Origin of the sequence: Acetomicrobium flavidum, from assembly GCF_900129645.1 — a bacterium.
Classification (GTDB): domain Bacteria; phylum Synergistota; class Synergistia; order Synergistales; family Acetomicrobiaceae; genus Acetomicrobium; species Acetomicrobium flavidum.
In genome coordinates this window covers 403292-460962 of record NZ_FSQZ01000001.1, presented here as the reverse complement: position 1 = coordinate 460962, position 57671 = coordinate 403292, and the positions used below count along the sequence as shown (strand labels likewise).

Annotated in this window: 56 protein-coding genes and 1 tRNA gene (2 of these 57 running past the window's edge); 53 read left to right on the top strand and 4 right to left on the bottom strand. The window is 49.5% G+C overall.

Translation table 11 applies throughout. The features are described from left to right. The 8 genes in view from BUQ78_RS02310 to BUQ78_RS02275 are tightly spaced (at most 23 nt apart) and all read left to right on the top strand, a layout consistent with a single transcriptional unit that may run on beyond the window. Positions 1-290, top strand: the 3' end of a protein-coding gene (locus BUQ78_RS02310) for a DNA polymerase III subunit delta' (RefSeq protein WP_014806524.1). It extends 475 nt beyond the left edge of the window; only the last 290 of its 765 coding nucleotides appear in the window; the start codon falls outside the window, past its left edge; its stop codon occupies positions 288-290. Next, positions 265-1251, top strand: coding sequence for a PSP1 domain-containing protein (locus tag BUQ78_RS02305; protein ID WP_014806525.1), 987 nt, complete (start codon positions 265-267; stop codon positions 1249-1251). Before BUQ78_RS02310 ends, BUQ78_RS02305 begins: the two co-directional genes overlap by 26 nt. 13 nt (positions 1252-1264) lie before the next feature. Next, on the top strand, positions 1265-2176 hold the full coding sequence (gene ftsY / locus BUQ78_RS02300) for a signal recognition particle-docking protein FtsY (protein WP_404791867.1): 912 nt from the start codon (positions 1265-1267) through the stop codon (positions 2174-2176). A gap of 23 nt (positions 2177-2199) precedes the next feature. Beyond that, positions 2200-2871, top strand: coding sequence for a hypothetical protein (locus tag BUQ78_RS02295; protein ID WP_074199143.1), 672 nt, complete (start codon positions 2200-2202; stop codon positions 2869-2871). Beyond that, on the top strand, positions 2852-3373 hold the full coding sequence (locus BUQ78_RS02290; RefSeq protein WP_074199142.1) for a DUF4416 family protein: 522 nt from the start codon (positions 2852-2854) through the stop codon (positions 3371-3373). The genes BUQ78_RS02295 and BUQ78_RS02290 overlap by 20 nt, the downstream gene beginning before the upstream one ends. Beyond that, positions 3370-4659 carry an adenylosuccinate lyase gene (purB, locus tag BUQ78_RS02285; RefSeq protein WP_074199141.1) on the top strand — a complete coding sequence of 430 codons (1290 nt, stop codon included), beginning with the start codon at positions 3370-3372 and terminating at the stop codon, positions 4657-4659. The genes BUQ78_RS02290 and purB overlap by 4 nt, the downstream gene beginning before the upstream one ends. 15 nt (positions 4660-4674) lie before the next feature. Next, the gene (gene glpX / locus BUQ78_RS02280) at positions 4675-5670 is read left to right on the top strand and encodes a class II fructose-bisphosphatase (protein ID WP_014806530.1); all 996 of its coding nucleotides are present in this window, start codon (positions 4675-4677) and stop codon (positions 5668-5670) included. A gap of 11 nt (positions 5671-5681) precedes the next feature. After that, the gene (locus BUQ78_RS02275; RefSeq protein ID WP_074199140.1) at positions 5682-7349 is read left to right on the top strand and encodes a formate--tetrahydrofolate ligase; all 1668 of its coding nucleotides are present in this window, start codon (positions 5682-5684) and stop codon (positions 7347-7349) included. A gap of 74 nt (positions 7350-7423) precedes the next feature. On the opposite strand, the gene BUQ78_RS02270 is transcribed toward BUQ78_RS02275, so the two are convergent. Beyond that, entirely contained in the window at positions 7424-8386 is a 963-nt protein-coding gene (locus BUQ78_RS02270) for a TAXI family TRAP transporter solute-binding subunit (RefSeq protein ID WP_074199139.1), read from the bottom strand. Between the two features lie 134 nt (positions 8387-8520). Between BUQ78_RS02270 and BUQ78_RS02265 the strand changes: the two genes are divergently transcribed. From BUQ78_RS02265 to galU, 22 genes are all read left to right on the top strand, one after another. Continuing rightward, entirely contained in the window at positions 8521-9033 is a 513-nt protein-coding gene (locus BUQ78_RS02265) for a HutP family protein (protein ID WP_014806533.1), read from the top strand. 88 nt (positions 9034-9121) lie between these two features. Further along, on the top strand, positions 9122-9352 hold the full coding sequence (rpmE, locus tag BUQ78_RS02260; protein ID WP_041459742.1) for a 50S ribosomal protein L31: 231 nt from the start codon (positions 9122-9124) through the stop codon (positions 9350-9352). Beyond that, positions 9342-10058, top strand: coding sequence for an FAD-dependent thymidylate synthase (gene thyX / locus BUQ78_RS02255; protein ID WP_074199138.1), 717 nt, complete (start codon positions 9342-9344; stop codon positions 10056-10058). Before rpmE ends, thyX begins: the two co-directional genes overlap by 11 nt. 30 nt (positions 10059-10088) lie before the next feature. After that, on the top strand, positions 10089-11165 hold the full coding sequence (gene prfA, locus BUQ78_RS02250; RefSeq protein WP_014806536.1) for a peptide chain release factor 1: 1077 nt from the start codon (positions 10089-10091) through the stop codon (positions 11163-11165). Positions 11166-11170: 5 nt separating this feature from the next. Next, positions 11171-12010, top strand: coding sequence for a peptide chain release factor N(5)-glutamine methyltransferase (gene prmC, locus BUQ78_RS02245; RefSeq protein WP_074199137.1), 840 nt, complete (start codon positions 11171-11173; stop codon positions 12008-12010). 19 nt (positions 12011-12029) lie between these two features. Further along, positions 12030-13205 carry a thioredoxin-disulfide reductase gene (trxB, locus tag BUQ78_RS02240; RefSeq protein ID WP_074199136.1) on the top strand — a complete coding sequence of 392 codons (1176 nt, stop codon included), beginning with the start codon at positions 12030-12032 and terminating at the stop codon, positions 13203-13205. A gap of 75 nt (positions 13206-13280) precedes the next feature. Further along, positions 13281-14231: a 1-phosphofructokinase family hexose kinase gene (locus tag BUQ78_RS02235; protein WP_014806539.1), complete on the top strand. Its 951-nt coding sequence runs from the start codon at positions 13281-13283 to the stop codon at positions 14229-14231. A gap of 13 nt (positions 14232-14244) precedes the next feature. Further along, positions 14245-14685 carry a CBS domain-containing protein gene (locus BUQ78_RS02230; protein ID WP_014806540.1) on the top strand — a complete coding sequence of 147 codons (441 nt, stop codon included), beginning with the start codon at positions 14245-14247 and terminating at the stop codon, positions 14683-14685. Between the two features lie 2 nt (positions 14686-14687). Beyond that, complete coding sequence (locus BUQ78_RS02225) at positions 14688-15254, top strand: arsenate reductase/protein-tyrosine-phosphatase family protein (protein WP_074199135.1); 567 nt, start codon at positions 14688-14690, stop codon at positions 15252-15254. Between the two features lie 59 nt (positions 15255-15313). Further along, entirely contained in the window at positions 15314-15769 is a 456-nt protein-coding gene (gene fliS, locus BUQ78_RS02220; protein ID WP_014806542.1) for a flagellar export chaperone FliS, read from the top strand. Further along, positions 15759-16202: a FlgN protein gene (locus BUQ78_RS02215; protein ID WP_014806543.1), complete on the top strand. Its 444-nt coding sequence runs from the start codon at positions 15759-15761 to the stop codon at positions 16200-16202. Before fliS ends, BUQ78_RS02215 begins: the two co-directional genes overlap by 11 nt. 134 nt (positions 16203-16336) lie before the next feature. Then, positions 16337-17296 carry a M48 family metallopeptidase gene (locus tag BUQ78_RS02210; protein ID WP_318259459.1) on the top strand — a complete coding sequence of 320 codons (960 nt, stop codon included), beginning with the start codon at positions 16337-16339 and terminating at the stop codon, positions 17294-17296. Between the two features lie 78 nt (positions 17297-17374). Beyond that, complete coding sequence (gene dnaX / locus BUQ78_RS02205; protein ID WP_074199134.1) at positions 17375-19039, top strand: DNA polymerase III subunit gamma/tau; 1665 nt, start codon at positions 17375-17377, stop codon at positions 19037-19039. After that, on the top strand, positions 19032-22445 hold the full coding sequence (locus BUQ78_RS02200) for a DNA polymerase III subunit alpha (RefSeq protein WP_074199133.1): 3414 nt from the start codon (positions 19032-19034) through the stop codon (positions 22443-22445). Before dnaX ends, BUQ78_RS02200 begins: the two co-directional genes overlap by 8 nt. Before the next feature lie 112 nt (positions 22446-22557). Then, positions 22558-24309, top strand: a complete 1752-nt coding sequence (gene pyk / locus BUQ78_RS02195; protein ID WP_074199132.1) for a pyruvate kinase — start codon at positions 22558-22560, stop codon at positions 24307-24309. Positions 24310-24346: 37 nt separating this feature from the next. Next, positions 24347-24979 (top strand): NUDIX hydrolase, encoded by a 633-nt coding sequence (locus tag BUQ78_RS02190; protein WP_318259458.1) that lies wholly within the window; start codon positions 24347-24349, stop codon positions 24977-24979. Further along, positions 24964-25812: a deoxyribonuclease IV gene (locus tag BUQ78_RS02185; RefSeq protein WP_084532167.1), complete on the top strand. Its 849-nt coding sequence runs from the start codon at positions 24964-24966 to the stop codon at positions 25810-25812. Before BUQ78_RS02190 ends, BUQ78_RS02185 begins: the two co-directional genes overlap by 16 nt. Positions 25813-25838: 26 nt before the next feature. Continuing rightward, positions 25839-26921, top strand: coding sequence for an alanine racemase (locus BUQ78_RS02180; protein ID WP_074199130.1), 1083 nt, complete (start codon positions 25839-25841; stop codon positions 26919-26921). Then, the gene (cdaA, locus tag BUQ78_RS02175) at positions 26918-27754 is read left to right on the top strand and encodes a diadenylate cyclase CdaA (protein ID WP_014806551.1); all 837 of its coding nucleotides are present in this window, start codon (positions 26918-26920) and stop codon (positions 27752-27754) included. The genes BUQ78_RS02180 and cdaA overlap by 4 nt, the downstream gene beginning before the upstream one ends. Continuing rightward, positions 27735-28943, top strand: a complete 1209-nt coding sequence (locus tag BUQ78_RS02170) for a CdaR family protein (protein WP_014806552.1) — start codon at positions 27735-27737, stop codon at positions 28941-28943. The genes cdaA and BUQ78_RS02170 overlap by 20 nt, the downstream gene beginning before the upstream one ends. Before the next feature lie 43 nt (positions 28944-28986). After that, positions 28987-30366 (top strand): phosphoglucosamine mutase, encoded by a 1380-nt coding sequence (gene glmM, locus BUQ78_RS02165; protein WP_074199129.1) that lies wholly within the window; start codon positions 28987-28989, stop codon positions 30364-30366. Between the two features lie 12 nt (positions 30367-30378). Then, positions 30379-31254: a UTP--glucose-1-phosphate uridylyltransferase GalU gene (gene galU / locus BUQ78_RS02160; protein WP_074199128.1), complete on the top strand. Its 876-nt coding sequence runs from the start codon at positions 30379-30381 to the stop codon at positions 31252-31254. Here galU and BUQ78_RS02155 read toward each other — a convergent pair. Next, positions 31238-31504 carry a hypothetical protein gene (locus BUQ78_RS02155; RefSeq protein ID WP_014806555.1) on the bottom strand — a complete coding sequence of 89 codons (267 nt, stop codon included), beginning with the start codon at positions 31502-31504 and terminating at the stop codon, positions 31238-31240. The genes galU and BUQ78_RS02155 overlap by 17 nt on opposite strands. Then, positions 31473-31889: a Fur family transcriptional regulator gene (locus BUQ78_RS02150; protein ID WP_074199127.1), complete on the bottom strand. Its 417-nt coding sequence runs from the start codon at positions 31887-31889 to the stop codon at positions 31473-31475. Before BUQ78_RS02150 ends, BUQ78_RS02155 begins: the two co-directional genes overlap by 32 nt. Before the next feature lie 133 nt (positions 31890-32022). Here BUQ78_RS02150 and BUQ78_RS02145 point away from each other — a divergent pair. The 18 genes from BUQ78_RS02145 (at position 32023) to BUQ78_RS02065 (ending at position 52060) form a co-directional block, all read left to right on the top strand. Beyond that, positions 32023-32098: transfer RNA gene (locus tag BUQ78_RS02145), tRNA-Gln, on the top strand. A gap of 70 nt (positions 32099-32168) precedes the next feature. Next, the gene (gene glmU, locus BUQ78_RS02140; RefSeq protein ID WP_074199126.1) at positions 32169-33575 is read left to right on the top strand and encodes a bifunctional UDP-N-acetylglucosamine diphosphorylase/glucosamine-1-phosphate N-acetyltransferase GlmU; all 1407 of its coding nucleotides are present in this window, start codon (positions 32169-32171) and stop codon (positions 33573-33575) included. Next, on the top strand, positions 33572-34540 hold the full coding sequence (locus tag BUQ78_RS02135) for a ribose-phosphate diphosphokinase (RefSeq protein ID WP_074199125.1): 969 nt from the start codon (positions 33572-33574) through the stop codon (positions 34538-34540). The genes glmU and BUQ78_RS02135 overlap by 4 nt, the downstream gene beginning before the upstream one ends. A 113-nt stretch (positions 34541-34653) precedes the next feature. Then, positions 34654-35325 (top strand): 50S ribosomal protein L25, encoded by a 672-nt coding sequence (locus BUQ78_RS02130; RefSeq protein ID WP_014806559.1) that lies wholly within the window; start codon positions 34654-34656, stop codon positions 35323-35325. A 9-nt stretch (positions 35326-35334) separates the two neighbouring features. Beyond that, the gene (gene pth / locus BUQ78_RS02125; protein ID WP_014806560.1) at positions 35335-35913 is read left to right on the top strand and encodes an aminoacyl-tRNA hydrolase; all 579 of its coding nucleotides are present in this window, start codon (positions 35335-35337) and stop codon (positions 35911-35913) included. 15 nt (positions 35914-35928) lie between these two features. Next, positions 35929-39060, top strand: coding sequence for a transcription-repair coupling factor (mfd, locus tag BUQ78_RS02120; RefSeq protein WP_074199124.1), 3132 nt, complete (start codon positions 35929-35931; stop codon positions 39058-39060). Then, entirely contained in the window at positions 39039-39860 is an 822-nt protein-coding gene (gene mazG / locus BUQ78_RS02115) for a nucleoside triphosphate pyrophosphohydrolase (protein WP_014806562.1), read from the top strand. The genes mfd and mazG overlap by 22 nt, the downstream gene beginning before the upstream one ends. A gap of 7 nt (positions 39861-39867) precedes the next feature. After that, entirely contained in the window at positions 39868-41319 is a 1452-nt protein-coding gene (locus BUQ78_RS02110; protein ID WP_014806563.1) for an oxaloacetate decarboxylase subunit alpha, read from the top strand. Between the two features lie 27 nt (positions 41320-41346). Next, a complete protein-coding gene (locus BUQ78_RS02105) occupies positions 41347-41589 on the top strand; it encodes a NifU family protein (RefSeq protein ID WP_014806564.1) in 243 nt (80 codons plus the stop codon). Between the two features lie 27 nt (positions 41590-41616). Continuing rightward, positions 41617-42645 carry a PhoH family protein gene (locus BUQ78_RS02100; RefSeq protein WP_014806565.1) on the top strand — a complete coding sequence of 343 codons (1029 nt, stop codon included), beginning with the start codon at positions 41617-41619 and terminating at the stop codon, positions 42643-42645. Next, positions 42608-44623 (top strand): HD family phosphohydrolase, encoded by a 2016-nt coding sequence (locus tag BUQ78_RS02095; RefSeq protein WP_318259456.1) that lies wholly within the window; start codon positions 42608-42610, stop codon positions 44621-44623. Before BUQ78_RS02100 ends, BUQ78_RS02095 begins: the two co-directional genes overlap by 38 nt. Before the next feature lie 21 nt (positions 44624-44644). After that, entirely contained in the window at positions 44645-45154 is a 510-nt protein-coding gene (gene ybeY, locus BUQ78_RS02090; protein ID WP_014806567.1) for an rRNA maturation RNase YbeY, read from the top strand. 1 nt (position 45155) lies between these two features. Continuing rightward, a complete protein-coding gene (locus tag BUQ78_RS02085) occupies positions 45156-46445 on the top strand; it encodes a hemolysin family protein (protein ID WP_014806568.1) in 1290 nt (429 codons plus the stop codon). 6 nt (positions 46446-46451) lie between these two features. Beyond that, positions 46452-47159: a DNA repair protein RecO gene (gene recO, locus BUQ78_RS02080; protein WP_074199122.1), complete on the top strand. Its 708-nt coding sequence runs from the start codon at positions 46452-46454 to the stop codon at positions 47157-47159. Positions 47160-47176: 17 nt separating this feature from the next. Further along, positions 47177-48058: a glycine--tRNA ligase subunit alpha gene (locus BUQ78_RS02075; RefSeq protein ID WP_014806570.1), complete on the top strand. Its 882-nt coding sequence runs from the start codon at positions 47177-47179 to the stop codon at positions 48056-48058. 39 nt (positions 48059-48097) lie between these two features. After that, positions 48098-50182 carry a glycine--tRNA ligase subunit beta gene (glyS, locus tag BUQ78_RS02070; RefSeq protein WP_084532165.1) on the top strand — a complete coding sequence of 695 codons (2085 nt, stop codon included), beginning with the start codon at positions 48098-48100 and terminating at the stop codon, positions 50180-50182. Positions 50183-50185: 3 nt separating this feature from the next. Then, a complete protein-coding gene (locus tag BUQ78_RS09945; protein WP_014806572.1) occupies positions 50186-50983 on the top strand; it encodes a pyruvate, water dikinase regulatory protein in 798 nt (265 codons plus the stop codon). Between the two features lie 12 nt (positions 50984-50995). Further along, complete coding sequence (locus tag BUQ78_RS02065) at positions 50996-52060, top strand: deoxyguanosinetriphosphate triphosphohydrolase (RefSeq protein ID WP_074199121.1); 1065 nt, start codon at positions 50996-50998, stop codon at positions 52058-52060. Here BUQ78_RS02065 and BUQ78_RS02060 read toward each other — a convergent pair. Continuing rightward, the gene (locus BUQ78_RS02060; protein ID WP_074199120.1) at positions 52035-54332 is read right to left on the bottom strand and encodes a transglycosylase domain-containing protein; all 2298 of its coding nucleotides are present in this window, start codon (positions 54330-54332) and stop codon (positions 52035-52037) included. The genes BUQ78_RS02065 and BUQ78_RS02060 overlap by 26 nt on opposite strands. 238 nt (positions 54333-54570) lie before the next feature. On the opposite strand from BUQ78_RS02060, the gene BUQ78_RS02055 reads away from it, so the two are divergent. The 5 genes from BUQ78_RS02055 to BUQ78_RS02035 form a co-directional block, all read left to right on the top strand. Next, positions 54571-55056: a pyruvoyl-dependent arginine decarboxylase gene (locus tag BUQ78_RS02055; RefSeq protein WP_014806575.1), complete on the top strand. Its 486-nt coding sequence runs from the start codon at positions 54571-54573 to the stop codon at positions 55054-55056. A 3-nt stretch (positions 55057-55059) separates the two neighbouring features. Next, positions 55060-55935, top strand: coding sequence for a polyamine aminopropyltransferase (gene speE, locus BUQ78_RS02050; protein WP_074199119.1), 876 nt, complete (start codon positions 55060-55062; stop codon positions 55933-55935). Further along, complete coding sequence (speB, locus tag BUQ78_RS02045) at positions 55935-56789, top strand: agmatinase (RefSeq protein ID WP_074200142.1); 855 nt, start codon at positions 55935-55937, stop codon at positions 56787-56789. Before speE ends, speB begins: the two co-directional genes overlap by 1 nt. Next, positions 56779-57198 carry an adenosylmethionine decarboxylase gene (gene speD / locus BUQ78_RS02040; protein WP_014806578.1) on the top strand — a complete coding sequence of 140 codons (420 nt, stop codon included), beginning with the start codon at positions 56779-56781 and terminating at the stop codon, positions 57196-57198. The genes speB and speD overlap by 11 nt, the downstream gene beginning before the upstream one ends. A 126-nt stretch (positions 57199-57324) precedes the next feature. Continuing rightward, positions 57325-57671, top strand: the 5' end (the start) of a protein-coding gene (locus BUQ78_RS02035) for an arginine deiminase (RefSeq protein ID WP_014806579.1). The gene runs 886 nt beyond the window's last position; only the first 347 of its 1233 coding nucleotides appear in the window; its start codon is at positions 57325-57327; its stop codon lies beyond the right edge, outside the window.

Here is a 57671-nt window from a genome sequence, read left to right as displayed (position 1 = left end):
AATTTGACTTTGAGGAAGAACTGAGCCCTTTGCCCTTGCCGAAGACCAGGGACGAATGGTTGTCAACCATTGCCCGTGCGTCCAAAATGTCTTTTCAGGAAGCTGCTGCAACGCTCGAAAGGTGGATTAAGCATTGCCTCGAGGAAGGCGACTTAGTAAGGGCAGAGAAGTTAGGGAAAGTAGAGCTGTTGTTTGAGAAAGGGCGGTTACCCGTTTACATGGCCTTCGATCTACTTTTCGGTTTTTTGGAGGAGGATTTGCCCGATGAATTATTTGGTCATTTTCGGTAAGCCCCGAATTTTTGGGTTGCTGTCAAACTTAGATCAGGAGCTAAAGAGGGACACAAACGTAGTCATCGAAAGCCTCAGGGGACTTGAGATTGCCTGCCTGGCTGGCATTTTAACCGACGAACAGGTGCAAAAATACAGGCAAAGGTTTGAGTTCCTTGAGGAAAATGGCGAGCCCGATGACGGTCTTCAGATGAAGCCCGTAGAACCGCCGCTGCAGGATGTGGCCTTTGTACGAATTGCCCAGGAGGAAGACATTTGCGAGGCAGCCAAGCAGAGGCAGGAGGAAGATGAAGCCCTGCCGCTTGTCAGAGACATGCTTAAAAAACATGCCCTTCCCATGAAGATCGTGGACATGGAGTATCTCCTGGATCGTAAAAAGCTGTACTTTTATTTTACGTCCGAACACAGGATAGATTTCAGGTGCTTTGTGAAGGAGCTTGCAAAGGAGTTCAAGACCAGGATTGAATTAAGACAGATCGGCGCAAGGGATGAAGCGAGAATCCTTGGCGGACTTGCTCCCTGCGGAAAGGAGTGCTGTTGTAGCTATTGGATGCTCCAGTTTTTTCCCATATGCATAAGAATGGTCAAGGAGCAAAACCTTGCCTTGAATCCCTCGAAGATATCCGGCCTATGCGGCAGGCTGATGTGCTGCATGAGCTACGAGTATGATATGTATAAGGAACTTTGGCAGGGCTTGCCCAATCCGGGCACCAAGATAAAGACGCCCTCCGGGAACTATCAGATCGCTGGCGTTGACGTTATAAACAAGGCGGTTAGAATCAGAAGCCCGGAGGGTCTGGAATTTTTAGTGCCCAAGGATGAGTTTGAACTCTTTAAGAAGACCGTCGAAGGCGGGCAGAAATGGCCCCTGCACGTTGAATCTGTCGTTACCGTAGAAGCGGACAGTGGTGAGGCTGTCTCCAAGAAGAATTCCAATAAAAAAAGAAAGTCGAAGAAGTAAATGAGGTGATATGGTGGCATTAATCGGTTCAATAAAGGATAAACTGCAAAAGCTTCAGAAAAGTTGGTTTGGATTGGGATCGCTTTTTTCAGGCGGCAAGATCGATGAGTCGTTTTGGGAAACCCTCGAAGAACAGCTGCTTTTGGGAGACGTTGGGGTGGATCTTACCGAGGAGTTAATCGCCAAGTTGCGCGAGGTGGCCAAGGGATCGAACGTAAGGGATGCGTCGGAATTGAAGGCGAAGTTCATCGATCTCATCGTGCAGAAGTTAGAAGAGATACCAGGAATGGGAAAGCCAATAGAAGTTAAAAACAAGCCCACCCTGGTCCTGATCGTAGGCGTCAACGGAAGCGGAAAGACTACGACGGCTGCTAAATTGGCGTATAAGTTTAAGCAACAAGGCTACAGCGTATTGCTTGCTGCCGCCGATACCTATCGCGCTGCCGCGATCGATCAGCTGAAGGTCTGGGGGGATAAGATCGGTCTGCGTGTAGTTGCCCATAAGGTGGGAGGAGACCCTGCGGCCGTCATATATGACGCTATCGAAAGTGCCATAGCAAGTGGAAGGGATATGGTGATAGTGGATACGGCGGGGAGGCTCCATACCAAGCACAACCTCATGGAGGAGTTGAGAAAGGTAAAAAGGGTGATTGAGAAAAGGTTGCCCGATGAGCCCTCCGAGTCGCTGCTGGTGCTGGACGCCGTAATGGGGCAGAATGCCTTCTATCAGGCGGAGGTCTTCAACGAAGCATTAAAACTGACGGGCGTTATCTTAGCTAAATATGATAACGCTGCAAAAGGTGGTATAATTCTCGCGGTTGCCCAAAAAATGTCCCTCCCGATCCGCTATGTGGGATTGGGGGAGGGGATTGAAGATTTGGAGCCCTTCGAACCAAGAGCTTTTGTCGAAGCTCTGCTTTCTTAGAATATGCTAAAGGGGGTCTGGACTTGGAAGAGGACAGTTCAAAGCTCGTCGTTCTAAACGAAAAATCCACGGTCGTGGATTCCCTGCGCGCCCTATATCGCACTACCTTCAAAGTTGCGAAACTGACGATTGAGGGCAGGCCATGTTTTATCACCAAGGATGAGCTCGTGGCAGCCTTGGAAAGGGGATTGGGGAACATGCCTCTCGATCAGGTGCTTTCCCTTGATAGCTCGCGATCTTCGAAAGCTTGCGCTGATTGCGAGATGATGCCCTTTCCCTTGCTTAAATTGGAGGATGGTGTGCTGCAGGCCAATCAAGCCGCTAAGGACTTAATGGGGCCCGGCATTATCGAGACAGTGGAGTTGTCAGATTTTGATTGCACCTTGTTAGAGCTGGAAAGTGGGGAGACAGTCTCCATCGAGCCATTGGGTTATGGCTACTTCACCGCCAGAAGGTTGAACGAAGAAGAGGTCAGGCGAATCTTTGAGACAGCAAGGTGGGCGGCCATCGGAAAGGCCCTTTGGTATCACTTGGAGACGCAGGGAATGACTCTGACGTTAGAGACGAAGCGCAGAAGGGGATATATCCCATTGGTCTTGGATGGCGTTGAGTTCGGTTATTTGGCCTGCAGGAAGCCGAAGAAGACGCGAACAACAACGAAGAAGGCAGACGGCGATGACACCTCCATTAGTTAAGTTGATAGTAGGTTTTCTGTATCCCGACGAGGATCTTTATCTGTGGACCGTCAGGGAGCTTTCTTCTCTTTGGGGCAGGATAGAGAGGAAAAGCCCGCGGTACCCCTTTGATCATACCGATTATTATCGAGACATAGCGCCCATCCTTTATAAGGCCTTCGTCAGCTTTGAGGGGCTTTTTCCGGCAGATCGTTTAGTTAGGTGGAAGCGCCAGGCCATCGCTCTGGAGGCTGAAAGCGGACCCCAAAGAAGGGTAAACATTGATCCCGGTTACATCGATGGGGCAAGGCTAGCTTTGGCCTCGACCAAAGACCATGCCCATAGGGTATACATATCTGACGGCATATTTGCCGAGATTACCTTGAGGTTCATGTTTGGAAAATGGGTTTCCTACGATCATACCTTTCCGGACTTCAAAAGCGGTCTCTACGATGGCTTTTTGAGCTCAGTCAGGAACGACTGGTTGTCTGACATGAGAAGAAAAAGGAGGACAGCAACGTGATAGAACGTTACGAAACCGAGGCAATGCGCCGCATTTGGAGCGAAGAAAACAAGTATCGTGCCTGGTTGAGAGTGGAGCTGGCCGTATGTCGGGCCTGGGCAGAGGAAGGCACAATCCCCATGGAGGTTTACGATGTCATTAGTAAAAAGGCCTCCTTCGACATCGATCGCATAAGGGAAATAGAGTCAAGGGTTCATCACGACGTAATCGCCTTCGTCTCCTGTGTCGCCGAAAGCGTGGGCGAACATGGGAGGTTTATCCATCTGGGCCTCACCAGCAGCGATGTTCTGGATACGGCATCGGCGTTGCTGCTTAAGGACTCCCTTGACGTGATTGCCGGGGAGCTGACCTCCTTGAAGGACAAAGTCCTTGAAAAGGCTTTTATCTACAAACACACGCCCTGTGTGGGGCGAACTCACGGAGTTCATGCAGAACCGATGAGCTTTGGCTTAAAGCTTTTGAATTGGTATTCGCAGTTAGAGCGGTCCGAGGAACGGTTGAAGCTGGCTTACAAACAGATAAATTACGGCAAGATATCAGGTGCTGTGGGAACATATGCTCACTGCCCTCCCTCCATAGAACAAAGGGCATGTTCCTTCCTGGGTCTACAGCCGGCACAGGTGTCCAATCAGATATTACAAAGGGATAGACATGCCTTTCTCCTGCATGTGCTTGCCCTGCTTGGTTCCTCCATGGAAAACATGGCCTTAGAGATAAGGCATCTCCAGCGCACAGAAGTGCTGGAGGCCATGGAGCCATTTTCTAAAGGGCAGAAGGGGTCATCCGCAATGCCTCACAAGCGAAACCCCATACTTTGCGAGCGAATATGCGGCATGGCCAGGCTGCTTAGGGGATATTCCCTTAGCGCCATGGAAAACGTGGCCCTTTGGCACGAGCGAGATATAAGTCACTCCTCGGTTGAACGGGTTATTTGGCCTGATGCATTTCATATAGCGCATTACATGCTGTCGCTCCTAAGACGCGTAGTAGATGGCCTGGAGGTAAACGTCGACAGGATGGCCAAGAACATAAACTTGACCAAGGGCCTTGTTTTTAGCCAAAGAGTGTTGCTGGCTTTGGTAGACAGGGGCGCAAACAGAGATGAAGCCTACGAGGTCGTCCAAAAATATGCGCTCAAGTGTTGGGATGGCGAAGAGGGCTTCAAGGAAATGCTGTCTCGCGATCCGCTGGTGATGTCGTTGCTGACGAAGGAGGAGTTAGACGGCCTTTTCGACGTGAACTATTATCTGCGCTTCGTCGACGATATATTTGATAGATTTAAATAGCTGGAGGTGTGCGATTTGAACGTTCCCGATAGGAATATGGCCTTAGAGCTGGTCAGGGCAACGGAAGCAGCAGCCATGTCTGCAGGTCGGTGGATGGGGCGTGGCGACAAAAATGCGGTGGATAGGGCTGCCGTCAATGCCATGAGGTACATGTTGAACACCGTTTCAATGGACGGCGTAGTGGTCATAGGGGAAGGCGAGAAGGACCAGGCTCCTATGCTCTTTAACGGCGAAAAATTGGGCCTGGGGTGCGAGCCGAAGGTGGACATAGCGGTGGATCCGGTGGACGGCACGACTCTTACGGCATTGGGAAGGCCAAATGCAGTGAGCGTCGTGGCGGTTGCGGAGAGCGGAACGCTTTACAGTCCTAAGCATATTTTTTATATGAATAAAATAGCGACCGGTCCCGAGGCCGGAGATGTCATAGACATCGAGCTGTCGGCCACGGAAAACATTAAGCGCGTCGCAAAGGCTAAGCGCAAAGCCGTCGAAGATGTCACCGTAGTCGTGCTAGACAGACCCCGCCACGAGGAATTAATTGGGGAGATAAGATCTTTGGGCGCCAGAATTAAGCTCATCCCCGACGGTGATGTGGCCGGAGCGCTCATGACCTGCAAGGAGGACAGCGGCGTTGATCTTCTTCTTGGCATAGGGGGATCCCCGGAGGCCGTTATATCTGCCTGTGCGATCAAGTGCATCGGGGGCAATTTTCAATGCAAGCTTTGGCCCAGAAACGAAGAAGAAAGGGTCCGTTGCCTTGAGCTGGGGATGGATGTAGACAAGGTACTTTATATAGACGACCTAGTCAGGAGCGATAACGTGTTTTTCGCCGCCACAGGCGTGACCGACGGGGAGTTGCTCAAGGGAGTCAGGTACGGCGGGGAGGCCATATTTACGCATTCGCTTGTAATGAGGTCCAAAAGCGGCACCGTCAGATACGTGGAGGCCATACATAAAAGCAGGAAGTTATACGAGATAAGCGGCGTAGATTATCGTACAAGTCAAATATAGGAGGGATGAACATGTTATCTGATATCGAGATAGCTCAAAGGTCAAAGCTTAAACCAATACTTGAAATAGCCAAGGAGCTGGGCATTCCAAATGAATACCTCTTCCCCTACGGCCACTACAAGGCCAAGGTGGATGTGAATTTCCTAAAGAAGCTTGAAGATCGCCCTGACGGTAAGCTGATCTTGGTCACTGCTACTACCCCAACTCCTGCAGGAGAGGGAAAGACCACGACTACAGTTGGGCTTACCCAGGCTCTGGTAAAGCTCGGCAAAAAGGCCATGCTATGCCTTAGGGAGCCTTCCTTAGGCCCCTGCTTTGGAGTAAAGGGAGGCGCTGCCGGCGGCGGTTACTCCCAGGTATTGCCCATGGAGGAGATCAACCTTCACTTCACGGGAGATATACATGCCGTTGAATCGGCCCACAACTTGCTTGCAGCTTTGCTCGACAACCATCTGCATCAGGGGAACGCCTTGAACATAGATCCCAGGGAGATAACCTGGAGGCGTGCCATGGACATGAACGAGAGGGCCCTGAGGAATATAGTGATAGGGCTTGGCGGCAAGGCGAATGGCGTGCCGAGGGAGTCGGGATTTGACATAACGGTGGCCTCGGAGGTCATGGCCATACTTTGTTTGTCTAAGGACATATCTGACCTCAAGGAGAGGCTGTCCAACATAGTGGTTGGATACACCACGAAGGGCGATATGGTTAAAGTCAAGGACCTGAAAGCACAGGGAGCCATGGCAGCCCTTCTTAAAGAGGCAATTAATCCCAACTTGGTCCAAACCATAGAACATGTGCCGGCCTTCGTGCACGGTGGCCCCTTTGCAAATATAGCTCACGGCACCAACTCTATAGTTGCTACGAAGATGGCCCTGAAGCTTAGGGATTACGCAGTGGTGGAGGCCGGATTTGCCTCCGACCTGGGCGCCGAGAAGTTCTTTGACATAGTCTGCAGGCTGGCGGGCCTCTCTCCCTCGGCCGTCGTCTTGGTCACGACCATAAGGGCCCTCAAACATCACGGTGGGGTATCAAAGGAAGCCCTATCTCAAGAGAACCTACAAGCCCTTGCCTTAGGTTTAGAGAACCTCGAGGCACACTTGGACATCCTTTCCAATTTCGGTCTTCCGGTCGTCATCGCCCTTAACAAGTTCAGTTCCGACACGGAAAAGGAAGTAAATATGGTTAGGGAAGCGGCAGAAAAGCGAGGCGCCCGGATCGCCCTTTCGGAAGTCTGGGAAAAGGGAGGAGATGGAGGCATAGAGCTTGCACGAGAAGTCTTGGCGGCGACGGAAGAAAACAAGACTTATAAGCCTCTTTACGATCTGGACCTTCCTTTGAGGGAAAAGATTAAGACCATAGCGACGAAGATATATGGTGCCGATGATGTGGAGTACACTCCCCAGGCATTGTCTACCGTGAAAGATTTGGAAGAAAGGGGATTTGGCAAACTTCCCGTGTGCATGGCAAAGACCCAGCTTTCCATCTCGGACGATCCGAAGAAGCTCGGAAGGCCCAAAAACTACAAGATAAACGTCAGGGAAGTCAGGATATCGGCCGGGGCAGGCTTCATCGTTGCCATTTGCGGCAATATAATGACCATGCCAGGACTTCCCAAGAAGCCTGCTGCTGAATCAATAGATATTGACAGCGATGGGAATATAACGGGATTGTTTTAGAAGACCTGTTAAAGGCGCAAGTTATGAGCTCCTGGAGGAAGGCGTGTGCCTTCCTCCAGGATATCTTTCTGTCGTTATTTGATCTCGGGTACCTTTATGCCCTTTTCCTTGTAATAGCGAATTGCTCCGGGATGAAGAGGTACGGAGAGTCCATCGAATGCGGTCTTTAGCGATATCATTTGGGCTTTGGCGTGAACTCGCTGGACTTCGTCTATATGCTCCCAAAGCGCCTTAGTGAACTGGTATACGACTTCCTCGGGGACATAGGCGTCAACGGCGAGCATTGCCATTACGGCAGGAGTAACGACTTCGTGATCTATGCCCTTGTAAGTACCGGCAGGTATTACGTCCTTCACGAAGAAGGGATATTTCTTTTGAAGGGCAGCGAAGAACTTGTCGTCGAAGCTCACCAGGTCGACGTCATGGGTGGTGGCCAGATCCATGATGGCGGCTACGGGATAACCTCCCACCACAAAGCCGGCATCGAGTTGCCCGTCCTTCATGCGATCGACCGTGTTGTTGAAGTCGAGGAAATCTACCTTCATGTCTTGATACGTCAGTCCAGCAATGTCGAGGAGGCAACGCATGTCCGCCTCGGTGCCCGAACCGGGAGCACCGACGGAGACCTTCTTGCCCTTAAGGTCGTAGATGGTTTTTATGTTGCTTTTTTTCATCGTTACCAGATGGTTGGTCTCGGGATAAAGCGTAGCGATGGCCATTATATTGGGGAAGGGCTTTTGGAACATTATCTCTCCCCTTCTTGCCCACCATGCCGTATCGTTTTGTACAAAGGCAAACTCGATGCTGTGTGTCCCGATGAGGTTTAAGTTGGCAACTGCCGCGTTTCCCGTTTCAGCTGTGGCCTGGATGTCTGGAGCATAACGGCTCACCACGTCGGCAATCCCTCCGCCAATCGGGTAATATGTGCCTCCGGTTCCTCCTGTGGCTATGGAGACGAAAGTCTTTGCCTGAGCTGCGCCGGTTAAAAATGTCAAGCAGAGTATCAGCCCAAGCATTAGAATTTTACGAACCTTCATCCTTATCCCCTCCTGTTAAAATTAATTTGCGTAAAGCCTGTATTATTTTAAAATATAAATGATTAGGAAGGATATTTCAAGAGTTGATTTCCCTGAAGCGATAAGGGATAGCAATATAAAGGAGTGATGGATCTATGCTAGAGAAGAGGGAAGAGAGCGAAGCGTTGGATAGCTATGTGGATGAAGTAGAGGAGGAAGACGAGATACTGGGGACCCTTGAAGTTTCTTTGGACATAAGGCAGGAAAGCCAAATTGGGCGTGTCGCTGTTTTGCTCGCTGCAACCACTAGCAAGGCAGAAGAAGAGTATCTGAAAGAACAAATAAAGAAGATGGGCTGGAAAGCCGTGGCCACTGAAGTCGGCGGATTAGCTGGCAACATCTCCGGAAAGCTGACACGCGCTCTGGTCGGAGCGGCATTGAACGGCAACGTGGTTAAAAAGACCGGGACTGAGATGCATGCCTTAATGCATGCGTCAATGGAGGCCATAAACAGCTTTCTGCCCATGTGTTTGCTCGAGGCCAGCGTCGGTGCAAAATTGGCAATCGTAAGGAGCAAAAGGTGGATAGGCGTGGCGATAATGGGAGACAGCGCGTATCATGCCACTGCCCACCATGACAGATGCGGCTTGGGTATAATGCATATATAAAAATTTGTTTACTGCGGATGCTTGCAGGTCTAAGATGAGTGTGGTAAATTGCTCTTTGCTCTATAATTATGACGATGGGGGGATTTTAGTGAAAAAAGATATACATCCTAAATACGACGTATGTAAGGTAACTTGTGCTTGTGGCAATACCTTTGTGACCAGGTCAACCAAGCCTGAGATTAGGGTATCGGTCTGCAGCAACTGTCACCCCTTCTACACGGGCAAACGTGGCATATTGGTGACAGAAGCGGGACAACTGGAGAAATTCCGAAAGAGATACGCTGGAATGGACTACGGCCAGACAAGCGATGCAGAGTGATGTTAAAGTCAGGCTGATGGCCTTTACGCCATCGCCTGACGGCATTGTGGCTGCGGCAGCCGGGTTGTGCTATAGCGCTTCCTCGGTAGAGGATCTAATTGACAGGTTCAAAGGCGAAAAGGAGCAAAAGGAGCAGAGGGAGAGCTTCATAAAAAAGCTAAGGGCCTCAGGACATCTTTCCCCCTTTGAACATGTCTCCTTTACCTTTGCCGTAGAGGGCATCAGCAGGGCCTGTTCGCATCAGCTGGTGCGACATCGCATAGCCAGCTACAGCCAGCAGAGCCAAAGATACGTGTCCATGAAGGAGCCCGGTTACGTCGTGCCCGCTTCCGTCAAGAAGGATGAAAGGGCTTTGTCCCTCTTCGAGGAGACAATACAGAAGGCTCATGAAGCTTACAAGGCCTTGGCGGAGTTGGGCGTGCCCTTGGAAGATGCCAGATACGTACTGCCAAACGCCTGGGAGACTAAAATAGTTGTCACAATGAACGCAAGAGAGCTTCATCACTTTTTTAGCCTCAGGTTATGCAGGAGGGCTCAATGGGAAATACGGAATCTGGCAAGGCTGATGCTTTCCGAGGTCAGGCAAGTTGCCCCAGGAATATTCGACGTAGCGGGACCAAGCTGCGTGACGAAGGGAAAATGCGAGGAGACCAAGCCTTGCGGCAAGCCTTATTCGTCGATGGAAGATCTCTTGTGTTGGGAGTAAGTCTTCCCCATTGGGGAGGTGATGATATAGATGAACGGCATTAACGAAAAGCTGGAGGAACTGGAAAGGAAGTTCCAGGAATTGGAACTAAAATTGGGAGATCCTCAGGTAATTTCCAATCCGGCAGAACTGCAGCGATTGGCAAAGGAACATTCCGAACTGTCTAAGATAGTAGAAAAATACAGGCAGTACAAGGAGACCTTGAAGCGCCTCGAAGAGGCCATGTCGCTTTTCGACGAGGAAGATGAAGAGCTTAGGGAATTGGCGAAGGAAGAAGTGGCCCACTTGAGGCAGGCGGCAGAAAACCTCGAGAAGGAGCTGGCCCTTCTTCTATTGCCCAAGGACCCAAATGACGACAGAAGCGTCATTGTTGAGATAAGGGCAGGGGCAGGTGGCGAGGAAGCTGCTCTTTTTGCCGCTGATCTTTATAGGATGTATGTGCGCTATGCCGAGCGGAAGGGCTGGAAAGTCGAGCTGATAACGGCTAACGAGACGGGGATCGGCGGCTACAAGGAAATAGTGTTTAGAGTAGAAGGCCATGGTGCCTTCAGTGCGCTTAAATACGAGAGCGGAGTCCACCGCGTTCAGCGCGTCCCCGTGACGGAAGCCAGCGGCCGTATTCATACCTCAACCGCAACCGTTGCCGTACTGCCTGAGCCCGATGAAGTTGACGTCGAAATACGTCCCGAGGATCTGAGGATAGACACCTTCAGGGCGAGCGGCGCTGGTGGCCAGTATGTGAACATGACGGATTCGGCCGTGAGGATCACCCATATACCGACGGGTATCGTCGTTTCCTGTCAGGATGAAAGGTCGCAGCTCAAAAACAGGGTAAAGGCCATGCAGCTTTTAAGGGCCAAGCTTTATGATTTGAAATTACAGCAACAGCAGGAAGAGATGGCCTCAGAGCGCAGAGGACAAATAGGAAGCGGGGATCGTTCGGAGCGCATCAGGACGTACAACTTTCCTCAGAACCGAGTTACGGATCATAGAATTGGTTTGACGTTGCACAATCTCGAGGAAATTTTGGACGGCGATCTGGACGAGCTGGTCTATGCACTGGCGACGGCGGATCAAATGGAAAAGCTGAAGCTGATGGGGGCATAGGGCAGTTGACCCTAATTGAGGCAAAAGATTATGTCACTCGTAAGCTGAAAAGTGCAGACGTACCCGATTACCTGTTAGAGAGCGATCTGCTTTTGTGTAAGGTATTGGGTTGCGACAGAGCGTGGCTGTTGGCTCACGGCGATCGGCAAGTTTTTGACCATGAACTTGAACACCTAAATGCATTGATCGACCGAAGGTGCAGAAGAGAGCCGTTGGCCTATATTTTTGGAGAGGCACCCTTTTACGGGAGGACTTTCCTCGTGGGCGAGGGGGTGTTGATTCCCAGGCAGGAGACGGAAATCCTAGTCGATATGGCGTTGTCCTTCGCCAAAGAGGGCGTAGTATTGGATTGGGGAACTGGAAGCGGTTGTGTCATTTTGTCGTTGCTTCTGGAGAATCCAAGCCTAAGGGGTATAGCTCTGGACTTAAGCCCGAAAGCTATGCGCTGGGCTTGGCGGAACGTCGATAGGTTTGGCCTCTTCGATAGGGTCGTGTTGTGGCATGAAAGCGCGCGGCTTCCGAATAAGTGGGGTGATCATGGCCTTGATATGATAGTAAGTAATCCGCCTTACATCCCTACTGCCGATATCGGGTTTCTTATGCCTGAAGTTAGGCTCTATGAGCCTAGAAGTGCCCTTGACGGAGGGCCAGAGGGGACTCAATGGTATGGTTTTTTGTTTAAAAATGCCCCTAAGTGGCTGAAAAGGGGCGGATTGCTTCTCGTCGAGGTTGGCGGCAGGGGACGGGAAGAGGCGGTCCTGTCAATGGATCACTTTGGGCTTGTCGTTCATGAAGTTAAAAGGGTAAATAACAGCGTTAGCATCGTCGTATTTAAGAACGAATGAACATTGAGGGGGTGCTGTTGTGGAAAAGCATGAATTGGTCATAGTTGGTGCCGGACCGGCAGGTCTTACGGCTGCCATATACGGAAGAAGGGCCGGATTGGATGTGTTGGTCCTTGAGAAGGGCATAGCTGGCGGGCAAATAACCGTGACCGCTGAGATCGAAAATTGGCCCGGTACTCCCATGATAAGCGGGGAAGAATTGGCACGAGCCTTTCGGGAGCATGCCGAAAGATTTTCGCCCGAGTTCAGGGAAGCAGAGGTCAAAAAGATCTCCATTGATGCAGGGAAAAAGATCATCGTCACCGACAAGGGAAACATAGAGGCCGAATCTATAGTAATTGCCACAGGTGCCAGGTTCAGAAAGCTCGGCTGTCCGGGAGAGGCCGAGTTCACCGGGCGGGGTGTCAGTTACTGTGCAGTATGTGACGGTGCCTTTTTTGAGGATCAGGTCGTTGCAGTTATCGGCGGTGGCAACACCGCTGTCGAGGAAGCGGATTATCTTACCAGGTTTGCCTCAAAGGTCTACATAGTCCATCGTCGCGATTCCTTCAGAGCCGACAGGGCTGTGGTTGAGAAGGCCATGTCAAATCCGAAAATAGAGCCTGTATGGAACTCCGTCGTCGAGAGGATAGAAGGCGAGGACATGGTGGAAAAGGTCGTTATAAAGAACGTAAAGACCGGCGAAATAAGCGATCTTCCCGTAGCTGGGGTGTTCGTGTTCGTGGGGATGGATCCAAACAGCGAGTTCGTAAAGGGCTTAGTGGAAATGAAGGATGGCGGATGGATAGTGACCAACGACAGGCTTGAGACCTCCGTCGAAGGAATCTTTGCGGCAGGCGACGTGCGCGATAAGTTTTTGAGACAGGTGGTCACTGCCGCAGGAGATGGAGCCACCGCAGCCATGGCTGCATACTCCTACGTGTCCGAACAGCTTCATTTGCAGAAGGTTCTCTTTGAGCCGGAAAAGGTGGTCTCCTTCTTCTATTCGAGCATAGAGCCTGAACAGATAAAGCTGGCAACGGATATCGAGAAGACATATCATAGGAAAGTCATACTGGTCGACGGCTATAAGAACAAGAGGATGTGCGAAAAGTTGGGCATTGACGAACTCCCAAAGGCTGTGGTTTTAAATAAGGGTACCCTGGTTCGATCTAAAAAGATCTTAGGCGTACAGGATATAGAGGAGTTAATATAACTTCCCCACGTGTATTACTGGGCCTATCCATGGAGGTGGGCCCATTTATTTTAACTCTTTAAGGAGGGAAGTGTTTTGGAGAAGACGATTGTGACCGTCACCATGAACCCGGCCGTAGATATCCAGTACGTCGTTCCCGAGTTCATGCCGGGAAGGTGGTTTCGGGCTTCAGAGGTAGACAGGTCCGCAGGAGGGAAGGGGATAAACGTATCCATAATCTTGCAACAGCTTGGGTATGAAAGTGCTGCCATGGGATTTCTGGCCGGATTTTCGGGAGAATATATCCGCGACACATTAAGACGGCTCAAGCTTACGACAAATTTCGTGAACGTCATTGGCGAATCCAGGACTGACATTTACGTGGTGGATGAAGTGGGACACATGGAAACGGGCATTGCCGAACCGGGTCCGTACGTTACCGAAGAAGCCTTGGGGAGGTTCATGAAGAATTTCGAACGGATGTTGAGTCGCGCTCGACTGGTCTACATCGGCGGATCGCTGCCTCCAGGAGTCCCACAGGATGCCTATAAGGACCTGATCCTTAGGTGTAAGGCGGCAAAGGTACCAGTCCTCCTCGATGCATCCGGCCCAGCGTTGACTTCCGCCCTTGAAGCCTGTCCGATGGCGGTGAAGTTCGATCACCGCTTTTTGTTTTCCACCTTGGGCTATCCCATGGGTTCCATCGATGATATTTTGAACCTAGTATCGGAAATCCATGATAATGGGGTGGAATGGTCGGTGACCACCTACAGGATGGTGGGCAACATATTTTACACTCCTCAGGGTATCTATATGGTCGACATAGCCAGAGAGGAAAGGGAGCAGATGATATCGCTGCTTGCCATCGGCGATGCGCTCATGGCGGGGTTGATAGTTGCTATACTGGAAGGGATGGACGTTGAGAAGGCCATTCGTTTTGCTCAGGCTTGCAGTTTGGAGGATACCCTCCACGTAAAAAAGGGAATCAGAGGAAGGCACATGGTCGAAAGTCTCATGCCTAAGATAACCGTTGAAAAGCTGAGATGAAGAGGTGTTTCCGATGCTTGTTGAAGATCTGATGGATAGGGACCTTACCTCGCTGGGTGAGGACGCAACGCTTATGGAAGCCATAGAGGTTTTGTCAAGGCATAGGATACCGGGCATTCCGATCGTCAACGACGAGGGGAAGGTCATAGGTTTTTTAAGCGAAAAGGACATAGTCAGGGCCGCCTTGCCCGGTTATGTGGACCTTTTAGATGATCCCTCTTACGTTCCGGACATGGGCCAATTTAAGGTGCGAATGAGAAGGGTCAGCAAGGATAAGGTAGGAAGACATATGACCAAAGAAGTGATCTGTCTTAACGCGAGCGACAGCGATTTTCATGCGGCCTTGATCATGATCAAAAAGAACCTGAAACGTGTCCCGGTGGTGGAGGAAGACGGCATTCTCGTCGGTGTCTTGAACAGGGCCGACATTATAGAGCACTTGATGAGCGAATAGCCATGCCTAAGATGCTTTTCGTCTGTTCCGGGAATACATGCAGAAGTCCAATGGCCGCGGCCCTCATGAAGAAGGCCTTGAAGGACAGGGGTATCGAAGGGTGGATCGTCTCCTCTGCGGGACTCATGGCCGTCCCTGGGATCCCGGCAAGCGAGAACGCCAAAAGGGCGTTGTTAGAAGATCACGGCCTAAAGATCGACGATCACCTTTCAAGGACCGTGGATTTAAGCATGGTGGCAGAGCATGATTACGTGATTGCCATGACCTTAAGACATGCTCAGTGGCTGATATCGAGGTTCGGACAGCATAAAGATAAGATATATTTCATCGGAGAGCTGCTCTCGGACGAGGTCAAGAATGCCGTAGCCGAGTATCTAAGCGCAAAGGATCCCTACTCTTTGCGGTACATGAGGTTGTATGAGGAAAAGATAAAGCCCTATGAGATAGAGGATCCCTACGGAAGCGACCTTGAAGTATACAAAAAGGTTGCAGGCCAAATTTGGCAATACTGTTCTAAAATAGCTGACCTCATAAAAAACGAGGGCCATTTACCCCCCAAGACCTTGTAATTGGGCTTAATTTTTTAAGCTAAACGGCCGATTACAGATAAGAGGGGGTGCTATATATTATGCTGACGAGCGGTAACGAAGCGCAAATAACCTACAGAATAAATCAGATTCGCACAGCTAGCAAAGAACAGCTCTTGCTGATCACTTACGATATCGGAATAGGAGCCGCAAAGACGGCCAAACAGGCTATAGCAGATGGAAATAACGAATTGGCCAACAGGGAACTTCAGAGGGCACAGGCTGTTTTAAGAGAGTTGATGAGCGCATTGGACGTAAATGCTGGCGATTGGGCAAGGGCCCTTATGAGCTTGTACGAGTTCATGTTTGAGCAGCTGGTCAAGGCGAACGTCAGCAAAGACCCCAATTTAATCGATAGCGTCAGATCGATGCTCGAGGAATTGCGCGCGGTTTGGCAAGAGGCGATCGAGAAGATTCGCGCCGAGGAGCCTGTCGGAGATAAGGCAGCTTATTCTGGCGGGACGCGGCCGCAGGGAGGGGTAAACTTTGCAGGTTGATGTCAATGAAATAATAGATCTTATCGAGAGAGAGCAGCAGTTATATGATAGCCTGATATTATTGGTTGACGAGGAGATGAAGTGTGCTCGCGAGGGCGATATGTCTGCTCTCATGGATATATTGAGAAGAAAGCAAGCCGTGATATGTGACCAGGAGATCTTGCAAGACCTCTGGTTGGAGTTGGCAGCCTTGCTGGGTGTAAGTTCATCCCGGGAGACGGTCGAGTTTTGGGATGCGTTGGCCTTGAAGCTGGATCAAAATGGTTACAGTCAAGTCGTCGAAAGCATAGGCAAGATAAGGGAAAGGGCAGCGAAAATATTGGAGAAGGAGCATGAAGTTCAAAGGGAGCTCGAAACAAGGCTAGCTGACTTGAGATCCGATCTGTTAAGGCTTAACGATGGCATGCGGGCCTTTAGAGCCTACATGAGATGAGGTGTGAATGAGGCCTGAAAAAATTATTTTTCTTCTTTTTGTGTTTAATGTTATCTCTGTCCATTTCAGTGACGGCATTTGCCCAGGAGGATAACGCTAAAGAGATAGCCTTAGGCCGTAAAGTGGCCGAAGAGGTGGAAAAGAACTGGGAAAGGGTCACGGACCCGGCGGTCACGGCAAGGTTAAATATGATTTTAAGCCACTTTAAGCCCCATCTTGAGCGCAATTTACCCTATGAGGTGAGGGTAATAAAGGACGATAACGTCCCAAATGCCTTCTCCCTACCGGGGGGTATAGTTTATTTCACTACCGCCATGATAAAATTTGCCAAATCGGATGCCGAGCTGGCAGGGGTTATGGCCCATGAGCTAGCCCACGCAGAGAAGAAACACGTAATGATCCAGGTGGCTAGAAATCAGAGGCTTTCTCTATTAAGCTTGGGTATTATCGTGGCCACGGGTGGGCAGGCCGCTGCCCTTCTTCTGACCAACGTAGCCCAGGTAGCAATAATGAACTCATACAGTCGCGACCTAGAGGAGGAAGCCGATATGATAGGGTTGGATTTTCTCGTAAAGGCCGGTTACCCCCCTTCTGCCATGGTCACGCTGCTTGAGCGCCTTGCCGAGGAGGAGATTAAAAGGCCCTACTTCGACCCCGGCATCTATCAAAGCCACCCCAAGTTGAAAGACAGGATCGAGTATTTGACAAACGCCATGAAATCGAAGGGCTATAGGCTAAACCGCAAGGAAGTCCTTGGTGTGCTGAGGGTTGAAGCGACCGAGGAGAATGGATTCTGCCTTTTGACTATAGATGGCGAGGTGATAATGAAAGTTAAGGGCGATGAAAAAACAGCTTTGGTCTTAAGGGATATGGCAGGCAAGCTTGATGATGCTTTAAGGTTGGAGCTGGAGCCTTATGAGATAAAGCTACTGGATCACGAAGGAGAAAGGTATTTGTGCGTAGGACCCGACCGGATCGTCTCCCAAGACGATTTGCCCCCTGATGCCCCTTCGCTAGAGGAGTTGCGAGGCAAGATCTTGCTGGCCTTGGAAAAGGCCAGACAGAAACATACCTTCACGAATTTTGTCCTCTGAGGATGTTCGAAGAAGTCGCAAAAAAATTTTTGATGTAGAATGAAATAAGGTTTGTGGATCGCTTAGGGAGGCTCCTGAATGTACGTCTCATTGTATAGAAAATACCGACCGGGTCGTTTTGACGATGTGGTTGGACAGGATGGCATTGTAAGGGTTTTGAAGAATTCCTTGAGATCAGGAAGGGTAGCTCACGCTTTCCTCTTTTCCGGGCCAAGGGGGTGCGGCAAGACGAGCGTGGCCAGGATATTGGCCAAGGCGCTGAATTGCCCGAATTCTGCTGATGGAGAGCCCTGCGACCATTGTTATGTGTGTAATTCCATATCTACCGGAGAGTGCCTCGACGTAATAGAGATAGATGGAGCCTCAAATAGGGGCATAGAGGAGATCAGGAATTTAAAGGCACAAATTGGACTTGCCTCCTTCTCTCTGCCCTACAAAGTATACATTATCGATGAAGTTCACATGTTGACGGATGCAGCCTTTAACGCCCTCTTGAAGACGCTGGAAGAACCGCCCATGCAGGTGGTCTTCGTATTGGCGACCACTGAGCCCGAGAAGGTGCCTTTAACCATAAGATCTCGTTGCCTTTGTTTTTATTTTAACAGGCTGTTGACATCTGATATCGTTAGAAGACTGCGCCAAGTGGCTCAGGAGGAGGGGTTCGCCTTTGAGGAAGAGGCCCTTTGGGAGCTGGCAAGGCAGTCGGACGGATCCCTTCGGGATGCTTTGACCCTGGCAGAGCAGGCGTTGTCACTGCAGGAAGGCAACTTATCCATGGAATCGATTGCCATGCTGTTAGGCAGCACCAGGGGCAAGATAGAAGAAGCTATAAAACTCATTCCCCACAATCCCCCGCAAGCATTCGTAAAGATCAAGGAAATTTTATCTAAGGGCTTGTCCGTAGAGCGATTCCTTGAGATGGCCTTTGCCGTTTTTAGGGATATGTGGGCATATAAGAGCTATGGAAAGGATTTCGCCGTTAAACTCGAGCTATCGGACAGGGAGATCAAATTTCTGGAAGAGGAAAGCCCCTTTTGGAAGGATGACGTGCTGTTGTCCTGCATGAGGTTATGCGGCGAGCTGTGCCTTCAGGCTAAATTGGGCGTCAAGGATGACATATTGTTCGGATTGTTTCTTTCACAGATGGATAGGGTGGATTTTCCGTCTGCCGGCGAAAGTCCGTCTTTGCCATTAAAACCTAAAGCTGAAAATGTCACCGAAAGCTTTACGACTACCCCATGGCAAGAGATCATGAAGCAGGCAGGCGAGGAGATGTTGCCCCTCTATTGTGCGTTGATCTGCTCAAAGGTCACGTTAGACGAGAAGCGCATCGTCATTGAAATTTCAGAGAGGCGACGGTTCGACTTTAACCTGTTAAAACTATCTAGGAATTTGGCCTATCTTTATGGTTTGATAACAAAGCGATTTAATGATGTAACAGAAATTATATTAAAATGCGGAGTCGATGAGGTCAAATACTCCGACGAACAAGAGAAGGCTCAAATGGAAGGCAATGCGGAAGGCTTCAGGCAGGAGGAGCTTCCGCAAGCCTTTGAGGAAGAGCCCCAACCCCACGAAGAAGGACTAAAGCCAGCTGTCAAATTGGCAGAGAGACGTGAGGTGAAGGAGGAGGATATAGTTCTCCAGCGAATTGCCATGTACCTTAACGGCGACGTCCTGATGTACAAGAAGCTAGACGAAGAGGAAAATATAGAAGAAGACGGAGGCGTTGAAGTTGAGTGACGAATTTGTACATCTGCATGTCCATACGGAATATAGCCTCTTGGATGGCGCCATAAAGATAAAGGATCTGGTATCGAAGGCGAAGAAATGGAATATGGGTTCCGTTGCGATTACAGATCATGGTGTGATGTTCGGTGCCATAGAGTTTTATTTCGAGTGCCAAAAACAGGGAGTAAAACCCATAATCGGCTGCGAGGTCTATGTGGATCCCAAGGGCCATACAAGGCGTGAGGGTCAGGGCGGCAATTACCATTTGCTTCTGTTGGCACAGGATGACGAAGGCTACAAAAATTTGGTCAAGCTCGTGTCCGTGGCCAACGTTGATGGTTTCTACTATAAACCTCGGGTAGATTACGACTTGCTCGCCAGACACTCCAAGGGGATTATCGCCTCCTCGGCTTGTTTGGCTGGGGAAATCCCTTCCTTGATCCTGGAAGACAGGTATGAAGAGGCAAGAAAAAGGGCTTTCATGTATCGCGATATATTCGGAGAGGGCAATTTTTACTTAGAGGTGATGTCCAACGGCTTGGCCGAGCAGGCCATCGTCAACAAATCCCTGGTCAATCTATCGCGGGAAACGGGTATACCGCTACTTGCTACTAACGATGCCCATTACCTGGAAAGTGCTGATGCCGAGTGGCACGAGATATTGCTTTGCGTGCAGACCAACTCGACCATTAATTCGAAAAATAGATTTCAGTTCGGATCCAAGGAATTTTATTTGCGTTCGCCGGAGGAGATGTGGCAGCTTTTTGGCAAAGAACTGCCAGAGGCTTTGAATAACACGGTCGCAATATCGGAGCGTTGCAACGTAAAGCTTGAGTTCGGCAAATACATGTTGCCGGAATATAAAGTCCCCGAAGACGAAACCTTGGAAAGCTACCTTGCCTTAAAGGCCAAGGAAGGCTTACTCAAGCGTTTTGGTGGAGGAGAAATTCCTCCAGAGTACGAAAAACGCATGCAGTATGAACTCGCCGTGATAAACCAAATGGGATTTGCGGGCTACTTCCTCATAGTGCAGGACTTCATCAATGCCGCTAAAGCGAAGGGGATCCCGGTAGGGCCGGGCAGAGGTTCTGCGGCTGGCTCCCTTGTCGCCTACGCGTTGAGGATAACGGAGATAGATCCCATCAAGTACAACCTCCTTTTTGAGCGCTTTTTGAACCCCGAGCGCATCAGCATGCCGGATATAGATACAGACATATCCGACAAAAGGCGCGATGAGGTTATAGATTACGTCGTTGGCAAGTATGGAAGGGATAAGGTGGCCCAAATAATCACCTTCGATAGGATGAAAAGCAGGGCTGCGGTCAGAGATGTGGGCAGGGCTTTGGATATGCCCTATCCTGATGTAGACAAGGTGGCCAAACTTATACCTTCTAATGCGTCTTCCATCGATGAGGCTTTGCAATTGTCAAACGAATTGCGAGCCCTCTATGAGGGAGATAGACAGGTAAAGCAACTTTTGGATTACGCAAGCCATATTGAGGGGATAGCCCGCCACTGCTCGCAACATGCGGCGGGAGTAGTCATATCTCCTGAGCCCTTGGTCAACATAGTGCCTCTCAAGGCCATAAACGGTACGCAAATAGTTACGCAATATCCCATGGAGCCGCTGGAAAAATTGGGCTTGGTCAAGATGGACTTTCTGGGCTTAAGGACCCTCTCCATGATAGAGGAGACTTTAAACAACATATCCAGAAACGGCAAAGAGGTACCCGATTTGACCAGCCTTCCGATGAACGACAAACTTACGTTCGATATGCTTCAAAAGGGCGATACAATGGGCGTGTTTCAGCTTGAATCTTCGGGCATGAGGCAGCTTTTGAAGCAGCTTTGCCCAGACTGCTTCCAAGATATAATAGCCATCCTGGCCCTTTACAGGCCTGGTCCGTTGGGAAGCGGTATGGTCGACCAGTACATAGAGAGGAAACACGGAAGATCGCCGATCAGCTATCCTCATCCTGCATTGGAAGATGTATTAAAAGAAACTTACGGCATAATACTTTACCAGGAGCAGGTTATGCAAATAGCCGCAAAGTTAGCGGGCTACAGCTTGGGGCAGGCTGACATATTGCGTCGGGCTATGGGGAAGAAAAAGGCTGAAGAAATGGAGGAACAGAGGCAGGTCTTCGTAAGGGGATGTGTCTCGAACGGGGTTGATGAAGGGCAGGCAAACGAGATATTTGATTTAATTCAATACTTTGCGGGATATGGTTTCAATAAGTCGCACAGCGCTGCCTATGCCATGATAAGCTATCAGACAGCTTATTTGAAGGCTCATTACCCCGTGGAGTTCCTTGCTGCCTTTCTTTCCAGCCATATTGGGGCGAAGAAGGAGATACTTGCCCGCTACGTCAGGGACGTTAGAAATGCAGGGATCAAAGTCCTTCCTCCCGATATAAACGAGTCAGAAGCCGGCTTTACGGCGGTTGGCGACGTTATTCGTTTCGGATTGACCGCCGTGGCTAAGGCAGGTTCGGGTGCCGTAGAGGCCATATTAAAGGCCAGAAACGAAGGAGGGCCCTTTAAATCGCTTTGGGATTTCGTGTCCAGGATCGATTTGAGGGTAGTAAACAAGTCGGTAATAGAAAGCCTCATTGGGGTGGGAGCCTTTGACGGCCTACACGACAACAGGCGTCAGATACTTGAATCGCTTCCCCTTTTACTTGATGTCAGGGCTAGACGCGAGGATGATAAATTCCAGCAGAGGCTCTTTAGCATGGAAGGCGAAGGCTCATTTGATGAAGAGCCGGAACTGATCGAGATAGAGGATTTCGAGTTTCACGAAAAGCTTGAGCTGGAAAAGGCCGCGGTGGGGCTTTACATCTCGGGACATCCCTTTGAGGCCTATGAGTCAAAGGTGCGCAAATACGCATACTGCACTCCGTCGGAGCTTTCTTCCTGGTGCTCGAGAAAACCGCCTTTGGTTGGCGGATTGGTCACCGAGGTTGCCGAGAAGTACACAAAAAAGGGCGATCTCATGGGAATAGTTGAGATCGAGGACTTGGACAGCAAGCTTGAGGTGGTATGTTTCCCCAGGGTTTGGGAAAAAGCCAAGGCCTTTTGTCAGGCGGGTAAAGTAATCCTAGTTACAGGCCGCTTGGAAGATAGGGGAGGGTTGGCGATGATAGCGGAGGACGTTACCTCCCTTGAGGTCGCCGAGAAGGAGAAGCACCAGATCTTAAGGCTTAGGGTACCCTTTCACATGTGCGACGAGGATGTATTGAGGAACTTGATAAGGACATGTAAGAGCTACCCAGGGAAGGATCAAGTGTTGGTGGAGGTGTATAACGACAAGTTCTCGGCTCTCATACTGTTGAACGATACGTTGGTGAGCCTGAGCGATGAACTGACCGAGAAGATAGAAAACATGGTGGGCAGCTTCCTGGAGATCGCGGTTTAAATCTTCTGTGGCTTGTCGAGCAAGGGATGAGAGTATATTTTTCGAGCATGTTGGCCCGATTTGCCACATGGCTCTGCTATATAAACATAAACCTAGTTTTGGAGTGATGAGCATGAGAAAAGTCAAGATAGTATGTACATTAGGACCTGCCTGTAGTGATCATACAATCCTCGCGGCGCTGGCGCGGGAGGGGATGGATGTGGCTAGGTTTAACTTTAGCCACGGTACATATGAACAGCACGGGAAAAATTTGAATACGGTAAGAAGCGTGGAAAAGGAGCTTGGAAAGCCCATAGCCACCATGCTGGATACTAAAGGCCCAGAGATTAGAACTGGAGCTTTGGCCAATAACGAACCGATCATACTTCACGAGGGTGATACCTTTATACTAACCCCCGATACCGTTGAAGGAGATAGGACTAAGGTGACCGTTAGCCACGAAGGGCTATACAGGGACGTAAAACCGGGCATGAACATTTACATAGACGATGGCACCATAGCTCTTGTGGTAGAGGAAATAAGGGGTCGTGACGTCATCTGCAGAGTGGTTGTCGGGGGGGAGTTGGGAGAACATAAGGGGATCAACGTTCCCGATGCCAACCTCTCCGTTCCGGCGCTGACCCAGAAGGATATTGAGGACATAAAGTGGGGCCTGGAACACGAGATGGAGTATATCGCCGTTTCTTTCGTGCGCACCAGGGACGAGATCATAAGCGTCAGGCGCATAGTGGAGGATATGAACGGCGACATAAAGATCATCGCCAAGATCGAAACCAAACAGGCAGTGATGAACTTGGATGAGATAATCCCTGTCGTCGATGGCCTTATGGTGGCAAGGGGAGACCTGGGCGTCGAGATGGCAACCGAAGAGGTGCCGCTTGCCCAAAAGAAGATGATAGATCTCTGCAGGTATCACGGGAAACCCGTCATAGTGGCCACTCAGATGCTTGATTCCATGATAAGAAATCCCAGGCCGACAAGGGCCGAGGCTAGCGACGTTGCCAACGCCGTCTTAGACGGCGCCGATGCGGTTATGCTGTCGGGCGAGACGGCAAAGGGAAAGTATCCGGTGTTGGCTGTACGAACCATGAGGACGATCGTTGAACGGGTCGAAAGGGAATATCGCACGTGGCAGAGGCCGGCAACCATCCCCATAAAGGCGAAGGGTGTGCCAGATTCCGTAAGTCATGCTGCCGTATCCATTGCAGAAGAGCTTAACGTGGGAGCCATCCTTTCTCTTACCAGCAGCGGGAGCACGGCTAGGATGGTAAGCAAGTACAGGCCCTTGCCGCCTATAATTGCTGCTACGCCAAAGATTAGGACTTATCGGGAGTTGACCTTGGTTTGGGGCGTAACCCCGATGCTTCAGTCGGAAATCCCGGTTACGGATGAAGCAGTGGAAAAAGCCCTATCCTCAGCCAAGGAAAAGAATCTCCTAAGGGAGGGAGAGTTGGCCGTTGTTACCGCAGGCGTGCCCATGGGAATTCCGGGTACGACCAATATGATAGAGGTTCGACCGGTCAGCAAGATATTGGTCAAGGGATTGTCCTTGATAAAAAAGGAAGTTTCAGGCGTTGTGTGCAAGGCTTTGGACCCCGATACGGCAATTGCTACAATGAAGGATGGTTACATATTAGTTGTTCGACAGACGGATAAGTCATACCTTCCCGCCATGAAAAGGGCTCAGGCCATAATTGCCGAAGAGGGCGGTCTCACGAGCCATGCCGCCATAGTAGCTCTGGAGCTTGGCATTCCCTGCATAGTCAGTGCGGAGGGAGCCACTCGTATTTTGGAGAACGGCATGGTGGTCACCGTGGATGGCACCAGGGGAGTAGTGTATCAGGGGAATGTTAAACTTCATTGAGCGATTATGTAGATTTAAAGCGAGGTAACGATGTGAGTTGAAAGATTCCCACATCACTTGCGACTGGCAGCAGATGGATGAATATATTTCAAAGTTTTTTGGAAAGGGCGTTCGTGTACATTCTTTACTGCGAAGCGCTGTGACCGTCCCGTTGCTGAGCATTTCGGGCAGACCTGCCGTGTTGCTCGTGGAAAAGAAAAAGGACCTCCCTGTACACGGAGGGCAAGTTGCATTTCCCGGAGGCAAAAAGGAACCTCATGACGCAAGCCCGGTAGATACCGCATTGCGAGAATTTACCGAGGAGACGGGGTTGCCTTCCGATGCATTGCATGTCGTTGGCGTCATGGAGCCAGAGTTGACATACACCACTGGATATGTAATCGTACCTGTAGTTGGCATCATTGAAAGGGCTGACTTATTAAAACGCATCAAGGTAGATAATAACGAGATAAGCAGGGTGGTCTTATTCTTCCTCGATGGGGCTGACGGACAGGGCCTTAAGTTTAATCTTGAGACACTCGCATCCGACCTCGGCTTTTCGCTGCTTTATCCTGAATTTGAGCTGGAAAGCGGTCTCAAGGTATGGGGAGCGACAGGCCGCATCCTGTTTAGGGTGCTAGCCAATAGCAAGCAATTTTTCCAGGGAGCACGAGAATGCCAATGTCATTGATAGGAGCGCATGTCTCGATTCGCGGAGGCCTTCCTCGAGCCATAGAAAGGGGAGCTAGCCTTTCCTGCGAGGCGATACAGATATTCACAAAAAATCAGCTACAATGGAAATCGCCACACCTTAAGCTCGAGCAGAGCATGGAGTTTTACAGGAAGTGGCGAGATAGCAACATAAAAGAGGTAGTTGCCCACGCCTCATACCTGATCAATTTGGCCTCAGAGGGCGAGCTGAGGTCAAAGAGCATATTGGCCGCAATCGACGAGGTCATGAGATGTCGCGAATTGGGAATCAAATATCTGGTACTGCATCCGGGTTCTCACGGAGGCGCAGGGGTGAAGGGTGGTTTAGCCCGTGTCGTCGATGCCTTGCAGGAAGTATTGCTAAGGACCGAAGATGCTAAGACAAAGTTGTTACTTGAGACCACGGCCGGAGAGGGGTTTTCTTTGGGCGGAGACCTGTCTCATTTTGAATTTTTGTTTAGCTCCTTGGATGAGCACCCTAGATTGGGACTTTGTTTGGACACCTGCCATCTCTTTGCCAGCGGTTATGAGCTTGCATCGAGGGAAAGTTACGAGCGCCTGATCTCAACGGTCGATAAATATGTAGGCATCGGCAGGGTGGGATGCTGGCATCTCAACGACAGTCGCTATGAGAGGGGCAGCAAAAAAGACAGACATGCACACATTGGAGATGGCCATATCGGCATAGACGCCTTTGCCCATATAGTTACAGACGAACGTTGGAGACAAACGCCTTGCGTTTTGGAGACGCCCAAAGATGGCCGCGGAGATGAAGGCAACCTGGCCCTACTAAGAAAGCTTAGAGGTTACTGATTTATGCTAGCCGAGAGGAGACCGATATGGGTGGGAATCCCAAGTTAAAGGTACGTTTGGACAAAATACGAGAAAATGCCTCCAGAGTTGTCAACTTGTGCAAGGGCGCGGGCATAGAGGCGGGCGGCGTGACCAAGGGAATGTGCGGTAACGTCAGCGTGGCGAGGGCAATGCTTGAGGGCGGATGTGCCTTTCTGGGAGACAGTCGCTTGAAGAATATAGCGACCCTCAAGAGGGAAGGCCTTCAAACAACCTTCATGCTGCTCAGGCTTCCAATGGCAAGCGAGATGACCGATGTCGTCTCTTACGTCGATGTCAGTTTAATATCGATGCCCGAGACGATAAAGCTGCTTGACGATGCCTGCATGGCCTTAGGCCTAAACCACGATGTAATTGTGATGGTGGACGTTGGCGATCTGCGTGAGGGCATATGGCCTGTCTCGGCCGAGATAGAGGAAATGGCAAGGGCACTAAAGGCATCAAGGAAAGTTCGATGCATCGGAGTCGGGACCAATGTGGGGTGTTTCGGAGGCGTGCTTCCCTCTAGCGCAAATCTTGGCCATCTCCTGGAGGTTGGACATGAGCTTGAAAGGAGACTGGGATATGAGTTAAGGGTTTACTCGGGCGGGGGGACATCGTCTCTTGCATTAGTGGAGGATAATACCATGCCCTCCGGGATCAACCAATTGAGGATCGGGGAGGCCATATTGCTCGGCAGCGATATTACCGGTAAAAGGCTCATTTCCTATTTGCATCAAGATACCTTGATGCTTGTGGCCGAGGTGATCGAAGTGAGGCGAAAGCCTAGCGTTCCTATAGGCACCATAGGTGCAGATGCCTTCGGCAACGTTCCCCAATTTAATGACAGAGGCATGAGGCTTAGGGCTATTTTGGCCATTGGTAGACAAGACGTAAGGCCTGAGGGCATAACTCCCTTAGATAGGGGCGTTTATGTGCTCGGAGCATCCAGTGATCATCTCATAGTTGATGTAGAAGAGATGGATCATAAGCTTACCGTAGGCGATACATTGGAATTTGAGGTCAATTACGGGGCGATGCTTGCCGCTGCTACATCACCTTATGTGGAAGTGGTGATGGAGGAACGATGATCAGATTTCTTTCAATAAGGGATATCTTAGACATACTGATCATAGCCTTTTTGATCTACAGGATTTTATTGTTGTTAATGGACACCAGGGCCATGCAGCTGGTCAAGGGGTTATTGCTCATTGGCCTGGTGAGCGTGCTGGCGCGTGCGCTTCACTTCGAGGTCTTATCCTGGATGTTGGGTAAGTTCTTAGGTGTATTGTTCATAGCGATACCCATCGTATTTCAGCCGGAGCTACGACGCATGCTCGAGGAGATAGGCAAGGGGAGCCTCTGGCGGCAGACGGTTTCAAAGGAAAAGGCTCAGTCGCTGGCAGACGAGGTCTTAAGGGCTTTGATGTACCTTCAGTCGCAGAGGATAGGAGCTTTGTTGGTTCTGCAAAGGAGCACGGGGCTCAAGGATATATGGCAATCGGCGGTTAAGCTAAATGCCGAGATCTCTCAGGAGGCGATTGTCTCCATATTTTGGCCGGGTAACCCCCTTCACGATGGGGCGGCCATTCTCGACAGGGAGCGCATAATAGCTGCATCGTGCTTTTTACCGCTTAGCGACAACCCCGATATCTCGAGATGGTTGGGCACCAGACACAGGGCAGCTCTCGGCATAACAGAGGTTTCAGATGCCATATCCCTGGTCGTATCGGAGGAGAGGGGAGAGGTTTCCTTTGCCATTCGCGGGCACTTGTCTAGAGGCCTTAAAGAGGCTCAGTTACGTCAGCTTCTATTGCACTATTTCCTCTCCGAAAACGAACCGGCTTCGTTGCTTGAGAGAATTAGAAGGACGCTTACCTCGTTTCGCTCTGGGGGTGTAGACGATGATGAAGCGAATCGATGAACTGTTCTCCTCCAGAACGTTTTTGAAGATCTTTTCGCTGGTGTTGGCTTTCCTGTTGTGGTTTTATGTGACCGGCGGCAGCGATACCGATGTGGTCAGGACATATAGGTTGTCCTTGCAACTTCGAAATGTTCCAAGCGGGGTGACGGTGCAGCGAGCCCCCAGGGAGGTAGAAGTCCAAATATCGGCTAACAGGTTTTTGGCTTCCAACGTGATCCCCGAAAAGGACATTGTCTGTTACGTGGATCTCCAAGGCTTAGAACCTGGACGTCACACCGTTCCGGTAAAGGTATCGCTATCGGCAGGATTGAAGTTGGTCTCCATGAATCCATCCATGATCGACCTGAGGCTTGAAAGGACGGTCGAGAAATCGATATCGGTCATGCCTAAGCTGCCACAAATGCCGGACGGTTACGTGGTAAAAAGCGTGGCCGTATCTCCTTCGCAGGTCGTAATACGAGGAACGGAAAGCGATGTGGCAAAGGTATCGGGAGCCGTTGTAACTCCGACGCTTGCCGACCTGCTTTCCCGTGAGCCCAAAAGCTTCGATGTAAAGCTTGAACCGCAGTGGCATGACTGGTCCGATGTCACCGTCATTCCGGATAAGGTAAATTTGGAGGCCGAGGTCGAGGTAGTCAAGATAAAAAAAGAGGTCCCCATCGAGGTTCCCATTGAGGGCAAGCCTAATTCCGATTATCTGGTTTCATCAATAATAATTACGCCGAGTACCATCATGCTTGAGGGACCGAAGTCGGTCTTGGATGGAATCAAGGCGATCACGACGAAACCATTGAACATAGAAGGAATAACCGAGGACGTTGAAGGGCAGCTTTCGCTAGCGCTTCCCGAGGGAGTGGCATTGCTGGGAGAAGGCGCAGTAACGGTGAGGGTCACTTTGAAGCAGAAGGTTGCTACGCTCAAATATGAAAGTTTAGACATAGAAGTTCGTGGCAGGAGCATCTATAAGCAATGGGAAATATCTCCCAACAAGGTGGACGTTGTCGTAGAAGGACCCCCATCGCTCATTGCATCGCTTGAGGGAAAGGAACCTGTAGTGGTGGCTTATGTTGATATTACGAACATCGTCTCCAAGAAGTTGTCCATTCCCGTCAACATAGAGACAAAGGTCAGCGGGATTAAGGTGACGTCTTTGAATCCGGAAAGAGTTAGCTTTACAGTTACGGACTGAGTCACATATGACGATATCTTACGAAAATAGGAGTGAATGTCCGATGGACAAAAAGATTCGCTGTTTGTTCGGAACGGATGGAGTTAGGGATGTGGCAAATAAGGGTGTCATGATTCCGGAAATGGTTTTGCGTTTGGCTAGGGCTTATGCCCTATTTTTGGCAGAAAGGGGGGTGCCCAGGCCAAAGATCGCCATAGGGACGGATACTAGATTGTCTTGCCAAATGTTGCAATGTGCCCTTGAAGCTGGCTTTATGTCGGCCGGAGCTGACGTCATGTTACTGGGAGTCATGCCTACGGCGGGAGTAAGCTTTGCCGTAAGGCATTACAATGCAACTGGCGGAGCGGTTATAAGCGCCTCCCATAATCCTGCCGAGTATAACGGCATAAAGTTTTTCGATCGCAATGGGGTTAAGCTGAGCGACGACGACGAGGCCTCAATTGAGGAATATTTAGGCGATTCCATGCTCGATGAATGGAGACCTACGGGAGCTTCCATCGGACGCGCCCGGGATGCCTTTGGTGCGATGGAGGTTTACGTGAAGCATATGCTATCCAAAGCCGTCGCCCTTTCTTTATCCGAATATAAAATAGTGATTGATTGCGCTAATGGCGCTATGATCGAGCCGGCTCGCCTGGTTTTTTCGGCTCTTAATCCCAAGGATATGGTCTTTTTGGGGGATGAACCGAATGGCATCAACATAAATGAAGGTGTAGGCGTCATGTGCATCGATACGGCAAGGGATGCGGTTATAAGGGAGTGTGCCGATTTTGCCGTGGCATTCGATGGGGATGGCGACAGGGTCTTATTTGTGGATCGCAAGGGCCGCCTCATCGACGGAGACGTCATAATTTGGGTGTTGGCCAAATGGCTAAAGAAAAGGGGAAAGCTTGGGGGCGGTGTCGTAATAACCATGATGAGCAACATGGCCCTGGAAGAGCACCTGAAGGAAGAAGGCATAACAGTGTATCGTTGTCCCGTGGGAGATCGATATGTTTACGAGACGATGCAAAGGAGCGATTCTATGCTCGGCGGAGAGCAGTCGGGCCATATAATCGTAAAGGAGCACGTTCAGACGGGTGATGGCCTGTGCACCTCGCTTATGTTCCTTCAGGCTTGCAAGGAGCTCAACTTAGATATCGGAGAACTGGTAGATGAATTTTCTCCCTATCCTCAAATGTTGAAGAACGTGAAGGTCTCAAACAAAGAAAAGGCCCTCTCTCACCCCGACTTTTTAAGGTCATTGAGGGAGTGTGAGGACATAATCAAGGGGAAGGGACGCATCTTCGTAAGGCCTTCAGGCACTGAGCCTATGGTGAGGATATTGCTTGAGGCCAAAGGCGTCGATCTGAAATCTATAGTCGAAAAGCTCGCATCGGATATTCAAAAAATAGACGAAGAACTGAAGAATAAGGTCGTGTAGGGAGGTATCTTCATGTCTGATGTACGTAAATGTCTTTTTCCTGTGGCTGGCTTGGGGACGCGCTTTTTGCCCGTGACCAAGGAAATACCCAAGGAGATGCTGCCGTTGATAGACAAGCCCGTGATTCAGTATGGGGTTGAGGAGGCCGTGGCTTCCGGGTGCGGTCAAATAATATTTATCACGGGAAGAGGGAAAAGGGCCCTGGAAGACTATTTCGACAGGTCGTACGAGCTTGAGCAGCTCTTGAAGGAGCGCAACAAGGAAGACCTTTATCAATTGATCTTGTCGATAAGTTCATTGGCAGATTTTGCATATGTCAGACAGCCGGAACCTTTGGGCTTAGGACATGCCATACTCTGCGCTGAAGCATTCTGCAATGAGCCCTTTGGGGTGATACTTACAGACGACGTGATGATCTCTTCTAAGCCTGTGCTAAGACAGCTGATAGAGGTTCGCGAGAAGTTGGGCGGCTCGGTGATTGCCCTTGAAAGAGTGCCCCACGAGGAAACGGAGCGGTACGGCATAGTCGATGCCTGCTTGTATTCTGATAATATATACAAGATCAATGACCTGATAGAAAAACCGAAGAGGGAGAAGGCGCCGAGCGACTTGGCCATAATGGGCAGATATGTGCTCTCCCCTGCGGTGTTTGCCCATATCCGAAACATAGAGAGGGGAGAGGGGGGCGAGTATCAGCTTACGGATGCCCTTAAAAGCTTGCTGAAGGAAGAACCTTTATGGGGCGTGGTATACGAAGGCGAACGCCTCGACTGTGGGACCAAGATGGGATGGTTCAAGTCAACCATAAAAATGGGGCTTCAGGATCCCGAATTAAGAAAAGTGGTGCTGGAAATATTGAACGAAGAAGAAGTCAGCGAGAACGGCTAGTCAAGACGTAGATATACATGGCCAGCGGTATGAGCGGGGCTATTGCAATGTAAAATGGCGCGAAGGACAGAAGGACCAGCGAGCTCAAGGCCATCGTCGAGAAAAATGAGGCCCAAAAGATAACCTTAAGGAACTTGGCATCCTTCCTTTGGGCCAGTACAGCCACTATCGACGATATAATCACGAGGCCTACGATGATGAAAAATAAAACTTTAACGTTATCCTTTATCACATTCAGGACATAATCCATAGATGAAGACCTCTATAATTCGTGCTTTGTGCGCACAAAGGCTCTTTAGTTTTTCAGCTTCTTCCGGAATGATTTCTATGTCTTCCAGTTTTCCACAACCTTGACATAAGAAATGGGCATGCATATCGGGCGTTGGATCGAAGTGAGATTTCTTGTCATCTATGGTGAGTATCTGCAAATAGCCCAACTCCGCAAGCAGCTGTACCGTGCTGTATATAGTGGCAAATGATATGGTAGGGTAATCCTTTTTGAGCTCGTTATATAGTTGCTCGGCAGTTGGATGGTCCTTTCGCCCGCAAAGCCTTTCTATTATAGCTCTCCGCTGGCTCGTCAGCTTATATCCCTTTGCTTTAAGTTTTTCTAGCACCTCATCGACATTCCACATTTTTCATACCCCCAACGTTGTCAGTTAATTTATAACCATTTAAAGGTAATTTTTCAAGAGAAATATTGCGTCAAACCTAGATCGATATGGACAAATGGCCGGCTCTTCATGTATAATTCAACTTGCCTTACGGTGGGGTGTAGCCAAGCTGGCAAGGCAGCGGACTTTGGATCCGCGATTCGCAGGTTCGAATCCTGCCACCCCAGCCATAAATATGGTATATAGATGGGGGGAGATGGTCTCCCCCCACTTTGTTGCGTTGGGAGGCATGAAAAGGAGATGAAATCAGCATGGGGGGCATTGGTACTGGCTGCCGGCAAAGGCACCAGGATGAAAAGTTCCACAGCAAAGGTATTGCAACCCATCTTACAAGAACCGATGGTCTTTTATCCCTTAAAGGCCTTAAGTGAATGCGGTCCCATTCCGATAGGAGTTGTCGTAGGTTATGGCAAAGAAGGTGTTTGTGCCTATTTGAAGGACAAATGGCCTCAAGTGACAACCATGGAGCAGAGACTGCAACGAGGAACTGGCGATGCCGTAAAGATAAGCTCCTCATTCTGGCAGGATTTCGATAATCTGCTCATCCTTCCGGGAGACGTTCCCCTCATCACCGCTGATACTATTAAGCGTTTGATGGATCTTCACCTCGAGAGACGTTCATCTTTGACCTTCATCAGTTTCAGCGCTTCCAATCCGGCCGGTTACGGCAGGGTGATCAGGTCAGACGGTAAAATACGCATCGTGGAAGAAAGAGATGCATCTACGGAGGAGCTGTCAGTAAGGGAGGTCAACAGCGGGATTTATGCCTTTTCGACGTCCGCCTTGATAAGATATATAGACGAGCTTAGCTGCGAAAATTCCCAGGGAGAGTATTACCTAACCGATCTCATCGAGATCTTTCAACAGAAAAACCTGAAAGTAGATGTCGTGTTGGTCAACGATGAGGACGAGTTTTTAGGAGTTAATGACCCCTTACAATTGGCTAAAGCGACCGCTTTGCTAAAAAACTCACTGGTGAGAAGGCACATGGAAGAGGGGGTAAAGTGCGCAGACCCCGAGTCGACCTGGATAGGACCGCAGGTGACCTTCGAGGGGGAGGCTTTTTTGGCCCCTTACGTTCAAATATATGGCAATACCAGCATCGGCGAACGCTCCAGCATCGGCAGCTTTTCAATATTGAGGGATTGCAAGCTCGAAAACGATGTATGCATACATCCTCATGTCATCATCGAAAATTCGATCATTAAAGGCAATGCCATCGTCGGGCCATTTGCTTATCTGCGAGACGAAACAGAGCTGGGCCAAAATTCATTTGCCGGGAAATTTGTCGAAATCAAGAAATCTAAAGTAGGGAGCGGAAGCAAGGTTCCTCACCTTTCATACATAGGGGATGCGACCATTGGGGAGGGTACCAATATAGGCGCAGGGACCATTACGTGCAACTATGACGGAAAAAGAAAACATCCGACTAAAATAGGTAACCGTTGTTTCGTAGGAAGCGATACAATGCTGGTGGCACCTGTTGAGCTTGAAGATGATGTTACAACTGGGGCAGGTTCAGTCATCACGGAAAATGTCCCCAGTGGGGCGTTGGCTTTGGCTCGAGCGCGACAGCGAAATATCCTGGGTTGGAAGAAAAATAAGGAAGACATAAAAGATAAAAACGATGGGGGTCGGTCTGAATGATTCTTAAGGATAGAGAATTGAAGATCTTTGCTGGGCAATCCCATCCACAGTTTGCAGAGAGGGTCTGCGAAAGCCTGCACATACCTTTGGCGGCATCGAAGATCTATAGATTTTCGGATGGGGAGATTGGCATATCGATTGAAGAAAGCGTTCGGGGTGCCGATGTATACGTGATTCAATCGACTTGCTATCCGGCCAACGAAAACCTTATGGAACTGCTAATATTCCTGGATGCCCTAAGGAGAGCTTCAGCCTATCAAATTAACGTGGTGATACCTTATTTTGGATATGCCAGGCAAGACAGAAAGACTCGCGCTAGGGAGCCAATAACAGCTAAGTTGATAGCCAACTTGTTGGAAAAGGCCGGAGCAGACAGGGTGGTGTCCGCAGATCTGCATGCAGGACAGATTCAGGGCTTCTTTGACATTCCCGTGGACCACCTTACGGCCATACCTCTGCTTGCCTCTTACTTCCAGGAAAAATTAAAAGACGAGATTGAAGCAGGAAATTTGGTGGTTGTATCTCCCGATATAGGTGGTGTGGTGCGAGCCAGAAAATTTGCCGAGCCAATGCATACCGAACTGGCCATCGTGGATAAAAGGAGATCTTATGACATCACAAATCACTGCGAGGTGATGGAGATAATAGGACGCGTCAGGGGAAAAACGGCCATATTGGTCGATGACATGGTGGATACAGCGGGTACCCTTGTGAAGGCTGCCGAGGCTTTGCTGGAAAGAGGGGTTAAAAAGGTTTACGCAGCCGCCACGCACGCTGTTTTGTCAGGGCCTGCCATAGAAAGATTAAAGAATTCCCCTATAGAGGAATTGGCATTTACCGATACCATCCCGTTGCCCAAAGAGAAGACATTGGATAAAATCACCGTGTTATCCATAGCTCCTCTTTTTGCGGAGGCTATCAATAGGATTCACTCGAACGATTCGGTGAGCATATTGTTCAGATGATCATCGTGACTTTTGCGATATCTTATGGCAATGGACAGGGTATTTAGTATAAAATTACCTGCAGCCTTATTGGCGATTCTACACGAAGCTTAATATGAGGGAGGAATTTCGATATGGCGGTTGAAAGCATCAATATCAGGTTAGAGACGAGAGAGGAAACTGGCAAAAACAAGGCCAAAAGACTTAGAAAAAAGGGGTATTTGCCAGCCGTCTTCTACGGGCCAGGGTATAAAGAATCTGTTCCTGTCATGGTGCGCATCGACGACATAATACCCCATCTCCATTCTTCGCACTGGAAAACATTGGTATTAAACGTCACCTTTCCGGACGGCAAAGAAGAGATGGCGATGATTAGGGACTATCAGAGGGATCCCTTGACCAGGCAGATCCTTCACCTCGATTTCTATCAGATTCTGAGGGGCCATAAGGTCATGGTGGCAGTGCCCCTGGTCTTAACGAACAAAGAGGATTGTATAGGCGTCAAAAAGGGTGGCGTTTTGATTCAATCCTTGCATGAGATAGAGATGGAAGTGCTTCCGAGCGAAATACCAGATGAGATCTATATCGATGTTGAGGGTCTTGATATAGGCCAGGGCATTCGCGTTTCGGACATTAAGCTGCCCGAGAGCGCCACGATATCCGTGGATCCAGAAGAGACCATAGCTCAGGTTGTGGAATCCAGCGCTATGGAGGCTGAAGTGGCCGCTGCTGAGGAGGAGGCTCCTGCGGAGGTGGAAGTAATAGGCAAGAGAGGCGCTTCGGAGAAGGAAGAGGAGGAGGAGTAGCAACTTATAGTGGGCGTGCGACTTTGTGTTGGATTGGGCAATCCGGGCATTGAATATGCCATGACAAGGCATAATGTGGGGTGGTTAGCCATAGACGCCCTGCTGAAACGGTTAGGGGCCGAGGGGGCCTGCGAGTATCGCTTCAGCGGGATGTTATGGGGGCCTTTTAACATAGAAAGCGAGAAAGTTTATTTGCTAAAACCCTTGACGTATATGAACCTAAGCGGTCATTCCGTGGCACAGGCGGCCAAAGGGTTAAGCGTGAAGACGTCGGATATTTTGGTCGTCTACGACGATGTAAACCTTCCCTTTGGCAAGCTTCGCCTTCGAGCAAAGGGAAGTGCAGGTGGGCATAATGGGATGGCGTCTGTCATAGCTGCCTTAGGCACGTTGGAGATCCCAAGGTTGAGGATCGGCACTGGCAAGGGGGAACCCACGGAGGATTTGATCTCCTTCGTCTTGTCACCCTTTGACGACGATGAGATGAAAGTTTTGCCCGAAATACTCGATAGGGCTGCTAAAGCTGTCGTTGCGTGGGTAACCTTGGACATGGAGCGCGCTATCTCGTACGCAAACAGCAGCCTTTAAGGCGGTGTGTTAGAAGTGCAAGTGTACATTGATAAACTTTGGGATGTCGACTTAAGCAGTTGGATGAAGGGCGATACTGTGTGCCTCCAGGCCAGGGGGGCAGCCAGGCCGTGGATTTGCAGGAATGCGGAAGCTAAGCTCATAGCGCTTTTTTCGGATAGCACTCAGGCGCTGGATTTTTACTCCGACTGGAAAGCATTGTTCAAAGAAGACGACATCATATATTTGCCAGAGTTGCCCTTAACTGCGGATAAGGCAGGTCAATCTGCCCTGTGGGTCAATAGGGGAGAATTGTTCGAAAAATGGCGTCATGAGGATGGCAAGAAGGTCTTGGTTTCGACCCCCGGCTCTCTCGTGACGCCTCTTTCCTTTGTAGATGATAGTTTTACCATAGTAGCTGGAGAAGTTATTGGAAGAGACAACCTGGCACGGTGGTTACAGGCTAGCGGTTATGAGCCGGTAGACCTCGTCTGGAGCCCGGGACAGCTTTCGATCAGGGGAAGCCTCGTGGATCTCTTCGATCCCGTTTACAGGTATCCCATTAGGGTGGAATTCTTCGATGACGAAGTAATAAGCATCCGAGCCTTCGATAGTGAGACTCAAAAGAGCATAGCCCATCATGGACAAATAGAGATACATCGCATTTCCGGAAACAGGGTAGCCTTCCCCATCAAGCTGCTTCCCAGCAATTGCAGAGTTCTTCTCTTCGAACCAAAGGATGTAGAAGCACAGGCTGATATATACTCATGGCTTTGGAGGCGCCTGTGTGACGATGACCGTTCTTTACCTCTCATACCAGACTGGCAAGAAGTCTACAGGGTGATTGCCACGTTACCTCACTTGAGAATTTCTTCTTCGCTTGAGGGCGCTACATATCGTTTCGATATACTAAGAGAACCCTACTTTAAAGGGCAATTGGAAAATGCCAATGCCTACTTGAACAAATGGCAATCCGAAGGTTATGAAATTTCTCTGTATGCAGAAGCGAGATACTTGGAAGAGTGGGCTGCCCAAAGGGGCATAAACTTGACGCCTCGGATGATAAGCGCAGGGTTTGTGGATTTGAGGCGCAAATATGTCGCCCTGTCGCAATCCGCCATCATGGGCATAGAGCAACCCATCATGATGGATCAAAGCTACCGTAAGCCGCCGTCAGACTGGCAGGACAGCCTGGAAGTCGGCCAATATGTCGTGCATGAGGATTACGGCGTTGCCATTTTTAGAGGCACAAATTACATAAATGGTTCGGAATATCTGGTCTTGGAGTATGGTGGCCAGAAGCGGCTTCTGGTACCTGCTTACCAACTTTACAAGATAACGCCCTATGAGGGCATCTATGGTGTGGAGCCTCAGCTGGATCGCCTTGACAGGCAATCCTGGAAGAGAAATCTTCAGAAAGCCAGAGATGCGGCCCATAAGGTCGCCCAAGACTTGATCTCTTTATACGCGTCAAGGGAACTGAAGAAGGGATTTGTCTTTCCCAAAGACGGTGAAATGTCAAAACACTTTGAAGTCACCTTTCCCTATCACGAGACCGCGGATCAGCTAAAGGCCATAGAGGAGATAAAAAACGACATGGAAAAGCCTGTCCCCATGGACAGGATATTGGTAGGAGATGTGGGGTTTGGAAAGACTGAGGTAGCCATGCGAGCTGCCATAAAGGCGGTGGAGGGTGGGAAACAGGTGGCAGTCTTGGTCCCTACGACGTTGCTTTCAGAACAGCATTACGAGAGCTTCGTCTCAAGGATAGGCGATATGCCAATAAGGATTGAACAGCTGTCTCGTTTTGAGACGAAGGCGAAGCAGCAAAGTATACTGAAGGAAACGGCAGAAGGACGTGTGGACATACTGATCGGTACTCATCGCTTACTGCAGGGTGACGTGCGATTTAAGGATCTGGGTCTGGTCATAATCGATGAGGAACACAGGTTCGGCGTCAGGCAAAAGGAATTGTTAAAAAAGCTTCGAACTGAAGTCGATGTATTATCCATATCGGCCACCCCTATTCCCAGGACGCTTTATATGGCATTGTCCGGCATAAGGGACATATCCCTCCTGAGCACTCCACCCAAAGATAGACAACCCGTGATTACCGTGGTAGGACCATGGAGGGATGATCTGGTTAGAGAGGCAATCCTGAAGGAGATATCCCGCGATGGTCGGGTCTTTTTTGTTCACGACCGCATAAGGGGCATAGAAAAGAGGGCCAAAAGGCTGCAGATGCTTGTTCCAGAGGCCAAGGTGGGCATAGCTCACGGGCAGCTTCCAAAGGGCGAATTGGAAAATGCAATGTTGAAGTTTTTAAGCGGTGAAATCAACGTACTTGTCTGTACGACAATCATAGAAAGCGGCTTGGACATCGCTAAGGCCAATACCTTAATTGTAGACAACGCCCACATGTTCGGGTTATCTCAATTGCACCAGCTTCGCGGCAGAGTTGGGAGAAGAAATAGGCAGGCCTTTGCCTATATGCTGTACCCGGCAGATAAATCTCTAACTAAGGAGGCCATGCAGAGGCTTGAGGCCATAGCGGAGTGCAATCAATTGGGAGCGGGTTACAGGTTGGCGCTGAGGGACCTGGAGATCAGGGGCGGAGGCAATTTACTTGGCGTAGAGCAACACGGTCAGACGGAAAAGGTCGGATTTCAACTTTATTACAAGTTGATAGAAAATGCTATGAGAAAGCTAAAAGGGGAAGATATTCAAGGCCTTTCGATGGACATAAAGGTGCCGTTAAGCATTCCGGAGGACTACATTCCCCAGGATTCGCTTCGAATGGCGCTTTATAGGAGATTGCTTAGAGATTTAAGCATTAAGGATATTGACGAAATGGAAAAAGAGTTGGCCGACAGGTTTGGACCACTGCCGGAGGAGATGAAATCCTTGTTGAACGTGACAAGGTTAAAGGCGGGGTTGCCTCACTTCGGCGTTGAAGAGATGACGGTAGATGCAAACGAAATCGTCTTACGAGGAAAAGATAAGGGATTGCTTAGCCTTGTGGGCGGCAAACCGGGTTGGATGACCAGAGGTGATCGTGCCGTTGGGCCGGGCGGCATCGTTGGCCTGAAGGTACTGGTCAAATACATGACATCAGCCTTTAAGTCGGGTAGGGAGATGGTCGAGGAATGGGATCGAGACGCGATATAGGGGAAAGCTTCGTGGAGCTCGTTGAGATAATGGCGAAATTGCGAGCTCCCGGAGGTTGTCCCTGGGACAGAAAACAGTCCTTGGAATCTCTTAAGGAATACGTGCTTGAAGAGGCCTATGAGTTGATTGATGCGATAGACTCGAAGGATAGGGGAAATATATGCGAGGAATGCGGCGACCTGCTTTTGCAGATCGTCTTCGTCGCTCAAATTGCATCGGAAAATCATTGGTTTGATATAACGGATGTGATAGATGCATTGTGCGATAAATTAAGGCGAAGACACCCTCATGTCTTTGGTGATCTTACGGTCCATGACAGCGAAGAGGTCAGGCGGAACTGGGATATGATAAAATTGCAAGAGCGACAGAGCAAGAATGAAGTGCGATCCAGATTGACCGGCGTTCCTCGTTCCATGCCGGCGTTGCTCAAGGCCTTCTCCATCCAGGAGAGGGCAGCAAAGGCCGGCTTCGATTGGCAGGCTGGAGACCTTACCCCTTTATGGGATAAAATAAGGGAGGAGATGGACGAGCTTCGCCGTGCCATAGAAGTCGGGCTTACGGACGAGATAGAAGAAGAAATGGGAGATCTCCTTTTCGCGGTGGTTAACTTGTCTAGGCATATAGGCGTAAATCCAGAAGAGGCACTGAATAAGGCTAACGAAAAATTCTCAAGGAGATTTCGCATCATAGAGGAGAATGTCGAGAAAAGCGGACGGGGCTGGAGCGAATATACGCTCGACGAACTGGAGGAGCTTTGGCAAGAGGCCAAAGAGAGGCTCAGAGGATCGCAAGGAGGTTAAATTTAAAATGAGCGACGTTCACGATTTTGACATATTTGCTAAGGGGATTAAGAGCGAGACGGGGCAGAAGAAAAAAGTATTGATCACTGAAACTGTACTGCGAGATGCGCACCAGTCCCTCATGGCTACCAGGATGCGTACCGAAGATATGCTGGACATAGCCGCCAAGATGGATGAAGTCGGCTACTACTCCCTCGAGATGTGGGGTGGTGCTACCTTTGATGCGGCCATGCGGTTCTTGGAGGAGGATCCCTGGGAGCGCCTAAGGGCGTTAAGAAGAGTTGTCAAGAAGACAAAGCTTCAGATGTTGCTTCGTGGCCAAAATTTGGTAGGTTATAAACACTACCCTGATGACGTAGTGAGAGAATTTGTCAAAAGGGCTGTGGGCAACGGTCTAGATATCATCCGCATATTCGATGCTCTGAACGATTTGAGGAATATGGAAGTAGCTGCCGATCAGGTCAAGAAAGAAGGAGCCCACCTGCAGCTTTCGATATGTTACACCATATCGCCGGTGCATACCTTAGAATCCTTCGTCGAGTTGGCGTTGAAGATGAAGGACATGGGTGCCGATTCGATATGTATAAAGGATATGGCTGGCCTGCTTTCTCCTGTTGCTGCCTATCGACTGGTCAGGGCGATCAAGGATAGGTGCGATCTGCCGTTGCAGGTGCATACGCACTACACCAGCGGCATGGGGTCAATGGCTTATTTAGCTGCTGTCTTGGCTGGGGCCGACATCATTGATTGCGCGATATCTCCCTTTGCCATGGGCACGAGCCAACCGCCTACGGAATCTTTAGTCGCAGCACTGAAGGACTCCATATACGATACGGAGATAGAGCTGCAAGAACTGGTTCCAATCGCGAATTACTTTAAGGAAATACGAAACAAATATAAGGATCTGGTCGTTGGCCTTACGGGGGTAGACATAAACGTATTGATATATCAGATACCGGGAGGCATGTACTCGAACCTGGTAAGCCAGTTGAAGGAGCAAAATGCCTTGGATAAGCTTGATTTGGTGTTGAAGGAGGTACCTCAAGTTCGACGCGAGATGGGCTATCCTCCCTTGGTGACCCCGACAAGTCAGATAGTTGGCACGCAGGCTACGCTGAACGTCTTAGTTGGCAAGAGGTGGCACATAGTGCCCAACGAGGTGAAGATGTACTTTCTGGGATATTATGGAAGGCCGCCTGCACCCGTTGATCCGGAGGTGGCCAAAAGGGTCATAGGAGACGAAAAGCCCATCGAATGCAGGCCAGGGGAGATACTGCCTCCGGGATTGGAGGAAGCCCGCAAGGCCATAGAACCCTGGATACTGCAACCGGAGGATGTATTAAGCTATGCTTTGTTTCCAAATGTAGCTAAAGACTTTCTGATCAAAAAGTTTGCCAGGACGCTTAAGAGGGACGTTGGCTTTGAGGAACCCATCGAAGGGGTGGCCTATCCAGTATAGCTGTGACAACTCAAGGAGGTAATGAACATGACAGAGGCACAGAAAAATATTTCCGAAGTAATTGAAAGCGACATCAGACCAGCGCTCATGTCTCACGGTGGAGATATAGAATTGGTAAGTTACGATGAGGCGGAAAAAAAGGTATTTGTACGCCTGACCGGCGCTTGCGGTGGATGTCCGTTCGCCAGGGAGACGTTGCGATTCCAAGTGGAAAGCGTCTTAAAGGAGCGCCTTCCCAATGCAGTAAAGTCCGTTGAGAGCGTTCAATGACATGTGGAGGAGGGGATTTTCTCGCCCTTGGTAGAACCGTTTGATTCCAACAGTGATGTTATAAAAAAAGATGGATCGTCGCCTGAAATTCTCATTGTAGCTGACGAAAAGGTTCTCGAAAAGATATTGGGCCAAAAGGACGAGAACATTCGGGCCGTTGAGGAGAGGTTTCCCGTACGCATAATCGTGAGGGGTGACGAAATACAGGTTCATGGCCCTGACGTCGAAGTCGTTAAGCTTGTTGCCAAATTTTTGGGACAGCTGGCTGAAGTTGCCGAGAAGGGATACAGGCTAACGCCTGCAGAAGTTAAGTACGGCATGAACGTGCTTACCGAGGCCGGCAAAGTGGACCTGCTATCGCTTTACGAAGAGGTCATATACATCACCTCAAGGGGAAAGCCGGTGAGGCCTCGAACGGCAGGGCAAAAAAAATATATCGAAGCGATAAAACGTAACGATGTAATTTTTGTCATAGGTCCGGCAGGAACGGGCAAGACCTATCTTGCTGTCGCCATGGCGGTCGCCGCCCTTAAGGCATCGGCCATAAGCAGGATAGTTTTGGTGCGGCCCGTCGTAGAGGCTGGCGAACGCTTGGGATTTTTGCCCGGCGATGTCAAGGAGAAGGTGGAACCGTATTTGAGGCCGCTTTATGACGCCTTCTTCGATCTGCTGTCTCCCGAGAGGTTCATGAAGTATCTTGAAAAGAACGTTATAGAATTGGCCCCATTGGCCTACATGCGGGGAAGGACTTTGAACGACAGCTTCATTATATTGGACGAGGCTCAAAACACCACGCCAGAGCAGATGAAGATGTTCCTCACGAGAATGGGATTTGGTTCAAAGGTAGTGGTAACGGGCGATATCACGCAGATAGATTTGCCTCCTGGAAAGGAGTCGGGCCTCAAGGTAGTTCAAGACGTTTTGGATGGCATTCCGGGTATCGAGTTTGTGCGATTGACTAACTATGATGTGGTGCGTCACGAAATGGTACAGAGGATAGTTGAGGCGTATGAAATTTATGAAAAAAAGAAAGGGAACGACCAGAGGCTACCCTAAGAACGTTGCAGTAGCCTTATCCGGAAGTTCGTTACGCTTAGAGTGGTTGCTGCGGCTCTTCATTTTGGCCCTTGCAGGAGGGTTGTTCTTTTGGGGATGGAGATTGGATGTAGCCGACAAAGGTTTCAAGGTCGGCCTTCCATCCCCAAGAGATTATTATGTCTTATCGGAGATTACTTATCTAGACGAAGATACGACCAGACAGCTCAAGGAAAATTTGGCATCAAGGGTATTGGGCGTAAAGGTCATTGATTTCTCTTTGGTTCCCATTGTCAGGGCCGTGCTTGAGGATATAGATAACCCATCCTCCTGGTCCTACTTGCCTGAAGGTTTAGTCAACATCTTAAAGGCCCTTCCTTCTTCCAAGAGAGGTCGTATTTTAGATGTCACGCGAAACATAGGGTTGCAGATGCTAAGTTTGGATAACTATAGCAGCAGCTCCACTGACTTAAGAGGAGATCTATGGAAGTATCTTGCAAATGCGAATTTGCCCATTGCCGACAAAAATATTGCATATCAGATACTTAGCTATCTTTTTACCTTTGTAGTTGAGACCGACAGCGAGACGACAGCTTTAGTCAGGGAATTTTATAAGTCGAGCGTAGAGCTGGTAGAAAAAGTCCTGAAGCCGGGCACGCTACTGGTAAAAAAAGGAGAGCTCATCACCCCCGGAATTGCTAACCTTTTACGGTTGCAAGGGTATCCGGAAAGCCGATTTCCCAATATGCAGCTTGCCATGGTCCTTCTCATGGTCTTTCTTTGGTCCTTTTTGCATCGATATACCGACCTGCAGGAGTGGAGGCAGACCTCAACCATAAGGATGACCTATTTCGCTACTTTGCTTATCCTTGGTTGGGTTATGCAGTTTGGCGTCGCCAGGGTAAATGCGCTGTATAGCGGGATAGGTACCTTGCCGATAGTGGGGTGGGGTTACCTCACTATGCCTTACATAAGCGCCTTTTATTTGGGCTTAAGCGGCGGGCTTCTGGGCGTCATGATAAGCTCTTCAAATTCCTTCGCCTATCTTTATTCCATGTTCTTGGCAGTTTTGATAACGGTCCTGGCCCATGCTGTCTTTAAAGAAAGGCCAACCACGCAAGGTAAGGCATTTTTGAAGATCGAGCTTGTGGGATTTGTTGCTGTAGCCTTGTGGTATGCCTTCAGTGGGGTCTTTTACCATGTGCCACTCCTTCGTGATATGTTATTCGTCCTGCTTTTGCTGTTTTGCCTTGGCGGTATCTTTATATTGCTCCTGCCGTTGATCGAGAGGGTCTTCGATGTGGTGTCACCCATAAGGCTGATGGAACTAACTCACCCTAGCAATGCGTTACTGAAGAGGTTGCAGGTTGAAGCTCCAGGTACGTATCATCATTCCATGATGGTCAGCACTTTGGCGGAGGCAGCTGCCGAACAGATCCGCGCCAATGCGCTGCTTGTACGAGGCGGTGCATACTATCATGATATCGGCAAATTAAAAAGGCCGCAGTACTTCATAGAAAACCAGATAGAGGGAGAAAACGTACATGATACGCTTTCTCCGTCGTTATCGGCTTTAATTATATTGTCTCATGTCCAGGAGGGAATAAACTTAGCTAAGGAATACGGACTTCCGAGCGCCATGATAGATTTCATTGCCGAACATCATGGAACTACATGCTTGTCTTACTTCTACAATAAGGCAAGAAGAAACGGCGATAAGGATCAATATTGTTATCCCGGGCCTAAGCCTCGTTCCAAGGAAACGGCCTTGCTAATGCTCGCCGATTCCGTGGAAGCAGCTGTGCGGGCATTGGGCCCATCGGTGTTGGATATAACGACCCTTGACGATGCCGTAAAACAGGTCATAGAGGTAAAAAAACAGGAAGGACAGCTTGATGAGGTCAACCTGACCATGAAGGACTTGAGCGCTATTCGGCAAGCATTTGTCACGACATTGATGTCCATGTATCATACGCGATGGGTAAGAGACAAGAAATGATTGGGAGGGAGAAATTAGACTTTGGAGATAAGCTTAGACGTTAGCGGTGAAGAGCAAGTGGAGCTTGCCATGGGAAAACCCTGTCCCCTGGAGGAGTTAAGGGATTTGGCACATAAGATAATCAACAAGGAATTGAACGAATTGGTAAACGGGGAAAATGACATAAAATCTATAGAGGTTTCCCTGACATTTGTTGGGCCCGATGAGATAAGAGAGCTTAACAGGGAGTATCGCGACACCGACGAACCCACGGACGTTTTGTCCTTTCCTCTCTGGGAGGGGGAAAATGGAAGGTTTGTCGTGCCTTCGTCCGATTGGGGCGAGATAGCCTTGGGCGATATCGTCATTTGTCCCAATGTAGTTGCCGAGTTTGCCGAAAAATTTGGCAAAAGACCTGAGGATGAGTTGATGCTGATCTACGTTCACGGACTGCTTCATTTGCTTGGATATGATCACGCTACTCCAGAAGAGGAAGCAGTGATGTGGAGAAAACAGGCCGAATACTTGTCAAAAGGGGAGGGCGATATTTAAGGTGGATACCGACCTACCTAATAGTATCTATTTGTTGATTCTCTGTTTGATATTGTCTGGAGTATTTTCCGCTTCGGAGACCTCGATAACGGCTACCGGAAGAGGCAAGCTGCTTGCTATAAAGGAACGAAAGCCACCAAGCAAGAGCAAAGCTATATCTTGGGCAATTGAGGATATACACAGGGCTTTGACTGTCACATTGATAGGCAACAACTTGGTGAACATCGCAGCCAGCGCCATGGCGACGTCCATAGCCGTATCCCTCTTTGGAGACAAGGGGTTACCCTTGGCCATAATATTGATGACCTTTTTGATCTTGATATTTGGCGAGATATTGCCAAAGACGCTTGCCATATCGCATGCCGAAAGAATGATTTTGCTGCTTTTGCCTTTCTTGAGATTCGTGTGGCTGGTGCTTTCCCCCTTGGTTTGGGTAGTGACATTTGTGATCAAGGTTTTGGGGAAGATGATCCACTTGGATATTTCGCTGCAGCGAGCCTTCATAACCAGAGAAGACATCGAGGAGATGCTAAAGATAGGAGAGGCCTCAGGGGCAATAGAGGATGACGAGAGGCGCATGATAAAGGGGGTCATATCCTTCGAGGATACCAGGGCCTATCAGGTAATGGTGCCAAGGATGGATATGGTTGCCATCCCCAACACGACCACCCTGGGAGAGTCCATAGAGGTCTTTCGACAGTACGGCCATTCGAGGGTGCCGGTATATGAGGGGGACATAGATCACATAAAGGGCATCCTTTACGTTAAGGACATCATCCTCCCTCTGTATAACGGCAGATTTGATGATCCGATAGCCAAATATATTAGAGAGGCCCTTTTTGTTCCCGAAAGCATCAAGATAAGCGATCTCTTTGACATAATGAGAGCAAAGCGTGTGCACATGGCCATTCTTGTCGATGAGTATGGAGGAACTGCAGGGTTGATCACCATGGAAGATTTGCTAGAGGAAATCGTTGGCGAAATACAGGACGAATATGACACAGAGGTACCACCCATATACAAGGAGTCCGAGGGAGTGTACGTGGTCGATGGCCTGGTAAACCTCGAAGACCTGAGCGAATACCTGGATTATCCCTTCGAATGCGAGGATGCCGATAGCGTGGCCGGATTTGTCCTGAGCCACTTCGGAAGGTTTCCGGTGCCCAGGGAATCGTTCGTGTATGGCGAATGGAATATCGAGGTCCTGGAGGTTGACCAGCATAGGGTGAAAAGGCTCAAGTTCACCAGAATTCCGGAAGCGACAGAGGGCAAGGACGAGGAAGCTGATTGACGGCCGATGATGAAGCAGGGGTTTTATAAGCTGACGGGCGTCGTCCTGAGGAGACGGGAGACGAGCGAGGGAGACATAAGGCTATACATCCTGTTTAGGAAACACGGGCCACTGTGGGTAATTGCTCCTGGTGCCGCTCGTGGAAGGAGGAGGTTCGGGGGGGGCACAGAGCCCCTAATATGGGGATACTTTGGCTGTTACCAGAGTCCTAAACAGCTGTATTTACGCGAGATCGAAGTGAAGGAAGATCTATGGGAAATTCGAAAGGACCCCGGCAAGCTGGAAAGGGCCATGAATTGGGCTCGCTTGCTTGTAGAACACCTGTTGCCAGGCTATCCGTGCGATGAGGTATTGTCTGTATTTTACGACTCGCTATATTTGCTTGATAAAGGATTGGACGGCAGCTTGTTGGAATGGCGTTTCCTCTATAGATGGATGAAAAATTGGGGAGTGGCTCCAGACATATGGCATTGCTCATCCTGCGGAGAAAAGCTGGAAGAGGCCTATTGGCAAGGAGACGTCCTGATATGCAAAAAATGTTGCCTGAATGGCGGAAAGGCAATTGCCCAAGCGGAATTAAGCGAGCTTGTTTGCGCAGCTGCGCTTTCTAGAAAGGATTTGATAAAATGGGCTCAAAACAAGAGTTCAAAGGCGAACTACGTAGATTATAATGGTAAGCTGAAAGACATTCTAAAACGAAGTTTTTTAAACTAGGATGGGAGGAGTTTGGCATGAACCTCCAGGAGATCATTTTTAGGTTGGAGCGTTTTTGGTCTACGCAAGGTTGCGTCATTCAACAACCCTACGACATCGAGGTCGGTGCAGGTACAATGAACCCGGCTACGACGCTCAGGGTGCTTGGTCCTGAACCGTGGAGGGTGGCTTATGTTGAACCTTGCAGGCGTCCCACTGATGGACGTTATGGAGAAAATCCGAACAGGCTGCAACATTACTATCAGTACCAGGTGATCATTCAACCGGCCCCCGATGATATTCAGGACATATATATTCACAGCTTAGAAGCCTTAGGCATAGATCCCGCAGATCACGACATAAGGTTCGTGGAGGATGACTGGGAATCTCCTACGATTGGCGCTTGGGGTTTGGGGTGGGAAGTGTGGCTTGACGGCATGGAGATAACGCAGTTCACCTATTTTCAACAGGTGGGCGGGATAGATATGGATGTGGTCCCTGCGGAATTGACGTACGGGATCGAGCGCATAGCCATGTTTGTCCAAAAGGTTGATAACATATTTGACCTGCGCTGGGTTGACGATGTCACATATGGCGACATCCATCACAGGGGAGAGGTAGAGCATTCCATATACAACTTCGATGAAGCCGATGTTGATATGCTTTTTAAATTGTTCAACATGTATGAGGCCGAGGCAAAGCGTCTCATTGGAAAGGGGCTTGTCTTGCCCGCCTATGATTACGTACTGAAGTGCTCGCATACTTTCAACCTGCTGGATGCCAGAAACGCGATTAGCATAACTCAGAGGACGAGCTATATAAGCAGGGTCAGGGCCATAGCGTCACTATGTTGTCAAGGCTATCTAGAGCAGCGTAAGGCAGCAGGTTACCCCTTTATGGAAAAGTTCCCGCACTTTTAAGCCCTTTGGCAGACTAGCGAGCTAGGAGGATCGAAAGCTATGGACGTAAGGGATTTACTCTTTGAGATCGGCACGGAAGAGATACCGGCCAGGTTCATGCCCTGGGCCTTGGAGGAGATAAAAAAGATAGCTACAGAGGAGTTTCAAAAGGAACGCCTTGTATATAAGGCCATAGAGAGCTATGGCACTCCGAGGCGCTTAGTGATTTTAGTCAGAGGCCTTCAGGAAAAGCAGGACGATTTGGTTGAAGAGATAAAGGGACCTCTTTGGAGCCAGGCCTTTGACATCTACAATAACCCTACCAGAGCCGCCCTGGGATTTGCGAAGAGCCGAGGAGTTCCCGTTGAGACCCTAAAGAAGAAGGAGATCAATGGCCAATTTTACGTATTTGCCATAATGAGAGAGGAAGGCAAAGATACGGCTTCGGTGCTACCTGCACTGTTGGATCGATTAATAAGGCGCCTGGTCTTCCCGAAGAACATGTATTGGAGGGAGCCTAGCCTCAGGTTCGTCAGGCCTATACGTTGGCTTCTGTGTCTTTATGGAGATGAGGTCATACCATTACAGTTGGGTAGCTTAACTGGAGATAAAGTTACCCGCGGTCATAGGTTCATGGGCTCAAGCAGGGTGGAGATAAGTTCAGCGAGCGAATATCTGGAAAAGCTTTACGACAATTACGTGATCGTAGACCAGGCTAAGAGAAAGGAAAAAATACTGTCCGGCATTGCATCCATCGAGATGGAGCACAACGTCAAAGCAGTGCTCCCCCCTGACTTGATAGATGAGAACGTATTTCTTGTGGAATATCCCGTTCCTTTCATAGGGACCTTTGATGAAAGTTTCCTGTCTCTACCTGAAGAGGTGCTCATCACTGTCATGATCCATCATCAGAAATATTTCCCAGTTAAGGACGTAGGGGGCAAGCTAAAACCGGCCTTTATTGGCGTGAGCAACAACAGAGCTACCGATATGGCGGTCGTAAGGGAAGGTAACGAAAGGGTCTTAAGAGCAAGGTTGTCAGATGCCGTGTTTTTTTACAACGAGGACCTCAAAAAGCCCTTAGCCTTGAGGGTAAATGACCTTCAAGGCATAGTTTATCAAGAGTCCCTGGGGACTTTATACGATAAAGTCATGAGGGTTAAGGACCTGGCCTTGAACTTATGTAATGAACTTGGTTGCGACGAGGAGACGGCCGATTTGGTCGAGAGGGCTGCGTTCCTTTCCAAGGCTGATCTAGTTACCAACATGGTCTATGAGTTCCCGGAGCTCAGGGGTGTAATGGGAAGGGAATACGCAAGGGCAAACGGCGAGAACGAGCGAGTGGCAAGGGCCCTGCATGAACAATACCTTCCAGCCTTCGTTGGAGATGCCCTGCCAAGGGACATAATAGGAGCCATAGTCGGCATAGCTGATAGAATTGATAATATAGTATCCTGTGGCAAGATGGGCCTGTTGCCCACTGGCTCTCAGGATCCCTATGGCTTAAGAAGAACGGCAAGATGCCTCAATGAATTGATCCTTGGACTTGCCATCGATGTCGATTTGAAGAGGATCGTTGAAAATTCGGCAAGAAGCCTAAAATGCGATCCCGATGTTGCCGGACGAGTCATGGAGTTCCTGAAACAGAGGCTTTACGTGCAATTAAGGGAGAAAGGCTTCTCGCATGATGTGGCTTCTTTAGCGTTGGCCGTCATAGGAGAAAAGCCCTTACAGGCGGTAAAATTGGCCGAACAACTGGAATCGGTTAGAAAGGAAGAGTGGTTCCAGAATTTAGTAACCGCTGCGATCAGGGTCAGGAATATATTGGCCAAGGCCGGGGATTTTGCGCCTAAGGCAGTGGATGAGACGAAATTTCAAAGCGACTCGGAAGCCAAGCTTTACAGAAAGATTCAGGAGATAACGCCAAAGCTTAGCGATGCCCTCAAAAAATATCAATGGGAAAGGATAATCAGCCTGCTATTGGACCTTGAGCCCATAATATCCGAGTTTTTTGAGAAGGTGCTTGTCATGGCCGAAGATCCTGAGATAAGGGAAAACAGGCTGTCGCTTTTGTACGAGTGCAATAAGCTGTTTCGTCTAGTCGGAGATCTAGGGGCTATAAGGGGATCTAAGTCAGGTGATTGACGAATGGTGAAGATATTTATTGTTTCCGATTTCACGGGAGAGACGGCTGAACACGTGGCCAAGGCAGCAACCAGCCAGTTTAGCATAAAATCAAGCGAGCTTGTGCGCTTCAGGTATGTGAATAATCAGGATCGCCTGATGGAGATATTGCGACGCGCTCAGGAAGAAGGGGCCATCATAATAGCCACCCTTGTCGATCACCAGTTGCGCAATTTGTTGGCAAAGGAAGCCGGCGCGCGAAATATAGATTTTATCGATATACTTGGGCCCATACTTGGAATGTTGGAAAGAAAAATGGGATATCCTCCACGGGAGACGCCCGGCCTCATGAGGAGAATGGATGAAGAGTACTTTAGAAGGGTCAAAGCCATCGAGTTTGCCATAAAGTGCGATGACGGCAAAAGTCCCGAGCTGCTGAAGGAAGCCGATATCGTTTTGGTGGGAGTCTCAAGAAGCGGTAAGACTCCCCTGGCCATGTATCTAGCTCACAAGGGCTTGATGGTCGCAAACATGCCCCTCGTCCCCGAAAGTCCGCCCCCTAAGGAACTCTTTGAAGTTCCTGGCAATAAGATCATAGGTTTGACCATAGATCCAGCCAAATTAAGGCGAATCCGCGAAGAGCGGTTGAGGGTTATGGGCTTAGATCCAGAGGTTTCAATGTACGCTAGGCAGGAGCGAATAGAAGAAGAGCTCCTGTACGCTAGGCAAATAATAGAGACGTTGAATGCCAAGATCTTCGACGTGACCAACAAGGCCGTGGAGGAGACCGCTCAAGAAATAATGGACTATTTGAATATATGAGGTGGCGGATATTTGAATCCTAGAGAAGTTTGGGAAGATACGGAAAGACAGCTCTTAGCGGCATATGCCTCTAAGAGCGTCGATTCCAAGGGAAGAGAGATCTATGAACCGCCTTGTCCCATAAGGACCTGTTATCAACGCGACAGGGACAGGATCATCCACTGCAAGGCCTTTAGAAGGCTTAAATATAAGACGCAGGTCTTGTTGTTGCCCGAGGGAGATCATTACAGGACGCGGTTGACCCATACGCTCGAAGTCTCTCAGATAGCCAGGACCATAGCAAGGGCCTTGCGGTTGAATGAAGACTTGACGGAAGCCATAGCCTTAGGTCATGATCTCGGCCATACGCCCTTTGGACACATGGGAGAAGAGGTCCTGGACAGCCTTGCTAAGGAAAAGGGCTTAAGTGGTTTTCATCACGCTCAGCAGAGCTTAAGATTGGTAAATGTACTTGAAAGGGACGGCAGGGGCCTTAATTTGACATGGGAAGTGCGGGAGGGGATATTACAGCACAGCAAGGGCCAAATAGATGTCCACAAGGGGTTCGAGTTGTTAAAACCGTCTACCTTGGAAGCTTGGGTCGTCAGAGTAAGTGATTCTATTGCGTATCTTAACCATGACCTGGACGATGCCATTAGGGCTTGTCTGGTCTCTGCTGAGGAAATACCACAACAGGTGATACGTGTGCTCGGAGAGACTCACAGTAAGCGCATAGGAACGCTGGTGACGGACATCGTCTTAAACAGCGGAGAAAGGGGCATTTACCTTAGCGATGCGGTATTGGAAGCCATGGAGATGCTTCGAGGCTTCCTTTACGAGAAGGTTTATCTAGGTCCTCAGGCGAAAAAGGAAAGGCCGAAGGTCAAGCACGTACTTAGCACGATCTTTCACAATTTGCTGTCTGAGCCCAAGATGCTTGATTCCCTTGAATTCGCAGATGCAGGAGCCGATCCGGTCACGCGGGTGATCGATTTTATCTCTGGCATGACCGACAGATACGCCCTTGCCTTCTTTGATGCCATAGCTATGCCAACGCCGTGGCCGCTAGACATCAGTCTACCAGACCATATTCCTTAAGAAGCTCCTGGTATCTCCTGTCGATCTCGCTAGGAGATGGCTCCTTGTAAATCTTCTTTGACTCATCCGATGGCGGTTCTCCTTTGGGCTCCACGACCTGGGGTTGAGGCAACTGAGGAGCAAGGGGTTGAGGTGCGCCTTCATCTGGTGTCCTACTTGAGTCAGGCGAAGATTCTGACTGCGAGGATGAAGCAGCGTATGCAGGTAGCTTCATCCCATAGCTTGCAAGTAAGGCGTTGTCTCCGCCTATGAGGTACAATTTGGGCTCGTTTGGGTCTATAGCTTCCATCGCAGAAAACTCGTAGGGGCTACCGTGATATGGACAAGTCCTTACGGGAGCTTGATCCGCAGGTAATAAGATTGTCGCCTTCTTTGGACAGCTTGGACTTGCGGGATATCCCGTTTCGCGGCATATGTCCAATTGGATGGCCCTTTCTCCTATTATTCCGGCCAGGGAAAAGCTTTCCTTTACATTGGCTATTTTGACGGCTTCCGACATGAAGGCCTTCCATACAGGAGCGGCTATGCGGCCGCCGGTGCTGCCATTGCCAAGCGACCTGTGGTTGTCGTTTCCGGCATATACGACGCACACGAGCCCAGGCACTCCACCGGCAAACCAGGCATCTTTCCAGTCGTTGGTGGTTCCCGTCTTGCCGAATACATCATAACCGGGGATCTTGGCCGCCCTACCCGTTCCGTTGTTCACGACGTCTATCAACATGGAGCGAATGGTCGCAGTTATGGAAGGATCTATGGCCTGGTTCAGGTTCGGGCCGTTGGACTCCAGTAACCTTCCCCTGAAATCTACCACTTTTTTAATCGCAAAGGGCTCCACTCTATAGCCGTCGTTGGCATATACGCTATATGCTACGGCCATCTCCAGTGGAGTAACGCTAGCCGAGCCCAAGGCCAGCGATAAGTCCTGGGGAAGGTAAGGGCTTGTTATGCCCATATCTCTGGCGGTCTTTATGATGGCGTCTATGCCTGTAAGCTGTGCAACGCGTACCGCTACAGTGTTGTAGGAGTCCGTCAGGGCCTCAAGCAGCGTGCTTTCCCCGTGATATTTATCTCCGTAGTTGCTTGGTTGCCAACCGTTAGGGAAATACAGGGGGGCATCCAATATCCTGTCTATGGGCCTTATGCCCTTCTCTAAGGCTGCTGTATATACAAGTGGCTTAAACGCAGAGCCTGGTTCTCTGTAAGCCTGAACAGCTCTGTTGAACTTGCTGACCTTAAAGTCCTTTCCTCCAACCATCGCGAGTATTTCGCCGGTATTCGGGTCCATTGCCACGAGGGCGCCCTCGCACTTTAATCCCGAAATGGCCCTTTCTGCCGCACTTTGCAGCTTCAAGTCTAAGGTGGTGTATATCTTTAATCCTCCCTGATATACGACCTCGGGGCCATACTTGGGCAATAGGTGGTTGAAAAGTATGTAGGACACAAAATATGGCGCCGGGTTATTGCCCAGCGTGGGTTGTCTTTTCTTCGAAAAGTTCAAGTTGGCCTCTAAGGCTTCGTTGGCCTCGCTTCTCGTGATCCAGCCCAACTCTTCCATTCGCTTTAAGACGTAAAATTGCCTGGTCTTTGCCCTGTCCAGGTGGCGCAAGGGAGTGTAGTACTCAGGTGCCGCAAGCAGGCCGGCAAGCATGGATGCCTCCGGTAAGGTCAGTGTAAGCGGGTCTTTGCCGAAATAGTTGTACGAAGCGGAATAGATGCCGTAACTGCCGTGGCCCCAATATACTGTGTTTAGATACATCTCCAGAATTTGATCCTTGGGATAAAGCCTTTCAAGCCTGATGGCCAAAATGATCTCTTTGACCTTTCTTTCGATCGTCTTTTCTCTGGTCAAAAACAGGTTCCTTGCGAGCTGTTGGGTTATGGTGCTTCCGCCCTGCAGGGCTCCTTTGTGCGTGAAGTTTACTATGGCGGCCCTCACAATGCCCTTCACGTCAATGCCGTGATGTTCGTAAAAATTATCGTCCTCTGCGGCTAAAACAGCTTTTATCACCCATGGAGATATCTTGTCCAACGACGCCCAGGTCCTGTTTTCCTTGAATAACCTGGCCACTTCCGCGCCATTTCTGTCGTAAATTACCGTAGAAAGGGTTGGATTGAATCTTATAAGTTCATTTGAGGAGGGCAACTCCATCGACATCTTAAGCATAAACCCGGCACAGAGGACGAAGATGATTGCACAGAAAAGTATTATAGCGTACAGTAACGTCACTCCAATGTGCCCTTTGTTTGGGTTTTTCTTATTTCTATATTGCATGCTCAGACCTCCCAAAAACCTCTTGCCCATGACTGTTGAGATTATAGCATGAGCTTTAAGGATCATGGCGATTGTTTTTTAGGAAGGTCGATCCCCTTGCGATAACTTCCGGTACCACATAATGAAGAAATTTTTCAAGAAAATGTGTTTTTTTGATTGACACACCCCCCCTGAACGTTATAATGTAATCCGCTCTTTATGGAGAGAGAAAAAATCTTGCGTAAGGAGGGTATGCCCAATGCTACCGATTCCGACAAAATTCTGTTTGGTTGTAGGCCATGGAGAAGGCGACCAAAAACTCAATGCATTCGATGCCGCTTTACTTGATGCCGGCGTGGGAAATATGAACTTGCTTAGGGTGAGTAGCGTATTGCCGCCCAAATGTGTATATGAGGAAGTTTTTAAAATGCCGGCAGGATCCTTGCTTCCGATAGCTTACGGTTCTTTGACGAGCGATGTTCCGGGCGAAATAATATCCGCTGCCATAGGCGTTGGGATCCCGGAGGACCCGTCATCCTACGGGATAATAATGGAGTTTTCCGGCTTTTGCAAGGCCGATGAGGCTGCCTTGACAGTCGAGAAAATGGTTCGTGAGGCCTTTGCGATGCGCAACCTTTTGCTTAAAGAGGTTAAGGTTAAATCGGTAGAACACAGAGTCGAACGATGCGGCTCGGTCATCGCTGCCTGTCCCCTGTTTTATGAAGTTCCTTGCGAGGGATGTTAAGCGATGAAAGCGATAGAGCGCAGGATTGCTGACCTTTGGTTTACCGAGTATCAAACGCCGAATTTGAGGTTGGGCCTCAGGATAGAGGATGTCCTCTTAAACAAGCAGTCAAAATATCAGCATATATTGGTAGTCGATACTAAACAGTACGGCAGGGTTTTGGTCCTGGATGGCGCCATCCAGCTTACCGAAAAGGATGAGTTTTGTTATCACGAGATGATGGCCCATTTGGTCTTGTGTGCGCACCCTGAACCTAAGAAGGTGCTCGTAATTGGCGGGGGAGACGGGGGCGTCGTGCGAGAGGTGCTCAAGCACGATACAGTAGAGTCCGTCACATTGGTCGATATAGACGAGGAGGTAATAAGGGCATCGAAGACGTTCTTTCCGACTGTATCCTGTGCGTTGGATGATGAACGCGTGAAGATAATGCCCATGGATGCCCTAGTGTTCGTGAAAGAACATCACGACGAGTTCGATATCGCCATCATAGACAGCACTGACCCAGTGGATTTTGCCAGCGGTTTGTTCGAGCAATCGTTTTTTGAAGACGTACATGCCGCATTGACCGAAAGCGGAATGATGGTAGCTCAAACGGAGTCACCCTTCGCAGAACCGGAACTGCTGCGCGATGCAGTCCTGGGATTGAGGAACACATTCGAAAGGGCCTTTTTGGCTTGGGGATCTGTGCCCACATATCCAACCGGCCTTTGGACTTACGCGGTTGGAAGCAAAAAATTTGATCCAAGGATACAGAGACGATCTGCACCCACGGGTTTGAAGTATTATAGCGATACCATGCATTCTTTAGCCTTTGAGTTGCCTCCTTTTGTTAAGGAGATCGTGAATGGAGGCAATTTGAAGGAGGCAAAGGGGAATTGATGCGCTTTCTAAAAAGTGGACCATGCATTAGGGATGCTAGGTGGATTCTCTTTGGGGCACCTTCCGATGCTGCTGTATCCAGGAGAGGCGGTGCTCAATATGCCCCGGATGCGATCAGGTGGGAATCCCTTCATATCGAGACCTATTCCCCCTATTTGGGCGAGGGGTTGGAAAAAGCCTCCTTCTTTGATGTGGGGGATCTTTTTTTTGTACCGGGAGATATCCAAAGTTCATTGTTGAAGATCGAAAAGGTTACGTCATCTTTTGCGCGTAAGGGCAAAAAGGTCTTCATGCTTGGAGGAGATCACCTGGTAAGTTTAGGCTCTGTAAAGGGGGTTTTGTCCAAGTTTTCAGATCTTCATGTTGTTCATTTCGATGCCCATGCTGACCTGAGGGATTATTATTTGGGCAGCAAATACAGTCACGCTACGGTCATGCGAAGGGTAGCAGAACAACTGGCAAGCCCCAGGCATTTACACCAATTTGCGATAAGATCAGGCACCAGAGAGGAAATTGAGTGGGGGAAGAGAAACGTCGACCTTCATCTGATCGATTTCCTGGAGCCCTTAAAAGAGGTCTTGGGTAAACTTGAAGGATGTCCTATATATGTGAGCTTGGACATAGACGTGTTGGATCCCTCCTTTGCTCCCGGAACGGGTACGCCTGAACCGGAGGGTGTCAGCGTTACTGACCTTTTTAAGGCCTTACGCATGTTCAAGGGCCACAACGTTGTTGGCTTCGACCTGGTTGAGATATCTCCACCCGTCGACGTAAACGGAGTAACGTCCGTTTTAGGGGCCAAAATTGTGCGAGAGGTTTTAATTATGTTGGGAGGTGACAGCGTTGACCAATAATCAAGCACTCGGAAAACATATTTTAATGGAAGCGTATGATTGCGAATATGATGTACTCGACGATTTGAGGGGAATTCAAAGCGCTATGATCGAGGCAGCGGAACGTACCGGTGCAACCGTAGTGGACGTGGCGTTTAGAAAGTTTGAACCTTACGGGGTTAGTGGTGTAGTGATCATATCGGAATCGCACTTGGCGATCCATACCTGGCCAGAATTTGGTTACGCTGCCATTGACCTCTTCACATGTGGCGATAAGGCGGATCCATGGAAGGCCTTTGAATATCTGTCCAACTATTTTAAGCCCAAAAAGATTACTACCATGGAAATAAGGCGCGGCAGCCTGGTTACGACCGATAATAAAAATTACGTATCTATAGACTCAATTCGCGAAAGCGTTAAGGGTGAGTGACTTCAAGGGCGTAGCGACAAAGATCGTGGGGGTACCCTTTTAAGCTGCCAATAAATGTGGTAAACTCGTGGATAGGTTTTGTTTATTAAAAGATTTATAACATCCACGACGACGGTGGTGAAGGAAATGGACGATAGCGACAGGGGACTGTACGTGGGTTCGGAGATTGGCAAGCTTAGAAGGGTACTTCTCCACAGGCCGGGGTTAGAACTGTTGCGCTTGACAATTGACAACAAGGATGAACTGCTCTTCGATGATATCCTTTGGGTCGAGGAGGCCCAAAAGGAACACGATGCCTTTGCTGACCTCCTCAGGGATAACGGCATAGAGGTAGTATATTTTCGCAATTGTCTGGCACACGTGCTCAAGGACGAAGAGGTTCGACGTGACTTATTATCAGAGGCCTTGGCGTTGGAGGCCTTGGATCATCAGCTGAAGGAGGCCTTGATGGGTGCCTTGTTTGAGATGCCTCC

What these genes read in the sequence shown, in the direction of transcription:
- speE (WP_074199119.1), top strand. Translation starts at nt 55,060, where the DNA reads ATGAAAGCGATAGAGCGCAGGATTGCTGACCTTTGGTTTACCGAGTAT.
- recO (WP_074199122.1), top strand. Translation starts at nt 46,452, where the DNA reads ATGATGAAGCAGGGGTTTTATAAGCTGACGGGCGTCGTCCTGAGGAGA.
- glmM (WP_074199129.1), top strand. Translation starts at nt 28,987, where the DNA reads ATGGACAAAAAGATTCGCTGTTTGTTCGGAACGGATGGAGTTAGGGAT.
- mazG (WP_014806562.1), top strand. Translation starts at nt 39,039, where the DNA reads ATGGGATCGAGACGCGATATAGGGGAAAGCTTCGTGGAGCTCGTTGAG.
- BUQ78_RS02155 (WP_014806555.1), bottom strand. Translation starts at nt 31,504, where the DNA reads ATGGATTATGTCCTGAATGTGATAAAGGATAACGTTAAAGTTTTATTT.
- BUQ78_RS02225 (WP_074199135.1), top strand. Translation starts at nt 14,688, where the DNA reads ATGCCTAAGATGCTTTTCGTCTGTTCCGGGAATACATGCAGAAGTCCA.
- speB (WP_074200142.1), top strand. Translation starts at nt 55,935, where the DNA reads ATGCGCTTTCTAAAAAGTGGACCATGCATTAGGGATGCTAGGTGGATT.
- BUQ78_RS02130 (WP_014806559.1), top strand. Translation starts at nt 34,654, where the DNA reads ATGGCGGTTGAAAGCATCAATATCAGGTTAGAGACGAGAGAGGAAACT.
- fliS (WP_014806542.1), top strand. Translation starts at nt 15,314, where the DNA reads ATGCTGACGAGCGGTAACGAAGCGCAAATAACCTACAGAATAAATCAG.
- BUQ78_RS02055 (WP_014806575.1), top strand. Translation starts at nt 54,571, where the DNA reads ATGCTACCGATTCCGACAAAATTCTGTTTGGTTGTAGGCCATGGAGAA.
- BUQ78_RS02185 (WP_084532167.1), top strand. Translation starts at nt 24,964, where the DNA reads ATGCCAATGTCATTGATAGGAGCGCATGTCTCGATTCGCGGAGGCCTT.
- galU (WP_074199128.1), top strand. Translation starts at nt 30,379, where the DNA reads ATGTCTGATGTACGTAAATGTCTTTTTCCTGTGGCTGGCTTGGGGACG.
- glyS (WP_084532165.1), top strand. Translation starts at nt 48,098, where the DNA reads ATGGACGTAAGGGATTTACTCTTTGAGATCGGCACGGAAGAGATACCG.
- BUQ78_RS02305 (WP_014806525.1), top strand. Translation starts at nt 265, where the DNA reads ATGAATTATTTGGTCATTTTCGGTAAGCCCCGAATTTTTGGGTTGCTG.
- glmU (WP_074199126.1), top strand. Translation starts at nt 32,169, where the DNA reads ATGAAATCAGCATGGGGGGCATTGGTACTGGCTGCCGGCAAAGGCACC.
- BUQ78_RS02135 (WP_074199125.1), top strand. Translation starts at nt 33,572, where the DNA reads ATGATTCTTAAGGATAGAGAATTGAAGATCTTTGCTGGGCAATCCCAT.
- dnaX (WP_074199134.1), top strand. Translation starts at nt 17,375, where the DNA reads ATGTACGTCTCATTGTATAGAAAATACCGACCGGGTCGTTTTGACGAT.
- BUQ78_RS02075 (WP_014806570.1), top strand. Translation starts at nt 47,177, where the DNA reads ATGAACCTCCAGGAGATCATTTTTAGGTTGGAGCGTTTTTGGTCTACG.
- BUQ78_RS02275 (WP_074199140.1), top strand. Translation starts at nt 5,682, where the DNA reads ATGTTATCTGATATCGAGATAGCTCAAAGGTCAAAGCTTAAACCAATA.
- pyk (WP_074199132.1), top strand. Translation starts at nt 22,558, where the DNA reads ATGAGAAAAGTCAAGATAGTATGTACATTAGGACCTGCCTGTAGTGAT.
- thyX (WP_074199138.1), top strand. Translation starts at nt 9,342, where the DNA reads ATGCAGAGTGATGTTAAAGTCAGGCTGATGGCCTTTACGCCATCGCCT.
- BUQ78_RS02095 (WP_318259456.1), top strand. Translation starts at nt 42,608, where the DNA reads ATGAAAAAAAGAAAGGGAACGACCAGAGGCTACCCTAAGAACGTTGCA.
- BUQ78_RS02105 (WP_014806564.1), top strand. Translation starts at nt 41,347, where the DNA reads ATGACAGAGGCACAGAAAAATATTTCCGAAGTAATTGAAAGCGACATC.
- BUQ78_RS09945 (WP_014806572.1), top strand. Translation starts at nt 50,186, where the DNA reads ATGGTGAAGATATTTATTGTTTCCGATTTCACGGGAGAGACGGCTGAA.
- BUQ78_RS02290 (WP_074199142.1), top strand. Translation starts at nt 2,852, where the DNA reads ATGACACCTCCATTAGTTAAGTTGATAGTAGGTTTTCTGTATCCCGAC.
- BUQ78_RS02270 (WP_074199139.1), bottom strand. Translation starts at nt 8,386, where the DNA reads ATGAAGGTTCGTAAAATTCTAATGCTTGGGCTGATACTCTGCTTGACA.
- prfA (WP_014806536.1), top strand. Translation starts at nt 10,089, where the DNA reads ATGAACGGCATTAACGAAAAGCTGGAGGAACTGGAAAGGAAGTTCCAG.
- BUQ78_RS02180 (WP_074199130.1), top strand. Translation starts at nt 25,839, where the DNA reads ATGGGTGGGAATCCCAAGTTAAAGGTACGTTTGGACAAAATACGAGAA.
- BUQ78_RS02150 (WP_074199127.1), bottom strand. Translation starts at nt 31,889, where the DNA reads ATGTGGAATGTCGATGAGGTGCTAGAAAAACTTAAAGCAAAGGGATAT.
- BUQ78_RS02110 (WP_014806563.1), top strand. Translation starts at nt 39,868, where the DNA reads ATGAGCGACGTTCACGATTTTGACATATTTGCTAAGGGGATTAAGAGC.
- BUQ78_RS02230 (WP_014806540.1), top strand. Translation starts at nt 14,245, where the DNA reads ATGCTTGTTGAAGATCTGATGGATAGGGACCTTACCTCGCTGGGTGAG.
- BUQ78_RS02060 (WP_074199120.1), bottom strand. Translation starts at nt 54,332, where the DNA reads ATGCAATATAGAAATAAGAAAAACCCAAACAAAGGGCACATTGGAGTG.
- BUQ78_RS02265 (WP_014806533.1), top strand. Translation starts at nt 8,521, where the DNA reads ATGCTAGAGAAGAGGGAAGAGAGCGAAGCGTTGGATAGCTATGTGGAT.
- BUQ78_RS02170 (WP_014806552.1), top strand. Translation starts at nt 27,735, where the DNA reads ATGATGAAGCGAATCGATGAACTGTTCTCCTCCAGAACGTTTTTGAAG.
- cdaA (WP_014806551.1), top strand. Translation starts at nt 26,918, where the DNA reads ATGATCAGATTTCTTTCAATAAGGGATATCTTAGACATACTGATCATA.